Source organism: Streptomyces sp. NRRL B-24572 (genome assembly GCF_002156145.1).
Lineage (GTDB): Bacteria > Actinomycetota > Actinomycetes > Streptomycetales > Streptomycetaceae > Streptomyces > Streptomyces vietnamensis.
Genome location: NZ_MWIG01000330.1, coordinates 1 through 43,697, shown reverse-complemented (window position 1 = coordinate 43,697; position 43,697 = coordinate 1). Strand labels below are relative to the sequence as shown.

Annotated in this window: 40 protein-coding genes and 1 tRNA gene; 28 read left to right on the top strand and 13 right to left on the bottom strand. The window is 70.9% G+C overall.

Annotated features, from left to right (window positions below; translation table 11 throughout):
* The 4 genes from CCN56_RS20615 to CCN56_RS20600 form a co-directional block, all read right to left on the bottom strand.
* Window positions 1-761: FtsW/RodA/SpoVE family cell cycle protein (locus CCN56_RS20615; RefSeq protein ID WP_143664578.1), on the bottom strand; the 761-nt coding region annotated here is incomplete at its 3' end.
* Between the two features lie 79 nt (window positions 762-840).
* Window positions 841-2,280 (bottom strand): ATP-binding protein, encoded by a 1,440-nt coding sequence (locus CCN56_RS20610; RefSeq protein ID WP_256962061.1) that lies wholly within the window; start codon window positions 2,278-2,280, stop codon window positions 841-843.
* 25 nt (window positions 2,281-2,305) lie between these two features.
* Window positions 2,306-3,079, bottom strand: coding sequence for a hypothetical protein (locus CCN56_RS20605; RefSeq protein ID WP_086828878.1), 774 nt, complete (start codon window positions 3,077-3,079; stop codon window positions 2,306-2,308).
* 99 nt (window positions 3,080-3,178) lie between these two features.
* Window positions 3,179-5,371 carry a PBS lyase gene (locus CCN56_RS20600; protein ID WP_086828876.1) on the bottom strand — a complete coding sequence of 731 codons (2,193 nt, stop codon included), beginning with the start codon at window positions 5,369-5,371 and terminating at the stop codon, window positions 3,179-3,181.
* 893 nt (window positions 5,372-6,264) lie between these two features.
* On the opposite strand from CCN56_RS20600, the gene CCN56_RS20595 reads away from it, so the two are divergent.
* Window positions 6,265-7,875: a M4 family metallopeptidase gene (locus CCN56_RS20595; protein ID WP_373412876.1), complete on the top strand. Its 1,611-nt coding sequence runs from the start codon at window positions 6,265-6,267 to the stop codon at window positions 7,873-7,875.
* 165 nt (window positions 7,876-8,040) lie between these two features.
* On the opposite strand, the gene CCN56_RS20590 is transcribed toward CCN56_RS20595, so the two are convergent.
* Window positions 8,041-8,112: transfer RNA gene (locus CCN56_RS20590), tRNA-Arg, on the bottom strand.
* Between the two features lie 49 nt (window positions 8,113-8,161).
* Between CCN56_RS20590 and CCN56_RS20585 the strand changes: the two genes are divergently transcribed.
* From CCN56_RS20585 to CCN56_RS20465, 25 genes are all read left to right on the top strand, one after another.
* The gene (locus tag CCN56_RS20585; RefSeq protein ID WP_306300615.1) at window positions 8,162-8,791 is read left to right on the top strand and encodes a response regulator; all 630 of its coding nucleotides are present in this window, start codon (window positions 8,162-8,164) and stop codon (window positions 8,789-8,791) included.
* Between the two features lie 203 nt (window positions 8,792-8,994).
* Window positions 8,995-9,978, top strand: coding sequence for an ArgS-related anticodon-binding protein NrtL (gene nrtL, locus CCN56_RS20580; protein WP_086828872.1), 984 nt, complete (start codon window positions 8,995-8,997; stop codon window positions 9,976-9,978).
* Between the two features lie 14 nt (window positions 9,979-9,992).
* Window positions 9,993-11,384: a diaminopimelate decarboxylase gene (gene lysA, locus CCN56_RS20575; RefSeq protein WP_086828870.1), complete on the top strand. Its 1,392-nt coding sequence runs from the start codon at window positions 9,993-9,995 to the stop codon at window positions 11,382-11,384.
* A gap of 135 nt (window positions 11,385-11,519) precedes the next feature.
* The gene (locus CCN56_RS20570) at window positions 11,520-12,812 is read left to right on the top strand and encodes a homoserine dehydrogenase (RefSeq protein ID WP_086828868.1); all 1,293 of its coding nucleotides are present in this window, start codon (window positions 11,520-11,522) and stop codon (window positions 12,810-12,812) included.
* A 6-nt stretch (window positions 12,813-12,818) separates the two neighbouring features.
* The gene (gene thrC, locus CCN56_RS20565) at window positions 12,819-13,889 is read left to right on the top strand and encodes a threonine synthase (protein WP_086828866.1); all 1,071 of its coding nucleotides are present in this window, start codon (window positions 12,819-12,821) and stop codon (window positions 13,887-13,889) included.
* A 360-nt stretch (window positions 13,890-14,249) separates the two neighbouring features.
* On the top strand, window positions 14,250-15,167 hold the full coding sequence (gene thrB / locus CCN56_RS20560; RefSeq protein WP_086828864.1) for a homoserine kinase: 918 nt from the start codon (window positions 14,250-14,252) through the stop codon (window positions 15,165-15,167).
* A 418-nt stretch (window positions 15,168-15,585) separates the two neighbouring features.
* Window positions 15,586-17,634, top strand: a complete 2,049-nt coding sequence (gene rho, locus CCN56_RS20555) for a transcription termination factor Rho (RefSeq protein ID WP_373412875.1) — start codon at window positions 15,586-15,588, stop codon at window positions 17,632-17,634.
* A 206-nt stretch (window positions 17,635-17,840) separates the two neighbouring features.
* Window positions 17,841-18,935 carry an LCP family protein gene (locus CCN56_RS20550; RefSeq protein WP_086828860.1) on the top strand — a complete coding sequence of 365 codons (1,095 nt, stop codon included), beginning with the start codon at window positions 17,841-17,843 and terminating at the stop codon, window positions 18,933-18,935.
* A gap of 187 nt (window positions 18,936-19,122) precedes the next feature.
* A complete protein-coding gene (rpmE, locus tag CCN56_RS20545; protein ID WP_015036196.1) occupies window positions 19,123-19,344 on the top strand; it encodes a 50S ribosomal protein L31 in 222 nt (73 codons plus the stop codon).
* A gap of 98 nt (window positions 19,345-19,442) precedes the next feature.
* Window positions 19,443-20,519 (top strand): peptide chain release factor 1, encoded by a 1,077-nt coding sequence (gene prfA / locus CCN56_RS20540; RefSeq protein ID WP_041131246.1) that lies wholly within the window; start codon window positions 19,443-19,445, stop codon window positions 20,517-20,519.
* A 66-nt stretch (window positions 20,520-20,585) separates the two neighbouring features.
* A complete protein-coding gene (gene prmC, locus CCN56_RS20535) occupies window positions 20,586-21,431 on the top strand; it encodes a peptide chain release factor N(5)-glutamine methyltransferase (protein WP_041131247.1) in 846 nt (281 codons plus the stop codon).
* 34 nt (window positions 21,432-21,465) lie between these two features.
* Window positions 21,466-22,113 (top strand): L-threonylcarbamoyladenylate synthase, encoded by a 648-nt coding sequence (locus CCN56_RS20530; protein WP_086828858.1) that lies wholly within the window; start codon window positions 21,466-21,468, stop codon window positions 22,111-22,113.
* Window positions 22,110-22,757 (top strand): protein-tyrosine-phosphatase, encoded by a 648-nt coding sequence (locus CCN56_RS20525; RefSeq protein ID WP_086828857.1) that lies wholly within the window; start codon window positions 22,110-22,112, stop codon window positions 22,755-22,757. The genes CCN56_RS20530 and CCN56_RS20525 overlap by 4 nt, the downstream gene beginning before the upstream one ends.
* A gap of 195 nt (window positions 22,758-22,952) precedes the next feature.
* Window positions 22,953-24,200, top strand: a complete 1,248-nt coding sequence (glyA, locus tag CCN56_RS20520; protein WP_086828855.1) for a serine hydroxymethyltransferase — start codon at window positions 22,953-22,955, stop codon at window positions 24,198-24,200.
* A gap of 107 nt (window positions 24,201-24,307) precedes the next feature.
* Window positions 24,308-25,639 (top strand): MraY family glycosyltransferase, encoded by a 1,332-nt coding sequence (locus tag CCN56_RS20515; RefSeq protein ID WP_086828853.1) that lies wholly within the window; start codon window positions 24,308-24,310, stop codon window positions 25,637-25,639.
* Between the two features lie 264 nt (window positions 25,640-25,903).
* On the top strand, window positions 25,904-26,317 hold the full coding sequence (locus tag CCN56_RS20510) for a hypothetical protein (protein WP_086828851.1): 414 nt from the start codon (window positions 25,904-25,906) through the stop codon (window positions 26,315-26,317).
* A 225-nt stretch (window positions 26,318-26,542) separates the two neighbouring features.
* Window positions 26,543-27,352: a F0F1 ATP synthase subunit A gene (gene atpB, locus CCN56_RS20505; RefSeq protein WP_041131253.1), complete on the top strand. Its 810-nt coding sequence runs from the start codon at window positions 26,543-26,545 to the stop codon at window positions 27,350-27,352.
* 92 nt (window positions 27,353-27,444) lie between these two features.
* Window positions 27,445-27,678, top strand: a complete 234-nt coding sequence (atpE, locus tag CCN56_RS20500) for an ATP synthase F0 subunit C (protein ID WP_010474382.1) — start codon at window positions 27,445-27,447, stop codon at window positions 27,676-27,678.
* Between the two features lie 41 nt (window positions 27,679-27,719).
* Window positions 27,720-28,265: a F0F1 ATP synthase subunit B gene (locus CCN56_RS20495; RefSeq protein ID WP_041131254.1), complete on the top strand. Its 546-nt coding sequence runs from the start codon at window positions 27,720-27,722 to the stop codon at window positions 28,263-28,265.
* Window positions 28,262-29,077 (top strand): F0F1 ATP synthase subunit delta, encoded by an 816-nt coding sequence (locus CCN56_RS20490; RefSeq protein WP_086828839.1) that lies wholly within the window; start codon window positions 28,262-28,264, stop codon window positions 29,075-29,077. Before CCN56_RS20495 ends, CCN56_RS20490 begins: the two co-directional genes overlap by 4 nt.
* Before the next feature lie 141 nt (window positions 29,078-29,218).
* The gene (gene atpA, locus CCN56_RS20485; RefSeq protein WP_086828837.1) at window positions 29,219-30,814 is read left to right on the top strand and encodes a F0F1 ATP synthase subunit alpha; all 1,596 of its coding nucleotides are present in this window, start codon (window positions 29,219-29,221) and stop codon (window positions 30,812-30,814) included.
* A gap of 20 nt (window positions 30,815-30,834) precedes the next feature.
* Window positions 30,835-31,752 (top strand): F0F1 ATP synthase subunit gamma, encoded by a 918-nt coding sequence (locus CCN56_RS20480; RefSeq protein ID WP_086828835.1) that lies wholly within the window; start codon window positions 30,835-30,837, stop codon window positions 31,750-31,752.
* Window positions 31,752-33,194, top strand: a complete 1,443-nt coding sequence (gene atpD, locus CCN56_RS20475; RefSeq protein ID WP_086828833.1) for a F0F1 ATP synthase subunit beta — start codon at window positions 31,752-31,754, stop codon at window positions 33,192-33,194. Before CCN56_RS20480 ends, atpD begins: the two co-directional genes overlap by 1 nt.
* Before the next feature lie 112 nt (window positions 33,195-33,306).
* A complete protein-coding gene (locus CCN56_RS20470) occupies window positions 33,307-33,681 on the top strand; it encodes a F0F1 ATP synthase subunit epsilon (protein WP_086828831.1) in 375 nt (124 codons plus the stop codon).
* A gap of 146 nt (window positions 33,682-33,827) precedes the next feature.
* A complete protein-coding gene (locus tag CCN56_RS20465; RefSeq protein ID WP_086828881.1) occupies window positions 33,828-34,274 on the top strand; it encodes a DUF2550 domain-containing protein in 447 nt (148 codons plus the stop codon).
* Window positions 34,275-34,393: 119 nt separating this feature from the next.
* Here the strand turns inward: CCN56_RS20465 and CCN56_RS20460 are convergent, their stop codons facing one another.
* From CCN56_RS20460 to CCN56_RS20450, 3 genes are all read right to left on the bottom strand, one after another.
* Complete coding sequence (locus CCN56_RS20460) at window positions 34,394-36,154, bottom strand: glycoside hydrolase family 18 chitinase (protein ID WP_086828829.1); 1,761 nt, start codon at window positions 36,152-36,154, stop codon at window positions 34,394-34,396.
* A gap of 209 nt (window positions 36,155-36,363) precedes the next feature.
* Window positions 36,364-37,002, bottom strand: coding sequence for a response regulator transcription factor (locus CCN56_RS20455; RefSeq protein WP_086828827.1), 639 nt, complete (start codon window positions 37,000-37,002; stop codon window positions 36,364-36,366).
* The gene (locus CCN56_RS20450; protein ID WP_086828825.1) at window positions 36,999-38,180 is read right to left on the bottom strand and encodes a sensor histidine kinase; all 1,182 of its coding nucleotides are present in this window, start codon (window positions 38,178-38,180) and stop codon (window positions 36,999-37,001) included. The genes CCN56_RS20455 and CCN56_RS20450 overlap by 4 nt, the downstream gene beginning before the upstream one ends.
* Window positions 38,181-38,332: 152 nt before the next feature.
* Here CCN56_RS20450 and CCN56_RS20445 point away from each other — a divergent pair, with 152 nt between their 5' ends.
* A complete protein-coding gene (locus tag CCN56_RS20445; RefSeq protein ID WP_086828823.1) occupies window positions 38,333-38,953 on the top strand; it encodes a hypothetical protein in 621 nt (206 codons plus the stop codon).
* Here the strand turns inward: CCN56_RS20445 and CCN56_RS20440 are convergent.
* The 3 genes from CCN56_RS20440 to CCN56_RS20430 are packed head-to-tail and all read right to left on the bottom strand — an operon-like array spanning window position 38,873 to window position 40,992.
* Window positions 38,873-39,445, bottom strand: coding sequence for a cob(I)yrinic acid a,c-diamide adenosyltransferase (locus CCN56_RS20440; RefSeq protein ID WP_086828821.1), 573 nt, complete (start codon window positions 39,443-39,445; stop codon window positions 38,873-38,875). The two genes, CCN56_RS20445 and CCN56_RS20440, sit on opposite strands and share 81 nt — an antisense overlap.
* 13 nt (window positions 39,446-39,458) lie before the next feature.
* Complete coding sequence (locus tag CCN56_RS20435; protein ID WP_086828819.1) at window positions 39,459-40,208, bottom strand: ABC transporter permease; 750 nt, start codon at window positions 40,206-40,208, stop codon at window positions 39,459-39,461.
* Between the two features lie 10 nt (window positions 40,209-40,218).
* Window positions 40,219-40,992, bottom strand: a complete 774-nt coding sequence (locus CCN56_RS20430; RefSeq protein ID WP_086828880.1) for an ABC transporter ATP-binding protein — start codon at window positions 40,990-40,992, stop codon at window positions 40,219-40,221.
* Between the two features lie 98 nt (window positions 40,993-41,090).
* Between CCN56_RS20430 and CCN56_RS20425 the strand changes: the two genes are divergently transcribed.
* Window positions 41,091-41,729 (top strand): TetR/AcrR family transcriptional regulator, encoded by a 639-nt coding sequence (locus CCN56_RS20425; RefSeq protein WP_086828817.1) that lies wholly within the window; start codon window positions 41,091-41,093, stop codon window positions 41,727-41,729.
* Between the two features lie 49 nt (window positions 41,730-41,778).
* Here CCN56_RS20425 and CCN56_RS20420 read toward each other — a convergent pair whose 3' ends face one another.
* The gene (locus tag CCN56_RS20420) at window positions 41,779-42,930 is read right to left on the bottom strand and encodes a cysteine desulfurase family protein (protein ID WP_086828815.1); all 1,152 of its coding nucleotides are present in this window, start codon (window positions 42,928-42,930) and stop codon (window positions 41,779-41,781) included.
* A gap of 24 nt (window positions 42,931-42,954) precedes the next feature.
* The coding region (locus CCN56_RS43305; protein ID WP_179199918.1) for a hypothetical protein at window positions 42,955-43,697 on the bottom strand (743 nt) is incomplete at its 5' end.

Sequence of the window (43,697 nt, the reverse complement as noted above, 5' to 3'; positions counted from 1 at the left end):
ACGTACAGCATGATCACGAAGAGGCCGAAGAAGAGCAGCGAGGTGCCCAGGTCCCGTTCCAGGACGAGGACGCCGACGCTCAGCAGCCAGATCGCGACGATCGGCCCGAGGACCCGGCCGGTCGGGAACTGGAACTTCCAGATGCGGCGGCCGGTGTACGCGAGCGCGTTGCGGTTGGCGGCGAGGTACGCGGCGAAGAAGACCGCGAGCAGGATCTTGGCGAACTCGCCCGGCTGGAAGGAGAGACCGTCGATCCTGATCCAGATCTTGGCGCCGTTCACCGCCGGGAAGAAGATCGGCAGGATCATCAGGCCGAGCGCGGCGGCCACCGACACGTACGCGTACCCCTGGAGCGCCCGATGGTCACGCAGGAGCAGCACGACCACGATGAACAGGGCCACCCCGAGCGTCGACCAGACCAACTGCGTCGCCGCCGCCTGGTCCTTCGGCGTCTCCAGGTCGAGGCGGTAGATCAGCACCAGGCCGAGGCCGTTGAGCAGGACCGCGATCGGCAGCAGCAGGGGATCGGCGTACGGGGCGCGGAAGCGGACCGCGAGGTGGGCGACGAGCGCGAGCCCCCCGAGCCCGGCCCCGTAGCGGGCGGCGTCGGGCGGCACGGCGCCGCTGCGGGCGAGGCCGACCTCCGCGTACCCGAGGACGGAGATGAGGACCGCGCCGATCAGGAGCGACAGCTCCACGCCGCGCCGCTTCGGGACACGGATGCCGGGCGGGGGTGCGTCCGGGCGCCGTGGTGCGGTCATGGCCGCAACGTAGCAAGCGGTATGCCCTATGTCCCTTTTGTGTGACGGTGTGCCGTGAGTCCTCAGATTCGGAGGGTCGTCACTCCTCCGCGTCGGAAGGGACGAAGCGCACGTACTCCGGCAGCCGCAGCCGGGCCTCGGCGCCCCCGCCGGGGGCGGCGGCGAAGACCAGTTCGGCGCCGATCACCTCCGCCTGCCCCACCGCGATCGTCAGTCCGAGGCCGTGCCCCTTGCCCCCGCTCTCGGTACGGAACCGCTGCGGCCCCGACTCCAGGAGGTACGCGGGATAGCCCGGCCCGTGGTCCCGCACGGACACCACGGGACCGTCCACCGTCACCACCACCGGCGGCGCCCCGTGCTTGTGCGCGTTGGCCACCAGATTGCCCAGAACCCGCTCCACGCGCCGCCGGTCCGTCTCCACCGTCGCGTCGCGGACGATCCGTACCTCCGTGGCCGTGCCCGAGGCGCGCACCACCCGCTCGGCGAGCGGTCCGAGCTCGTGCACCGCCAGGTCCACGGTCTCGGTGCGGGCGTCGAGCCGCGAGATCTCCAGGAGGTCCTCGGTGAGCCCGCGCATCGCCCGCACGCGATCGCGTACGAGCTCCGAGGGCCGCCCCTCCGGCAGCAGTTCGGCCGCGGCCGAAAGCCCCGTCAGCGGCGTCCGCAGCTCGTGCGCCACATCGGCGGTGAACCGCTGCTCGGTCTGCAGCTTGTGCTGGAGGGAGGAGGCCATCGTGTCGAGCGCCCCGGAGACCGTGGCCACCTCGTCCTGCGGGCGCGAGGGGTCCTTCGTACGGGGATCGTCCACGCGCGCGTCGAGGTCGCCGGCGCTGATCCGGCGGGCCACCTGCGCGGTGAGGTGCAGCCGGCGGGTGACCCGGGTGACGGCGAAGACGCCCACGAGGAGGGTCGCCCCGATGGCAAGCACGGAGGAGCCGAGGATCGAGCGGTCGAGCGCGTCGATGGCCTCGGCGCTCTGGGTGTAGTCGAGGCGTACGGCGAGGACGCGGCCGTCGGCGGGGCCGGCGGTCGGGCTGTCGGTCGGGCCGCTGGTCGGGCCGCTGGTCGGGCTGTCGGTCGAGCCGTTCGGCGAGCTGTCTGCCGTGCCATTGGTCGAGCCGGCAGTCGGGCCGTCGGTCGGGCCGTCCGTCGAGCTGTCGGTCGGGCCGGCCGCGGGGCCGTCCGCCGGGCCCGCCGCCCACATCGTCGGCCGGCCCTCGTACTCCGTGACCATCGTGCCGCGCTCCCCGCGCGCGGCGAGCGCCCGCAGCGAGGCGGGGAGTCCGGGCGGATCCACACCGGCGAACCGGGGGAGCGGCTCGCCCGCCTCGTACAGCACGCTGACCTCGGTGAGCCGCGCCAGGGCCTTGTCGCGGGAGTCGCTCACGGTCTGCCCGGCCACCGAGACGTGGACGAGGACGCCGAGCAGCGCGGCGAGGGCGCAGCACATCACCGCGATGAAGACGGCGGCCTTCCAGGTGAGGGTCGCCGTCCAGGCGGGCAGCCGCGGCGCCCTCACGGGTTCGCCTCCGGGGGTGCGGTCCTCACGGTGTCGCCTCCGGGGGTACGGGCGCGGGTCCGTCGGTCGGTGTCGGCGTGGGGCTCACCAGGCGGGGCGCGGGCACCGTCGAGGGGCCGGTGCCGGGAGGCTTCACCCGGACGATCTCGTCCCGGGTGGGCAGCATGCTGCCCTGCTGCTCGTCCCAGGTCCAGGCGGTCCGGTACTCGTACCCGGGGATGCCGGCCGAACCGACCCGCAGGATCAGGTCCCGGCCCGCCAGCTCGACGCTGATGACCTGGTCGACGGTGGACATGATCCGGGTCAGGCCGCCGTTCTCGGCGAGGTAGACCCGCACGCCGACCTGCTGGTCGGGCATCCGGATCCCGACGATCAGCTCGTCCCGGCCGTTGCCGGTGAGGTCGCGGTAGTACGGCCGCAGGATCGGACAGGCGGCCGGCGCCGTGCCGCAGGCCCCGATCGCCCGGGCGGTCTGCTCGTACAGGCCGTCCGGGCCGGTGTACGTGTCGGGGTGGGCGCGCACCTCGGCCTGGACGACCGCCACCGCGTCGACCGCGTGGACGTCGTTGTCGGGGGCCTCGATGCCGGGGACGCGCTGGGTGTCGGACTCGCCGTAGTCGATCGGCGGGTTCGTGGCGGGCGGCAGATCGGGCCAGAGCCGTACGGGTCCCACGGCGGTGGGCGTGGGCCCGGCACTCCTGAGCCCGCCCTCGCGGCCACCGCAGCCGGTGATCACGAGGGCGAGACCGAGGGCGCACAGGGCGACGCCGGCGGCGCTGCGCACTCCGCGCGGTCTCACGGGGCTCCTCGGTCGGTAGGGGGCGGGCTCCCTTTAGACCTTATGCGGAGTGAAGTCCTTTTTGTCTCATCATCGGATTGTCGCCCTCCATCGGGGGATCTAGAACGTCCCCCGTTCCATCCGGGCCAGCGCCGCCCGGCACAGGGTCAGCAGCTTCTCGTCGAGGTGGATGTCATGGCTGCCGGAGCCGTCCTCACGGGCGTTGTGACGGCGCCTGCGGGTCAGCTCCGTGAGGATGACCAGCTGCGCGCCGGAGGCCGCAGGACCCATCTCCGCCAGGCACTCCGCGATGTCCACGCGCGCGTGCCGGTTCTCCTCCCAGGCCGCGAGCAGCACCGGGAGCGAAGCCGAGGCCTCGCCGGACACCCGCCACAGCGCGGCGGCGCTGCGGACCCGCACCCACAGGTCCCGCGAGACCAGACCGGGCCGGAGGGCCGGGGCCGCTCCGGCCGCCGCCGGGCCGATCTCGCCGAGGGCCTGCGCGGCGGCGCACCAGTCCGAACCCGACGCGCCCGGCCGCAGCCACCGCTCCAGGGCCGGCAGCACGTCCCCCCGGTCGCCCTCGGCCGCCCACAGGGCCTTCGCCGCCGTCGTGGCGACGGCGGCCGACTCGGCGGCCAGGAGTCTTCGCATGTCCGGTACGGCCTCCCGGGCGGCGGGTCCGAAGGCCGCCAGGGTCCGCAGGGCGGCCTCCCGCACCCAGTCGCGCCGGTTCGCCGGCGCCCCGCGCAGCACCCGCAGCACCTCCGGCAGCGCCTGGCCGCCCCGCACGGCCGCCAGGGCGTACAGCAGCGGCGCCGCCCGGTCGTACAGCCACTCGTCGAGCTCGACCTCGGCGAGCCGGCGCCGCAGCAGCGGGGCGAGCATCGCCGCGGAGGGCCCGAGCCCGTCCATGGCGTACAGCAGCTCGCGCCGCACCTCGGGCTCCTCCAGGGCGCGGGCGAGCAGCGGGACCGCGCGGGTGTCCCCGGCGCGGGCGAGCGCGAGCAGCGCCCCGTCCCGCCCGGACCGCCCGACGAACGCGTGCCCGGGGTTCGGGGCTGCGGGCCCTGATCCGGAGGCGGCGCCCGACCCCACGGCGCCCGACCCGGCACCCGGCCCCACGGCGCCCGGTCCTGCAGCGATGCCCGGGGCCCCGGCACCCGGTCCCACGGAGAGCCGGGACGCGAGCGCGTCGGCGGCGGGCGCGCCCAGCTCGAAGAGCCGCTCCAGGAAGGACGTGGCCGCCTCGCGGAGCCGCGGCTCGGGGTCCTGGAGCTGCGCGCCGACGAGCCTGACGACCTCCTCGTACCGCCCGCGCCAGACCCGTATCAAACCGCCGCACAACCAGATCGCGTCCGAACGCTGCCCCCAGTCCGGGCTGCGCAGCTGCGCGACGATCAGCGCGATCCGGTCGTCGACGCGGTCGTCGAGCGCGGCGTGCAGGGTCCGCAGCAGCTCCTCGGTCCACGGAGCGGGCCGGCCGGCGGCGTGCTCCTCCAGGAGCTCGCGGACCTGCCCGATGAGGGTCGGCGTCGCGGCCCGCTCCGTGCCGGGGGAGGCCGGCCGGTTCGCCGAGGTCCTGATCTCCTCCAGGAGCCCCGTCACCCACGGCACCACGTCGTCCGGGATGTCGGCGGGCGCGCAGCGCGCCCGCTGGGCGAGCGCCGCGAGCCGGAGCCCGGGGTCGTGGGCGGCGCGGGCGAGCCAGCCGAGCCAGTCGACGGTCTCGGTGCGCAGCGAGGCGTGCCGCAGGGCGATCCGCCCGACGGCGGCCACCAGGGCGAGCCGCACCTCGGTGTCGCGCTCGACGGTGAGCCGCTCCCGCAGCAGGGTCAGCACCCGGGCGGGCTCGGGGTGCAGCGAGGCGAGCGCGCACGGCGCGGCGAGCCGCACCTCGGGGTCGGGGTCCGAGACGAGACCGAGGAAGACGTCGGCCCCGGCGGCGATGGCGGCGGCGGCCATCGCGTAGTTGGCGGCGGGGATGAACTCCTCGTCTTCGGAGTCGAGTTCGTCCAGTTCCTCGTCGTCGTCGAGTTCGATCCCGCCGATGCTGGTGAGCAGCTCGACGATGCAGCCCCGGTCCTGGACGTCGGGGTCGGCGACGAGTTCGAGGAGGAAGGGGATGCAGGCGAGCGTCGAGTCGTAGACGTCGCCCTGGTGGTGCACGGCGCCGTACATGCCGTCGAGGGCGGTCTCGCGCTCCGCGGGGTCGGCGGAGGCGAGTCCGCGGAGCAGCTCCGGCACGTCGTCCGCGGGGCCGTACGCGTGCCCCAGCGAGGCCCAGTCGACCTCCTCGATCCCCGTCAGCATTGCCAGGCCGCCTTCCCCGTGAGCGCTGTGCCAGGCAGCAAGTGTGCACCACAGGACGGACGACAAGGCCGAACCGGCGACACCTGCCGCGCGCGGAGCGCCTGTTGCGGTCTCTTTCCGCCATGTACGGTGCGGAGCAAGGCAGTTGCACTCGGTGGCGGAACGGGCGACACGCCGACGGGGCCGAGGACGGTCGTCTCGGGCCGCCCGGCGACCCGCGCGGTCCGACGGGGAGCGGCGGGTGTGCCCACCGCGCCGGCCCGCACTCCGACCCTTCGGCGAGGCGGCCGGGGTGAGGTCGTCGGGGAGCCGTACGAGACGGGCACCCCGATCCGCATCCGGTCACCGTGCGGACGGAGCAGGCCCGAGAGGCCCGGCCACCGCCCCGGCGGGAGCGGGACCGGAGGACGGCCCTCCCGTCGTCGAGGAAGAAGGCCGGGGCGCGGAGCGCGACCGGCTTGGGGGGTCCGGCTCGAGGGGGTGCGGAAGCTCCCGGCGCGGACCTCGCCCGCCCGGGCGCGAAGAACGGCGCCAGGGGGTCTCCGTACCGCTCCAGACGTGGCGCGATGTCGCCCATAAGGAGGACGGGTCGTTCGGGATCGTCCCACAAGCGCACGACCCGAAGCCCCAACTTCCCCAAAAGCGCCCCGAATCCCCCAAAAGCCACAAGCCTCTCGGCGATCCCTCCAGGGGGGTTGATGCTGCCCGAATCTGGGCAGAGAGGGTCGCGATGCAGTCCGAACTACCCGCATAACGAACACAGTTACCTGTCCTTCGGACAACACATGGTCAAATCCTTGTTGCAGACCTGTCAAACGGGCGACTTCGCTGGCACGCTCACACCCGCAACACCCACCCCCACGATCCCCACGCTTTTCAGCGAAGGAGCCCGCGTGACCCGCCAGCAGTCCTCGCACCGCCGCACCACCGCCCGCGCCGCCGCCCTGATCGCCTCGGCCGCCATGGTCGTCGTCGGCGTCCAGACCGGATCCGCCAACGCCGACGCCCAGCGCGAGGCCGGTGCCACGGCGATCCAGCTGACCGGCACCCAGCGCGCCGCCGCCATCCACGAGGCCCAGGGCGAGACCGCCGCCACCGCCCGGGCCATCGGCCTGCCGGCCCAGGAGAAGCTGGTCGTCCGGGACGTCGTCAAGGACGCGGACGGCACCGTCCACACGCGCTACGAGCGCACCTACGAGGGCCTTCCGGTCATCGGCGGCGACCTGGTCGTCCACCAGAAGAAGTCGGGCGCCCGCTCCACCACCAAGGCGACCTCGGCCCGCATATCCGTGGCCACCACGACGCCCGCCGTCTCCTCCGCCGCCGCGGGCAAGTCCGCCCTCGCCTCCGCCGCCAACGCGGACGAGAAGGTCGCCTCCGCCCGCAAGGTGATCTGGGCGGCCACCGGCAAGCCGGTCCTCGCCTGGGAGACGTACGTCACCGGCGTCCAGAAGGACGGCACCCCGAGCCGCCGCCAGGTCGTCACCGACGCCACCACCGGCAAGGAGCTCTCCTCCGTCGAGACGATCGAGACCGGCGTGGGCAACACCATGTACTCCGGCCAGGTCACCCTCGGCACCTCGGGCTCGTACACCCTCACCGACGCCACGCGCGGCGGCCACAAGACGTACGACCTGAACGGCGGCACGTCCGGCCAGGGCACCCTCTTCACCAACTCCACGGACACGTGGGGCAACGGCCTCGCGAGCAACCGCGAGACGGCCGCGGCCGACGCCCACTACGGCGCGGCGGTGACGTGGGACTTCTACAAGAACGAGCTGGGCCGCAGCGGCATCCGCGGCGACGGCGTCGCCGCCTACTCCCGCGTCCACTACGGCAGCGCGTACGTCAACGCCTTCTGGGACGACTCCTGCTTCTGCATGACGTACGGCGACGGCATCAACAACACCCACCCGCTCACGTCCCTCGACGTGGCCGGCCACGAGATGTCCCACGGCCTGACCTCCTCCACCGCGAACCTCCGCTACAGCGGCGAGTCCGGCGGCCTGAACGAGGCGACCTCCGACATCCTCGGCACCTCGGTCGAGTGGTACGCGAACAACTCCACCGACGCGGGTGACTACCTCATCGGCGAGAAGATCGACATCAACGGCGACGGCTCGCCGCTCCGTTACATGGACCAGCCCAGCAAGGACGGCAAGTCCGCCGACTACTGGTCGAAGTCGGTCGGCCGCCTGAACGTCCACTACTCCTCGGGCCCGGCGAACCACTTCTTCTACCTGCTGTCCGAGGGCAGCGGCACGAAGACGATCAACGGCGTCACCTACAACTCGCCGACCTACGACGGCTCCACGGTCACCGGCATCGGCCGCCAGGCCGCGTACAAGATCTGGTACAAGGCCCTCTCCACCTACATGACCTCCACCACCGGCTACTCGGGCGCCCGCACGGCCACCCTCTCGGCCGCCGCGGACCTCTACGGCACCGGCAGCACCCAGTACAACGCGGTCGCCAAGGCCTGGACCGCGATCAACGTCAAGTAACCCCACAGGCCCACACAGGCAAAAAGGAGACCCCGCCCGCAGTGCTCCCACTGCGGGCGGGGTCTCCCGCGTTCCCCCCGCCACCGCCCCGCGGCCGCACAAACAACAAGACCCCGCGCTCAGCGTTTCCGCTGATCACGGGGTCTCTTGGCACTTCCTGCGAAGTGCCCCCGGCAGGATTCGAACCTGCGCACACGGCTCCGGAGGCCGTTGCTCTATCCCCTGAGCTACGGGGGCGTCCGCTGCGTTCTGCGGCGACGGGTAGAACCCTACCAGCTCTCCGGGGGTGCCTGTGAACAGGTATTTCCGGGGCGTCACCAAGGGGCGGGTCCCCCGCACGGGTCAGAAGTGGGCAAAACCCGGACGCGGTCGTTCTGGGCGGCCTACTCTCGTTCGTGTGTCAGGCGTGTCCGGTCGGGTGCTCGTTGTCGATGACAACAAGGTGATCCGGCAGTTGATCAGGGTCAATCTCGAACTCGAGGGGTTCGAGGTCGTGACCGCGGCCGATGGTGCCGAGTGTCTGGATGTCGTACATCAGGTCTGTCCTGATGTCGTCACCCTGGACGTCGTCATGCCCCGCTTGGACGGGATCAAGACGGCCGAGCGGTTGCGGTCCGACCCGCGGACCAGTCATCTGCCGGTGGCGATCATCAGCGCCTGCGGCGAGCACGAGGTCGGCGGGGTCTCCTCCGGTGTCGACGCCTTCCTCGCCAAGCCCTTCGAGCCCTCGGACCTCGTACGCGTGGTCCGGCAGTTGATGCACCGCGAGCGGCGGGAGCGTCCGGACGCGGGCGGGCAGGACGGGGGAGAGGAGCCGGCCGCAGTCGACGGGCCCGGACGGCGCGAGCAGGACGCCCGGCAGCAGGATCCGCCCTGCAGCAGGGCGCCCGGCGTGCCGGGAGTGTGCGCGGGGTGATCCGAGCCCTGTGCGTTCGGGTGCCGTCGTAAAGGCGCCCGTACGGCAGGGTGCCCGTACGGCAGGGCGCCCGCACGGCAAGGCGCCGCACGGCAGGGTGCCCGCCCGGCAAGGCGCCGCACGGCAAGGTGCCCGCACGGCGAGGTGCCCGCATGGCGAAACCGGTTCGCGTTCTGACCCCCCTCCTCCCCTAGGCTTGTCCCGTGACCCCCGCGGACCTCTCCCTCACCGTGCAGCACGCCGTGCGCCGTGCGGTCGACGACGGTGCGCTGCGGGTCGACGTCCCCCCGCGCGTCAAGGTCGAGCGGGCCCGGCCCGGGGGCACCGGGGAGTACGCCAGTAGCGTCGCGCTCAGTCTCGCCCGGCCCGCCGGCCGCAGCGCCCTCGACGTCGCCGGGGTTCTGAAGGAGCGGCTCCAGGGAGCCCCCGGGATCCTCGCCGTCGACATCACCGGGCCCGGGTTCCTGAACTTCACCCTCCGCCGCGACGCCGGCGGTGATCTCGTACGGGCGATCCGTACCGCCGGATCCGCGTACGGGCACGGCACCGCCCTCGCCGGGACCGTCGTCCGGTTCGGCGAGGTGACAGAGTCCCGTGCCGAGGTCGTCATCGAGGTCGTTCTTCGGTTGCTCCGGAGCCAGGGGGCCGATGCCGGGTTCGGTGGGGGTGAGGGGAGCGAGCGGATCCACGTGCGTCCCGCCCCGTACGCGCCCCACCTCCTCGGTGTCGACGCCGCCCGCTGGTCCCTCCTGCGCGCCGCGCCCCAGGACCGGGCCCTCGACGGGCCGCCCCTCCTCGTCCAGCACGAGCGCAACTCCCTCTTCCGCGTCCGGTACGCCCACGCGCGGGTGCGCAGGCTGCTCGTCAACGCGGCGCAGCTCGGCTTCAGCCCCTCGTACGACACAGAGTGCGGCACCGACCTCCACGCCCCCGAGCTCCTCGGCGTCCTCGACGACCACCCCCTCGTCCTCCTCGCCGCCGCCCGCCACCGCGCCCCCGACCGGGTCGCCCGGCACCTGGAAGCCACCGCCGACGCGCTGCTCGCGTTCCAGCACACCGTTCTGCCGCTCGGCGACGAGAAACCCTCGGCCGCCCACCGTTCCCGGCTCGCGCTCGCCGAAGCCGCCGGGACGGTGCTCGCCGGTGGCCTCTCCCTGCTCGGCATCAGCGCACCCGACCAGATCTGAAAGAGCCAGTCGTCATGAGCCGTTCCGCCCACCCCGCCGGGCCCCGTCACGCCGATGTCCTTCCCGAGGGGCACTACTCCGCTCCGCCCGCCGATCTCAACACCCTCGATCCGAAGGTGTGGGCCCGGACCGTCAGCCGGGACGAGCGCGGGGTCGTCACCGTCGGCGGCATCGGCGTCGACGCCCTCGCCGAGGAGTTCGGCACGCCCGCCTACTTCCTCGACGAGACCGACTTCCGTGCGCGCTGCCGTGCCTGGGCCGAGGCCTTCGGCAAGGACGCCGACGTGTTCTACGCCGGCAAGGCCTTCCTCTCCCGCGCCGTCGTGCGGTGGCTCAAGGAGGAGGGGCTCAACCTCGATGTGTGTTCCGGCGGAGAGCTGAGCACCGCTCTCTCCGCCGGGATGCCCGCCGAGCGCATCGCCTTCCACGGGAACAACAAGAGTGAGGACGAGATCCGCCGGGCCGTCGAGGTCGGCGTCGGGCGGATCGTGCTCGACTCCTTCCAGGAGATCGTCCGGGTCGCCCACATCGCCCAGTCCCTCGGCAAGCGCCAGCGCGTGCAGATCCGGGTGACCGTCGGAGTCGAGGCCCACACGCACGAGTTCATCGCCACCGCCCACGAGGACCAGAAGTTCGGGATCGCCCTCGCCGGCGGGCAGGCCGCCGAGGCCGTGCGCCGGGCGCTCAAGCTCGACGGGCTCGAGCTCATCGGCATCCACTCCCACATCGGGTCGCAGATCTTCGACATGGCCGGGTTCGAGGTGTCCGCCCGGCGCGTCGTCCAGCTGCTCGCCGAGGTGCGCGACGAGCACGGCGTCGAGCTGCCCGAGATCGATCTCGGCGGCGGGCTCGGCATCGCGTACACCTCCGAGGACGATCCGCGCGAGCCGCACGAGATCGCCAAGGCGTTGAGCGAGATCGTGACGCGGGAGTGCGAGGCCGCCGGGCTGCGGACTCCTCGCATCTCCGTCGAGCCCGGGCGGGCCATCGTCGGCCCCACCGCCTTCACCCTCTACCGCGTCGGCACCGTCAAGCCCCTCGAAGGGCTGCGGACGTACGTGAGCGTCGACGGCGGCATGTCGGACAACATCCGCACCGCCCTCTACGACGCCGAGTACAGCGTCAGCCTCGTCTCGCGGACCAGCGAGGCCGAGCCGATGCTCTCCCGCGTCGTCGGCAAGCACTGCGAGAGCGGCGACATCGTCGTACGGGACGCCTTCCTGCCCTCGGACCTGGCGCCCGGCGACCTCATCGCCGTGCCGGCCACCGGCGCGTACTGCCGCTCCATGGCCAGCAACTACAACCACGCGCTCCGACCGCCCGTCGTCGCCGTCCGCGACGGCGAGGCGCGGGTCATCGTCCGGCGCGAGACGGAGGAAGATCTCCTGCGGCTCGACGTCGGATGATGAAATAGTCGAGTGATGAAATAGATGTCTCAAAATCCGGACGAGGGGCGGAATCCCTCGTCCGGTGAGTGAGACTGGTTCTCCGTAGAGATACGCAACCGTAGAGATACGAAGCAGTACGAGAAACGAGGTCGGATGATGCGTACGCGTCCGCTGAAGGTGGCGCTGCTGGGCTGTGGAGTGGTCGGCTCAGAGGTGGCGCGCATCATGACGACGCACGCCGACGACCTCGCCGCGCGCATCGGCGCGCCGGTCGAGCTCGCCGGCGTCGCCGTCCGCCGGCCCGACAAGGTCCGCGCGGGCATCCCCGCCGAACTGCTCACCACCGACGCGACCGCCCTCGTCAAACGCGGGGACATCGACGTCGTCGTCGAGGTCATCGGCGGCATCGAGCCGGCCCGCACCCTCATCACCACCGCCTTCGAGCACGGCGCCTCCGTCGTCTCGGCGAACAAGGCGCTGCTCGCCCAGGACGGCGCGAGCCTCTACGCCGCCGCCGAGCAGCACGGGCAGGACCTGTACTACGAGGCCGCCGTCGCCGGCGCCATCCCGCTCATCCGGCCGCTGCGCGAGTCCCTCGCCGGCGACAAGATCAACCGGGTGATGGGCATCGTCAACGGCACCACCAACTTCATCCTCGACAAGATGGACACCTCGGGGGCCGGGTACTCCGAGGCCCTCGACGAGGCCACCGCGCTCGGGTACGCCGAGGCCGACCCCACCGCCGACGTCGAGGCCTTCGACGCCGCCGCCAAGGCCGCCATCCTCGCCGGGATCGCCTTCCACACGCGCGTGCGCCTCGACGACGTCTATCGCGAGGGCATGACCGAGGTCACCGCCGCGGACTTCGCCTCCGCCAAGCAGATGGGCTGCACCATCAAGCTGCTCGCGATCTGCGAGCGGGCCGCCGACGGCGAGTCCGTCACCGCGCGCGTGCACCCCGCGATGATCCCGCTCAGCCACCCGCTCGCCTCCGTCCGCGAGGCGTACAACGCGGTCTTCGTCGAGGCGGAGGCCGCCGGGCAGCTCATGTTCTACGGCCCGGGGGCGGGCGGCTCGCCGACCGCCTCGGCCGTGCTCGGCGACATCGTCGCCGTCTGCCGCAACCGTCTCAACGAGGCGACGGGCCCCGGCGAGTCCGCGTACACCCAGCTGCCCGTGAGCCCCATGGGCGACGTGGTGACGCGGTACCACATCAGCCTCGACGTGGCCGACAAGCCGGGCGTCCTCGCCCAGGTCGCGACGGTCTTCGCCGAGCACGGCGTATCCATCGATACGGTGCGCCAGCAGGGCAAGGACGGCGAGGCATCGCTCGTCGTCGTCACCCACCGCGCGCCCGACGCCGCCCTCTCCGGGACCGTCGAGGCGCTGCGCAAGCTCGACACCGTGCGCGGTGTCGCCAGCATCATGCGTGTTGAAGGGGAGTAAGGACCCATGACCACCAAGGGCACCCACCAGTGGCGCGGCATCATCGAGGAGTACCGGGACCGCCTTCCGGTCACGGACACGACGCCGGTCGTCACGCTCCGTGAGGGCGGTACGCCGCTCGTTCCCGCTCAGGTCCTCTCCGAGCGCACGGGCTGCGAGGTGCACCTCAAGGTCGAGGGCGCCAACCCCACCGGCTCCTTCAAGGACCGGGGCATGACCATGGCCATCTCGAAGGCCAAGGAGGAGGGCGCGCAGGCCGTCATCTGCGCGTCCACCGGCAACACCTCGGCGTCCGCCGCCGCCTACGCGGTCCGCGCCGGGATGGTCTCCGCCGTCCTCGTGCCGCAGGGCAAGATCGCGCTCGGCAAGATGGGCCAGGCCCTCGTGCACGGCGCGAAGATCCTCCAGGTCGACGGCAACTTCGACGACTGCCTGACCCTGGCCCGTAGCCTCTCCGAGAACTACCCGGTGGCGCTGGTCAATTCGGTCAACCCGGTCCGCATCGAGGGCCAGAAGACCGCCGCGTTCGAGATCGTGGACATGCTGGGCGACGCCCCCGACATCCACGTCCTGCCCGTCGGCAACGCCGGCAACATCACGGCGTACTGGAAGGGGTACCGCGAGTACGCCGCCGACGGTCTCGCCACCCACCGCCCGCGCATGTGGGGCTTCCAGGCCTCCGGCTCCGCCCCGCTCGTGCGCGGCGAGGTCGTCAAGGACCCGTCGACGATCGCCACCGCGATCCGCATCGGCAACCCGGCCTCGTGGGACTACGCGATCGCCGCGCGCGACGAGTCGGGCGGCTTCATCGACGAGGTGACGGACCGTGAGATCCTGCAGGCCTACCGCCTGTTGGCCGCTCAGGAGGGCGTCTTCGTCGAGCCCGCCTCGGCCGCCTCGGTCGCCGGCCTCCTGAAGGCCGCCGCGCAGGGCAAGGTCGACCCCGGCCAGCGGATCGTCTGCACCGTCACCGGCAACGGCCTCAAGGACCCCGACTGGGCCGTCGCCGGCGCGCCGCAGCCGGTCACCGTCCCGGTCGACGCCGCGGCCGCCGCCGAGCGCCTCGGTCTGGCCTGAAAGCAGAACCCGGCCTGAAGCAGAATCTGGCCTGAAAGCAGAACCTGGCTTGAAACGGGCCCTGGCCTGAAAACAGGCAAGGCCCGCCGGTTCCTGATCGGGTGAAACCCGATCAGGAACCTACATAGGCGCACAGGATTGCTCGCGACACGCATCGTGCGCCTCCTGTGCGCCCTATGTCGCCACAGAACCTTCCTTCGATAGGCTGTACCGAACCCGCCCCGACGCATATGCGCGGTGTCGTTGCCGTTGTCGCCGCCGCGGCCGAAACGGCCCCCCGGGCCCGGGTCCCCGAGTACTTCTCTTGCAATACCCGTTGTCCGAAACACCGTTTTCGCAATCAAGGAGAGTCAACGAGCGATGGCCGGTCCAGCGTTCCGCGCCGCCGCCGTACGGGTGCGCGTCCCCGCCACCAGCGCCAACCTCGGCCCGGGCTTCGACGCCTTCGGCCTGTCGCTGGGGCTCTACGACGACGTCGTCGTCCGGGTCGCCGACTCCGGGCTGCACGTCGACATCGCCGGTGAGGGCGCCGAGACGCTCCCGCGCGACGAGAGCCACCTGCTCGTACGCTCCCTGCGCACGGCCTTCGACCTGCTCGGCGGACAGCCGCGCGGCCTCGAGGTCGTCTGCGCCAACCGCATCCCGCACGGCCGCGGCCTCGGCTCCTCCTCCGCCGCCATCTGCGCCGGCATCGTCGCCGCCCGCGCCGTGACCATAGGCGGGGACGCCAAGCTCGACGAGGCCGCCCTCCTGGAGCTGGCCACCGAGATCGAGGGCCACCCCGACAACGTCGCCGCCTGTCTGCTCGGCGGATTCACGCTCGCCTGGACCGAGTCCGGTGCCGCCAAGGCGATCAGGATGGATCCTTCGGATTCCATCGTTCCGGTGGTTTTCGTCCCCGGAAAGCCCGTACTGACCGAGACCGCCCGCGGACTCCTGCCGCGCACCGTCCCGCACGTGGACGCCGCCGCCAACGCCGGGCGCGCCGCCCTCCTCGTCGAGGCGCTGACCCGCCGCCCCGAGCTGCTGCTCGCGGCCACCGAGGACCGGCTGCACCAGGAGTACCGGGCCCCCGCGATGCCGGAGAGCATCGCCCTGGTGAACCGGCTGCGCGCGGACGGCGTCCCCGCGGTCATCTCCGGCGCGGGCCCCACGGTCCTCGCGCTGGCCGAACACGGGACGGCCGACAAGGTCGCCCGCCTCGCGGGCGAGGGCTGGGCCGCGAACCGGCTCGACCTCGACGCGTCCGGAGCGAGTGTCCTGCCGCTGGCGCCCTAGGCGCGTGGCGGCCGGGGCGCCGGGCAGCGCCTCGGACAGGAGATTGCCGGTGAGGGAGAGGGGGAATGTTTGTTGGAGCCGGTAGTGTTAATCTCAAGTCTGCACCCGACCTCTTTGTGGAGCGGTGCGGAGTGTCCCCATCAGGGACCACCCATTCTTCCGGGAGCCTCCCCAACTGCCTGAGCAGCCTGCCTGAGCAGTTTCGAGCACGCTCCGGAACCGGCACGACACCCCTCGTTCTTCTTTCGAGTCGAGGGCCGAGCAGGGGGCGCTCGGGCCGGACCCACAGCACGTTCTCTCTCCGCCGTACCCGGCGGGACCACCGCCCCGGACACGGTCCACGAACCAGGACCCTGCCGGACAGCACAACCGGTCGCCGAGCCAGATGGCCGACGTCCGCTCCAGGGAAGGACCCTTCGTGAGCGACACCACCGATCTGATGGGCGTGACTGCCGACAGCAGTGTCGACACCGCCGCGCCCGCCGCAGGTGCCACCGGCACCGCACGGCGCCGCCGCTCCGGCACCGGCCTCGAGGGCATGGTCCTGGCCGAGCTGCAGCAGGTCGCGTCCGGCCTCGGCATCAGGGGCACCGCGCGGATGCGCAAGAGCCAGCTGATCGAGGTCATCAAGGAGGCGCAGGCCGGAGGCTCCGCCGCCCCCGCCAAGACCGCCGACGCCGCCGACACCAAGCCGAAGCGCCGCGCCACCTCCAAGGCCCGCACGGGCGAGACCGCCGAGGCCGCCGCGCCCAAGGCGGAGAAGGCCGAGAAGGCCGTCGCCCAGCAGCAGATCGACATCCCGGGCCAGCCCGCCGCCGACGACGCCCCGGCCGGTGAGCGCCGCCGTCGTCGTGCCACCGCGCCCGCCGGTTCCCCGGAGGTCGAGGCCAAGACCGAGGCCGCCCAGGTCGTCAAGACCGAGGCCCGTACCGAGACCCGCGAGGTCAAGGCCGAGCCGCAGGCCGACGCCAAGGCCGAGGCCGCCGTCGACGGCGCCGAGGGCCGTGGCCGCCGTGACCGCGGCGAGCGGGGCGAGCGCGGGGAGCGCGGGGAGCGCGGCGACCGCCGTGACCGCCGTGACCGTCAGCGCGACCGCAAGGGCGACGAGCAGCAGCAGGGCGGTGGCCAGGGCGGCCAGCGCCAGCGCCAGGGCGGCCAGGGCCAGGGCCAGGGCGGCCAGGGCCAGCAGGGTGGCCAGCAGGCCGGCCCGCAGGACGAGGACGACTTCGAGGGCGGCCGTCGTGGCCGTCGCGGCCGCTACCGCGACCGCCGTGGCCGTCGTGGCCGTGACGACTTCCAGGCCGGTGAGCCGCAGGTCGCCGACGACGACGTCCTGATCCCCGTCGCGGGCATCCTGGACATCCTCGACAACTACGCGTTCATCCGGACCTCCGGCTACCTGCCCGGCCCGAACGACGTGTACGTCTCCCTCGCCCAGGTCCGCAAGAACGGCCTGCGCAAGGGTGACCACGTCACCGGCGCCGTGCGTCAGCCGAAGGAGGGCGAGCGCCGCGAGAAGTTCAACGCGCTGGTCCGCCTGGACTCCGCGAACGGCATGGCCGCCGACTCCGGCCGCGGCCGCCCGGAGTTCAACAAGCTGACCCCGCTCTACCCGCAGGACCGCCTCCGCCTGGAGACGGACCCGGGCGTGCTCACCACCCGCATCATCGACCTCGTCTCGCCCATCGGTAAGGGCCAGCGCGGTCTGATCGTGGCCCCGCCGAAGACCGGCAAGACCATGATCATGCAGGCGATCGCCAACGCGATCACGCACAACAACCCCGAGTGCCACCTGATGGTCGTCCTGGTCGACGAGCGTCCGGAAGAGGTCACCGACATGCAGCGGTCGGTCAAGGGCGAGGTCATCTCCTCGACCTTCGACCGCCCGGCCGAGGACCACACCACCGTCGCCGAGCTGGCCATCGAGCGCGCCAAGCGCCTCGTGGAGCTGGGTCACGACGTGGTCGTCCTGCTCGACTCGATCACCCGTCTGGGCCGCGCGTACAACCTCGCGGCGCCCGCCTCCGGCCGCATCCTGTCCGGTGGTGTCGACTCGACCGCGCTCTACCCGCCGAAGCGCTTCTTCGGTGCCGCGCGCAACATCGAGGACGGCGGCTCGCTGACCATCCTGGCCACCGCGCTGGTCGACACCGGCTCGCGGATGGACGAGGTGATCTTCGAGGAGTTCAAGGGCACCGGCAACATGGAGCTCAAGCTCGACCGGAAGCTCGCCGACAAGCGCATCTTCCCGGCCGTCGACGTCGACGCCTCGGGCACGCGCAAGGAGGAGATCCTCCTCGGCAGCGACGAGCTCTCCATCACCTGGAAGCTGCGTCGCGTGCTCCACGCGCTCGACCAGCAGCAGGCGATCGAGCTGCTGCTCGACAAGATGAAGCAGACGAAGTCGAACGGCGAGTTCCTGCTCCAGATCCAGAAGACCACTCCTGGAGCCGGCAACAACGACTGACGCGAGAGCCGCGTCACACGACGAGAGCCGGGCTCAGATCCCGTAACCCCGTCGTGACCTGCGTAAACCACTGCGCCCACCGTGTTCCGCACGGTGGGCGCAGTGCTGTTTCCGGGAGAAGCTCACCCAAACCTCACAGGCCCATATGCAACCCTTTCGGCTGCTTCGCCGTCACAGAAGGTGAATCCTAGGGCTGAGGGAAGACGATGACCGAGCAGAGCAAGACCGGCCGCGCACGCGGCGGGGGCCGAGGCCGGCGCCGCAAGCGGCCCGCCAAGCGGCGCACGGCGCCGATCCTCATATCGGGGGCCGCCGCGGTTCTCGTCCTCGGCGGCGCCGGACTCGGCTACGTCTACTTCAAGCTCGACGGCAACCTCAAGGGTGTCGACATCAACGCCCAGCTCGGCGAGGAGCGCCCCGAGAACGTCGACAACGGCTCCCTCGACATCCTCGTCCTCGGCTCCGACTCCCGCTCCGGCGACAACGGCGCCTACGGCAAGGACGAGGGCGGCGCCCGCTCCGACACCGCGATGGTCGTGCACGTCTACGAGGGCCACAAGAAGGCCGGCGTGGTCTCCATACCCCGCGACACCCTCGTCACCCGGCCCTCCTGCACCGACGCACAGGGGACCGCCGTCCCCGGCGAGCGGCGGGTCATGTTCAACACCGCCTACGAGGTCGGCGGCCCCGCCTGCGCCGTCAAGACCGTCGAGTCCATGTCCGGCATCCGCATGGACCACTACATCGAGGTCGACTTCACCGGCTTCAAGAAGCTCATCGACGAGCTCGGCGGCGTCGAGATCACCACCACGCAGGCCATCAAGGACGACAAGAGCCACCTCGACCTCGCACCGGGCACGCACACCCTCGACGGCGAGCAGTCCCTCGGCCTCGTCCGCACCCGCAAGAGCATCGGCGACGGCAGCGACCTCGGCCGCATCCAGCTCCAGCAGGCCTTCATGAAGGCCTTCATCGAGCAGGTCAAGGGCGTCGGCGCGCTCACGAACCCGACGAAGCTGTACGGACTCGCCGACGCCGCCACCAAGGCCATCACGCCCGACTCCGAGCTCGACTCGGTGCAGGAGCTGATGGGCTTCGCCAAGGGACTCTCCGGCATCGGCGCCCGGAACGTCCACATGGTCACCCTGCCCGTCGAGTACGACCCCCGGGACCCCAACCGCGTCGTCCCCCTCGAAGCCAAGGCCGCACAGGTCTGGAAGGCCCTCAAGAGCGACCTGCCGATCCCCGCGTCGGCCACGAAGGACACCGCCACCGGCAAGGCCGACGGCGTCGTGCAGTGACCGACGGCGTCGTGCGGTGACCGGCGGACGTCGTGGGACGACCGGCGGACGAGCCCGGGAATACCTCCGGGCCGACCCCCGTTTTGGGAGATGCGGCCGGTCCTGGCAGACTGGTACGTCGGCCCCGGTTCACGCTGTCCGCAACCCGCGGCGGCGACCCGGAGCCCTCCCGAAACTAGGAGACACCTTGAAGCGCGAGATCCACCCCGAGTACGTCGAGACCCAGGTCAGCTGCACCTGTGGCGCGTCGTTCACCACCCGTAGCACCCTGACCGAGGGCACCATCCGTGCCGAGGTCTGCTCCGAGTGCCACCCGTTCTACACGGGCAAGCAGAAGATCCTCGACACCGGCGGCCGCGTGGCCCGCTTCGAGGCCCGCTTCGGCAAGGCTGCCGGCTCCGCCAAGTAGCGAGCCACTGCGCCGGTCTTCGGCTGCCCCCGTGCGGGGGTGGCCGGGACCGGCGCTTTGCCGTCCCGTAGCAACCCACGAAAACCCAGGAGCCCCCGATGTTCGAGGCGGTCGAGGAACTGGTCGGCGAGCACGCCGACCTTGAGACCAAGCTCGCGGACCCTTCGGTCCACGCCGATCAGGCGAACGCGCGCAAGCTCAACAAGCGCTACGCCGAGCTGACCCCGATCGTCGCCACCTACCGCTCCTGGAAGCAGACCGGTGACGACATCGAGACGGCGCGCGAGCTGATGCACGACGACCCCGACTTCGCCGCCGAGGTCAAGGAACTGGAGAAGCAGCGCGAGGAGCTCACCGACAAGCTCCGCCTGCTCCTCGTTCCGCGCGACCCCAGCGACGACAAGGACGTCATCCTGGAGATCAAGGCGGGCGCGGGCGGCGACGAGTCCGCCCTCTTCGCCGGTGACCTCCTCCGGATGTACCTGCGGTACGCCGAGCGCGTCGGCTGGAAGACCGAGATCATCGACGCCACCGAGTCCGAGCTCGGCGGCTACAAGGACGTCCAGGTCGCCGTGAAGACCAAGGGCGGCAACGGCGCGACCGAGCCCGGCCAGGGCGTCTGGGCCCGGCTCAAGTACGAGGGCGGGGTGCACCGCGTCCAGCGCGTGCCCGCCACCGAGTCCGCCGGCCGCATCCACACCTCCGCCGCCGGCGTGCTCGTCACGCCCGAGGCCGAGGAGGTCGACGTCGAGATCCACGCCAACGACCTGCGCATCGACGTCTACCGCTCGTCCGGCCCCGGCGGCCAGTCGGTCAACACCACGGACTCCGCGGTCCGCATCACCCACCTGCCGACCGGCATCGTCGCCTCCTGCCAGAACGAGAAGAGCCAGCTCCAGAACAAGGAGCAGGCCATGCGCATCCTGCGCTCCCGGCTCCTCGCCGCCGCGCAGGAGAAGGCCGAGGCCGAGGCCGCCGACGCCCGCCGCAGCCAGGTCCGCACCGTCGACCGCTCCGAGAAGATCCGCACGTACAACTTCCCGGAGAACCGGATCTCGGACCACCGCGTCGGCTTCAAGGCGTACAACCTGGACCAGGTGCTCGACGGCGACCTGGACGCCATGATCCAGGCCTGCGTCGACGCCGACTCGGCGGCGAAGCTCGCCGCCGCGTGAGGCGGACGAAGCCCGTCGCAGCGTAAGGCCCCCCTCAAGCCCCACCCCGCACCACGGAGGACCAGCGTGAACCTGCTGCTTGCCGAGGTGGCCCAGGCCACCCAGCGGCTGGCCGACGCCGGCGTTCCCTCACCGCGTTTCGACGCCGAGGAGCTCGCCGCGTTCGTGCACGGCGTCAAGCGGGGGGAGCTGCACAACGTCAAGGACGCGGACTTCGACGCCCGCTACTGGGAGGCCGTCGCCCGCCGCGAGGCGCGCGAGCCGCTCCAGCACATCACCGGGCGGGCGTTCTTCCGCTACCTGGAGCTCCAGGTGGGGCCCGGTGTCTTCGTGCCCCGCCCGGAGACCGAGTCGGTCGTCGGCTGGGCCATAGACGCCGTACGCGCCATGGACGTCGTCGAACCGCTCATCGTCGACCTGTGCACCGGCTCCGGGGCCATCGCGCTCGCGCTCGCCCAGGAGGTGCCGCGCTCGCGCGTGCACGCCGTGGAGCTGTCCGAGGACGCGCTCGCGTGGACCCGGAAGAACGTCGAGGGCTCCCGCGTCACGCTGCACGAGGGCGACGCGCTCACCTCGCTGCCGGAGCTCGACGGCCAGGTCGACCTGGTCGTCTCCAACCCGCCGTACATCCCGCTCACCGAGTGGGAGTACGTGGCGCCCGAGGCCCGCGACCACGACCCGGAGATGGCGCTCTTCTCCGGCGAGGACGGCCTCGACTTCATCCGCGGCCTGGAGCGCACGGCACACCGGCTGCTGCGGCCCGGGGGACTCGTCGTCGTCGAGCACGCCGACACGCAGGGCGGCCAGGTGCCGTGGATCTTCAACGAGGAGGCCGGCTGGGTCGACGCCGCCGACCACCCCGACCTGAACAACCGGCCGCGCTTCGCGACCGCCCGCAAGGCGATGCCATGACCAAGCACGACGTGTACGAGGAGGCCCGGAACTGATGGCACGGCGATACGACTGCAACGAGTCGACCGACCGCGTGACCGGTCTGCGCGAGGCCGCGTCCGCCGTCCGCCGGGGCGAGCTGGTCGTGCTGCCCACCGACACCGTGTACGGGATCGGGGCGGACGCCTTCAGCAGCGAGGCCGTCGGCGACCTGCTCGCCGCCAAGGGCCGCGGCCGCAACACGCCCACGCCCGTGCTCATCGGCTCCCCGAACACCCTCCACGGCCTGGTCACCGACTTCTCCGAGCAGGCCTGGGAGCTCGTCGACGCCTTCTGGCCCGGCGCGCTCACCCTCGTCGCCAAGCACCAGCCGTCCCTCCAGTGGGACCTCGGCGACAGCCGGGGCACCGTCGCCATCCGGATGCCGCTGCACCCGGTCGCGATCGAACTGCTCACCGAGGTCGGCCCGATGGCCGTCTCCTCGGCCAACCTCACCGGCCACCCCGCGCCGGAGGACTGCGACGCGGCGCAGGGCATGCTCGGCGACTCCGTCTCCGTCTACCTCGACGGCGGCCCGACCCCCGGGATCGTCCCCTCGTCCATCGTCGACGTCACGGGCAAGGTGCCGGTGCTGCTGCGCGAGGGCGCGCTCTCCCCGGAGGAGCTCCGGAAGGTCGTACCCGACCTCGAGGTGGCCAGTTGACCGCCCCTGAGGGGCGTGGCATAGCGGGGTTCGACGACAGCAGCACCTTCCGCATCCTCCACGTCAGCACCGGCAACGTCTGCCGCTCGCCGATCACCGAACGGCTGACCCGCCACGCCCTGAGCGTCCGCCTCGGCGACCCCCTCGGCGGCGGCCTGATCGTGGAGAGCGCGGGCACCTGGGGCCACGAGGGCGCCCCGATGGAGACCAACGCGGAACTGGTCCTCGCCGACTTCGGCGCGGACTACAGCGGCTTCGTGGGCCGCGAGCTCCTCGACGAGCACGTCATCCGCGCCGACCTCGTCCTGACCGCGACCCGCGACCACCGGGCGCAGGTCATCTCGATGGGCCACTCGGCGGGCCTGCGCACCTTCACCCTGAAGGAGTTCACCCGCCTGGTCCGCGCGATCGACCCCGCGACCCTGCCGGACCCGCGCGACGAGGGCATGGTGGAACGCGCGCGTGCCCTGGTCCGTGCGGCAGCGGCTCTACGCGGGTGGCTCCTGGCCCCCTCGGTGGACGCCGACGAGGTCAACGACCCGTACGGAGCCCCGATCACGTTCTTCCGCTCGATCGGGGACGAGATCAACCAGGCACTGGATCCGGTGGTCACGGCCCTGACGGGCGTCTCGGCCAAGCGCTGACGGCCCGGGCGGGCGCCTCGGCCACGCCGACGGCCCGAGCCACGTCCGGCGGTCGGAGGCCGCCGCAGCGTCCCGAAGCCCGTGAGGCCCCCCGGGGCCGAGCGGTGCGAGGGGCGCGTCGAGAGGAGTCGACAGGCGGGGTGGGGTGCCGCTGCCTACATTGGTGCTGACACCCCTCCACGTCCGGAGTCAGCCATGTCCGTCACCGCGCCCCCCGATGAGGAACTCGACGTCCTGCGCCGGCAGGACCCCGAGATCGCCGACGTGCTGCTCGGCGAGGCGCGGCGGCAGGCCGACAGCCTGCAGCTGATCGCGGCCGAGAACTTCACCTCGCGCGCCGTTCTCGCCGCCCTCGGCTCCCCCCTCGCCAACAAGTACGCCGAGGGCTATCCGGGCGCCCGGCACCACGGCGGCTGCGAGTACGCCGACGCCGCCGAGCGGATCGCCGTCCAGCGGGCCACCGCGCTCTTCGGAGCCGACCACGCGAACGTACAGGCCCACTCCGGCTCCTCGGCCGTCCTGGCGGCGTACGCGGCCCTTCTCAGGCCCGGTGACACGGTTCTGGCCATGGGCCTGAACCACGGGGGGCACCTCACGCACGGTTCGCCCGCCAATTTCTCCGGCCGGTGGTTCGACTTCGTGCCCTACGGCGTCGACGCCGACACCGGGCTCGTCGACTACGAGCAGGTCGCCGCGCTCGCCCGCCACCACCGCCCCAAGGCGATCGTCTGCGGGTCGATCTCGTACCCCCGCCACCTCGACTACGCGGTCTTCCGCGAGATCGCCGACGAGGTCGGGGCGTATCTGATCGCCGACGCCGCCCATCCCATCGGGCTCGTCGCCGGGGGAGCGGCCCCCAGCCCCGTCCCGTACGCCGACGTGGTGTGCGCGACGACGCACAAGGTGCTGCGCGGGCCGCGCGGCGGAATGGTGCTGTGCGGCGAGGAGCTCGCGGAGCGGATCGACCGGGCGGTGTTCCCGTTCACCCAGGGCGGCGCCCAGATGCACACGATCGCGGCGAAGGCGGTGGCCTTCGGCGAGGCGTCCACCCCGGCGTTCACCGAGTACGCCCATCAGGTGGTCGAGCACGCGCAGGTCCTCGCGTCCGCGCTCGCCGCCGAGGGCTTCGCGCTCACCACCGGCGGGACGGACACGCACCTCATCACCGCCGACCCGGCGCCCCTCGGCGTCGACGGCCGCACCGCCCGCGCCCGGCTCGCCGCCGCCGGCATGGTGCTCGACACCTGCGCCCTGCCCTACGGGGAGGGCCGCGGGATCCGGCTCGGCACCGCCGCCGTCACCACGCAGGGGATGGGTGCTCCGGAGATGGCGAGAATTGCCGCACTGTTCACCGTCGCGTTGCGCGATGACGCCGGGGAAACGGCCCGGGTACGCGCGGAAGTACGGGAGCTGACCTCCCGATTTCCCCCGTATGGGCCCTGACGGGAGCCCGAGCGCAACCGTTCCGGGGGCACGGGTGTCTCCAAGCACATGGACGGCACGGCTAGGGTGTGGGGCTGAGATGGCCAGCGATTCCTGTGGGGCAGCCCGTGCGTGATTACCTGCTGACGCTCTGTGTCACGGCCGCGGTGACCTATCTGCTCACCGGTCCGGTGCGGAAGTTCGCCATCGCCACCGGGGCGATGCCGGAGATCCGCGCCCGCGACGTACACCGAGAACCGACTCCGCGGCTCGGTGGCATCGCCATGTTCTTCGGGCTGTGCGCGGGACTCCTCGTCGCCGACCACCTGCAGAACCTGAACAGCGTCTTCGAGCTGTCCAACGAGCCCCGCGCGCTGCTCTCCGGCGCCGCGCTGATCTGGCTGATCGGCGTCCTCGACGACAAGTTCGAGCTGGACGCGCTCATCAAGCTGGGCGCGCAGATGATCTCGGCGGGCGTGATGGTCGCGCAGGGTCTGACGATCCTGTGGCTGCCGATCCCCGGCGTCGGCACGGTCGCCCTCACGCCCTGGCAGGGCACGCTCCTGACGGTCGCCCTGGTGGTCCTCACCATCAACGCCGTGAACTTCGTCGACGGCCTCGACGGCCTCGCCGCCGGCATGGTCTGCATCGCCGCCGCGGCCTTCTTCCTGTACGCGTACCGCCTCTGGTACGGCTACACGATCGAGGCGGCCGCCCCCGCGACCCTCTTCGCCGCGATCCTCATGGGCATGTGCCTGGGCTTCCTGCCGCACAACATGCACCCGGCGCGGATCTTCATGGGCGACTCGGGCTCGATGCTGATCGGTCTGGTCCTGGCGGCCTCCGCCATCTCGATCACCGGCCAGGTCGACCCGGACGTACTGAAGCTCTTCGAGGGCTCGACCCGTGAGGCCACCCACGCGGCCCTGCCCGTCTTCATCCCGCTCGTGCTGCCGCTGACGATCATCGCGATCCCCATGGCCGACCTGGTCCTCGCGATCGTGCGCCGTACGTGGAAGGGCCAGTCGCCGTTCGCGGCCGACCGCGGGCACCTGCACCACCGGCTCCTGGAGATCGGCCACTCGCACAGCCGCGCGGTTCTGATCATGTACTTCTGGTCGGCGCTCATCGCCTTCGGCACGCTGGCCTACTCGGTCCACTCGACCTCGATGTGGATCGTCCTCGGGGTCGTCGCGCTGAGCGCGATCGGCCTGGTGCTGCTCCTGCTGCCGCGGTTCACGCCGCGCGCCCCGCGCTGGGCCCAGTCCGTCGTCCCGCCGCGCTACCGCCGCCGCAAGCCGGCCGCCGTGCCGGCGGAGGCCGCCGCGTCCGCAGAGGCGGAAGGGGCCGAGGGGGCCGAGGAGGAGCGGGAGCCCGTGTCCGCCGGGGTCAACGGGGCGACCGCCATCGGTCACCGTTCGCGCTTCTCCGACAGGAGTAAGGCCGGGGCGCGCGGTTGACGAAAGCCCCATCCGGGGCCAATAGCACACAAGGTGCCTCACTGTCGCGCACACACGCGCGGGGTAACTCTCATGTGTGACTGTTGGCACACCGTATGGGTAAAGACCTATTCAAATAGTTTGTGATACGGTTCACGAGACCCGGCGACAGTGCCGAAAGACCGTAGTGCGACGGTCTGTTGGCCCCGAGACCCACCTCGGACCGGGCTTACGCTCGTCCATGACGACACCATCGCCCCCTCCAGAGCAAGCGGAGACACCGCCATGCCGTCGAACGACGCACGCATCCTTCTGCACGCCGCCGTACCCAGCGCAGCCGTCGGCGCCATCGCCACGGTCATCAGCGGGGTGGTCGCCGGTGGCAAGGGTGCGATCGGCGCCGTCGTCGGCACCCTGGTGGTCCTCCTCTTCATGGGGATCGGGCTGCTGGTGCTCCAGCGGACGGCGAAGTCGCTTCCGCACCTCTTCCAGGCCATGGGGCTGATGCTCTACACGGCCCAGCTGCTGGTGCTCTTCATCTTCCTGGCCTTGCTGAAGGACACGACGCTGTTCGACTTCAAGGCCTTCGCCTTCACGCTGCTCGCGACGACCGTGGTGTGGGTCGCCGCACAGGCCCGGGCCTACATGAAGGCCAAGATCACGTACATCGACCCCGGAAACACGGGGTCCAAGTCGTGAAGGGTAGGGCCGGGATAAAGCCGCGTTCGGCTTCCTGCTATCGTCCGGTGCCAACTGCGGCACTGCGGACGCGGGCATCCGAAACGGCGCCTGTCCCAGCGAGAGGCTCGATGCCGAACCGCCGCCCCCTTATCCGTAAGACCAGTCCAGTGCCGACCCGCGGCTGCGCGCCGCGCCGACACAACGAGGTTGCCGTACCTATGCGCCACGCTGAAGGAGCCCGCGGTGAGTGCTGACCAGACGCTTGCCTTCGACCCGGATTGCCACATCTTCTCTGGATGTGGCTTCCCGGCGCCGGGCCTGCACACGTTCATGTACGAGCCGATCGCCACGTGGGGAAGCTTCGAGCTGACGAAGCCCATGCTGCTCGCGGTCCTGGGCTCGCTCGTGGTTGTCGGGTTCTTCTGGGCCGCCTTCAACAAGCCCAAGCTGATCCCCGGCAAGATGCAGATGGTCGGCGAGGCCGGTTACGACTTCGTGCGCCGCGGCATCGTCTACGAGATCATCGGCAAGAAGGACGGCGAGAAGTACGTCCCCTTCATGGTGTCGCTGTTCTTCTTCGTGTGGATCATGAACCTGTGGTCGATCATTCCGGTCGCCCAGTTCCCGGTCACCTCGCTGATCGCCTTCCCGGCGGCCCTCGCACTGATCGTCTACGTGATGTGGGTGGCGCTGACCTTCAAGAAGCACGGCTTCGCCGGCGGCTGGAAGAACATCCTCGGGTACGACAAGTCCCTGGGTGCGATCCTCCCGCTCATCATGCTCCTCGAGTTCTTCTCGAACCTGATCATCCGGCCCTTCACGCACGCGGTCCGACTGTTCGCGAACATGTTCGCCGGTCACCTGCTCATCGTGATGTTCTCGCTGGCCACCTGGTACCTCATGAACGGCCTGGGCTTCGTCTACGCCGGCGCCTCGTTCGTGATGGTCCTGATCATGACTGCCTTCGAGCTCTTCATCCAGGCCGTCCAGGCGTACGTCTTCGTCCTCCTGGCCTGCAGCTACGTCCAGGGCGCGCTCTCCGAGCACCACTGAGCCGGCCCGGCCAGCCAAGCACCACACCCCCAACCAACAGTCGTCCGGTGGCCAACCCCCACCGGGTCCTTGAAAGAGAAGGAAGAACCGGCATGTCCGCTCTCGAGACTCTCGCCGCCGTCAACGGAAACGTCGCCTCCATCGGCTACGGCCTCGCGGCCATCGGCCCCGGCGTCGGCGTCGGCATCATCTTCGGTAACGGCACCCAGGCCCTCGCCCGTCAGCCCGAGGCTGCCGGCCTGATCCGCACCAACCAGATCATGGGTTTCGCCTTCTGTGAGGCGCTCGCCCTCATCGGCATCGTCATGGGCTTCGTCTACAAGTAAGCCGGACCGACTGCCCGATTCTTTTTACGGAAGGCACTGATGTGAACGCTCTGCTTCTTGCGGAAGCGGCGGAGGAGCAGCCCCCGCTCATCCCGCATCTCGACGAGCTCGTCATCGGCCTGATCGCCTTCGTCATCGTCTTCGGCTTCCTCGCCAAGAAGCTCCTCCCGAACATCAACAAGGTTCTGGTCGAGCGTCGCGAGGCCATCGAGGGTGGCATCGAGAAGGCCGAATCGGCCCAGATCGAGGCTCAGAGTGTGCTGGAGCAGTACAAGGCCCAGCTCGCCGAGGCCCGCCACGAGGCCGCGCGTCTTCGCCAGGAGGCGACGGAGCAGGGCACCGCGATCATCCAGGAGATGAAGGCGGAAGGCCAGCGCCAGCGCGAGGAGATCATCGCGGCCGGCCACGCGCAGATCGAGGCCGACCGCAAGGCCGCTTCCGCGTCGCTGCGTCAGGACGTCGGCAAGCTCGCCACCGACCTGGCCGGCAAGCTGGTCGGCGAGTCCCTCGAGGACACCGCCCGCCAGAGCCGCACCATCGACCGCTTCCTCGACGAGCTCGAGGAGAAGGCGGAGGCTGTCCGATGAACGGAGCGAGCCGCGAGGCACTGTCCGCCGCCCGCGAGTCCCTCGACGCGCTGACCGACAACACGCCGGTCGACGCGACGAAGCTCGCGGACGAGCTGGCCGCCGTCACCGCGCTGCTCGACCGCGAGGTGTCGCTGCGCCGGGTCCTGACCGACCCCGCGCAGCCGGGTGAGGCCAAGGCCGAGCTCGCGCAGCGACTCCTGCGCGGTCAGGTGGGCGGCGAGACCGTCGACCTGGTCTCGGGCATGGTCCGCTCCCGCTGGTCGCGCTCGCGCGACCTGGTCGACGCGGCCGAGGAGCTGGCGAACACCGCCGACCTCACCGCGGCGCAGAAGGCGGGCGCACTCGACGACGTCGAGGACGAGCTGTTCCGGTTCGGCCGGATCGTGTCCTCCAGCAACGAGCTCCGCTCGGCGCTGACGGACAAGGCCGCCACGGCCACCGCGAAGGGCACGCTGCTCCGCAGCCTGCTCGGCGGCAAGGCCCACGCGACCACCGAGCGTCTGGTCGTCCGTCTGGTGACCCAGCCCCGGGGACGTAGCCTGGAAGCGGGACTCGAGTCCCTGTCCAAGCTCGCCGCGGCGCGCCGGGACCGGATGGTCGCCGTCGTCACCTCGGCGGTGCCGCTGTCGGACCGGCAGAAGCAGCGCCTCGGTGCCGTACTGGCGAAGCTGTACGGCCGCGAGATGCACCTGAACCTGGACGTGGACCCCGCGGTCCTCGGCGGGATCACGGTGCGCGTCGGCGACGAGGTCATCGACGGTTCCATCGCGGAGCGCCTCGGCGAGGCGACCCGTCGACTGGCCGGCTGACGGCAGCGACCACAGCAGCACAGCAACACAGCATGACAAGCGGCCCGGTTGGGCCGTGCAGAGATTGCAGAAGATTCCTGGGGGTCGGCCCCCAGACCCCTTAAGAAACTTCGGGCCCAACAAGGAGAGCAGGGAACCCAGATGGCGGAGCTCACGATCCGGCCGGAGGAGATCCGGGACGCGCTGGACACCTTCGTCCAGTCGTACCAGCCGGACGCGGCCTCGCGCGAGGAGGTCGGCACGGTCAGCCTGGCCGGTGACGGCATCGCGAAGGTCGAGGGTCTTCCCTCGGCCATGGCGAACGAGCTGCTGAAGTTCGAGGACGGGACCCTCGGTCTCGCGCTGAACCTCGAAGAGCGCGAGATCGGTGCAATCGTCCTCGGCGAGTTCAGCGGCATCGAGGAGGGTCAGTCGGTGCAGCGCACCGGCGAGGTCCTCTCCGTCGGTGTCGGTGAGGGCTACCTGGGTCGCGTCGTCGACCCGCTCGGTAACCCGATCGACGGTCTCGGCGAGATCGCGACCGAGGGCCGCCGCGCCCTCGAGCTGCAGGCCCCGGGCGTTATGGCCCGTAAGTCGGTGCACGAGCCGATGGAGACCGGCTACAAGGCCGTCGACGCCATGACGCCGGTCGGCCGTGGTCAGCGTCAGCTGATCATCGGTGACCGTCAGACCGGCAAGACCGCTCTGTGCGTCGACACGATCATCAACCAGCGCGACAACTGGCGCTCGGGCGACGTGAACAAGCAGGTCCGCTGCATCTACGTCGCCATCGGCCAGAAGGGCTCGACCATCGCGTCCGTTCGCGGCGCCCTGGAAGAGGCCGGCGCGCTCGAGTACACGACGATCGTCGCCGCCCCGGCGTCCGACCCGGCCGGCTTCAAGTACCTGGCGCCGTACACCGGTTCCGCCATCGGTCAGCACTGGATGTACCAGGGCAAGCACGTCCTGATCGTCTTCGACGACCTGTCGAAGCAGGCCGACGCCTACCGCGCCGTGTCGCTGCTGCTGCGCCGCCCGCCGGGCCGTGAGGCCTACCCGGGTGACGTCTTCTACCTGCACTCCCGTCTCCTCGAGCGCTGCGCGAAGCTCTCGGACGAGCTGGGCGCGGGTTCGATGACCGGTCTGCCGATCGTCGAGACGAAGGCCAACGACGTCTCCGCGTTCATCCCGACCAACGTCATCTCCATCACCGACGGCCAGTGCTTCCTGGAGTCCGACCTGTTCAACGCCGGCCAGCGTCCGGCCCTGAACGTCGGTATCTCGGTCTCCCGAGTCGGTGGCTCCGCCCAGCACCCGGCCATGAAGCAGATCGCCGGTCGCCTCCGCGTGGACCTGGCCCAGTTCCGTGAGCTGGAGGCCTTCGCGGCCTTCGGTTCCGACCTGGACTCTGCCTCGAAGGCGCAGCTGGAGCGTGGTCAGCGCATGGTCGAGCTGCTCAAGCAGGCTCAGTACCAGCCGATGCCCACCGAGAACCAGGTCGTCTCCGTCTGGGCCGGCACCACCGGCAAGATGGACGACGTTCCGGTCGCCGACATCCGTCGCTTCGAGGCCGAGCTCCTGGCGTACCTGCGCCAGAACCACTCCGGTCTCATGACCTCCATCCGTGAGGGCAAGAAGATGTCGGACGACACGCTGACCGCCGTCGCCGACGCCATCGCGGAGTTCAAGCAGCAGTTCGAGACCTCTGACGGCAAGCTGCTCGGCGCGGACGCTCCCGCCGTCAACGTCTCGAAGTGACGACGGAAGGGACCTGACTCATGGGAGCGCAGCTCCGGGTCTACAAGCGTCGCATCAAATCCGTCACCGCGACGAAGAAGATCACCAAGGCGATGGAGATGATCGCCGCCTCGCGTGTCGTCAAGGCGCAGCGCAAGGTGCAGGCGTCGACTCCGTACGCGACCGAGCTCACGCGCGCGGTCACGGCGGTGGCCACGGGTGCGAACGACAAGCACCCGCTGACCACCGAGGCGGAGAACCCGAGCCGTGCCGCGGTCCTGCTCCTCTCGAGCGACCGCGGTCTGGCCGGTGCCTTCAACTCCAACGCCATCAGGGCGGCGGAGCAGCTCATCGCGAAGCTGGAGGGCGAGGGCCGCGCGGTCGACATCTATGTCGTCGGCCGCCGTGGTGTGGCGCACTTCAACTTCCGTGAGCGGAAGCTGAGCGACACGTGGACCGGCTTCACGGACGAGCCCACGTACGCGGACGCCAAGAAGATCGCGGCACCGCTGATCGAGGCGATCGAGAAGGACACGGCCGAGGGTGGTGTGGACGAGCTCCACATCGTCTACACCGAGTTCGTCTCGATGATGACCCAGACGGCGATCGAGGCCCGGCTGCTGCCCCTCAGCCTCGACGAGGTGGCGAAGGAGGCCGGCGAGCCGGACACCCTCCGCCCGCTGTACGACTTCGAGCCGTCGGCGGAGGACGTCCTCGACGCCCTTCTGCCGCGCTACGTCGAGAGCCGTATCTACAACGCGCTGCTCCAGTCGGCTGCCTCCAAGCACGCCGCCACGCGCCGCGCGATGAAGTCGGCCACCGACAACGCGGGAGACTTGATCAACAACCTCTCCCGACTTGCCAACGCGGCCCGCCAGGCCGAAATCACCCAGGAAATCAGCGAGATCGTCGGTGGCACCGCAGCCCTGGCCGACGCGACCGCGGGGAGTGACAAGTAATGACGACCTCTGTTGAGACGGCCGCCGCCACGGGCCGCGTCGCCCGGGTCATCGGCCCGGTCGTCGACGTGGAGTTCCCCGTCGACGCGATGCCGGAGATCTACAACGCCCTGCACGTCCAGGTCGCCGACCCGGCCGAGGAGGGCGCGCTCAAGACGCTGACCCTCGAGGTCGCGCAGCACCTCGGTGACGGCATCGTCCGTACGATCTCGATGCAGCCCACCGACGGTCTGGTCCGCCAGGCCCCCGTGGTCGACACCGGCGACGGCATCACGGTGCCCGTCGGTGACGTCACCAAGGGTCGCGTGTTCAACACGCTGGGTCAGATCCTGAACGAGCCCGAGGCCGAGTCCGAGGTCGGCGAGCGCTGGTCCATCCACCGCAAGGCCCCGGCGTTCGACCAGCTCGAGTCGAAGACCGAGATGTTCGAGACCGGCCTGAAGGTCGTCGACCTTCTCACCCCGTACGTCAAGGGTGGAAAGATCGGCCTGTTCGGTGGTGCCGGTGTCGGCAAGACCGTTCTGATCCAGGAAATGATCATGCGTGTGGCGAAGCTGCACGAGGGTGTTTCCGTGTTCGCCGGTGTCGGTGAGCGTACGCGTGAGGGCAACGACCTCATCGCGGAGATGGAGGACTCGGGCGTCCTCGACAAGACCGCCCTTGTCTTCGGCCAGATGGACGAGCCCCCGGGCACCCGTCTCCGTGTGGCCCTCGCCGGTCTGACCATGGCGGAGTACTTCCGCGATGTGCAGAAGCAGGACGTGCTGTTCTTCATCGACAACATCTTCCGCTTCACGCAGGCCGGCTCCGAGGTCTCGACCCTGCTCGGCCGCATGCCGTCCGCGGTGGGTTACCAGCCGAACCTGGCCGACGAGATGGGTCTCCTCCAGGAGCGCATCACGTCGACCCGTGGTCACTCGATCACCTCGATGCAGGCGATCTACGTCCCCGCGGACGACCTGACCGACCCGGCCCCGGCCACCACCTTCGCCCACCTCGACGCGACGACGGTTCTCTCCCGTCCGATCTCCGAGAAGGGCATCTACCCGGCCGTGGACCCGCTGGACTCCACGTCCCGGATCCTGGACCCGCGCTACATCGCGCAGGACCACTACGACGCCGCCACGCGCGTCAAGGGAATCCTGCAGAAGTACAAGGACCTCCAGGACATCATCGCGATCCTCGGTATCGACGAGCTGAGCGAGGAGGACAAGCTCGTTGTCCACCGCGCCCGCCGTGTCGAGCGCTTCCTGTCCCAGAACACCCACGCGGCGAAGCAGTTCACCGGCGTGGACGGTTCGGACGTTCCGCTCGACGAGTCGATCGCCGCGTTCAACGCGATCTGCGACGGTGAGTTCGACCACTTCCCGGAGCAGGCGTTCTTCATGTGCGGTGGTCTTGAGGACCTCAAGAACAACGCCAAGGAGCTCGGCGTCTCCTGAGCCCCGTGCTCGCCCGAGGGGGACGGGATCCGTCCCGTCCCCCTCTCCACGCCCCCTAGAATTGACCCCAACACCCGGCACGACCGCCGGGTGGTGACCCGAGGAGCCACCCTTGGCTGCTGAGCTGCACGTCGAGCTGGTCGCCGCGGACCGGAGTGTCTGGTCCGGCGAGGCCACCCTGGTCATCGCGCGTACCACCTCCGGCGACATCGGCGTCATGCCCGGCCACCAGCCGCTGCTCGGTGTGCTGGAGTCGGGCCCGGTGACCATCCGTACGAGCGAGGGCGGGACCGTCGTCGCCGCCGTCCACGGCGGATTCATCTCGTTCGCCGACGACAAGCTGTCTCTGCTCGCGGAGATCTGCGAGCTGGCGGACGAGATCGACGCCCAGCGTGCCGAGCGCGCGCTGGAGCGTGCGAAGACGGAGTCGGACGCCGCCGCCGAGCGGCGCGCCGAGGTCCGGCTGCGCGCGGTATCGGTCCGCTAGCGGACCGCACCGAGCAGGAGTGCCCTCAGCCGCGGCACGATCCGGAATTTTCCGGACCGTGTCGCGGCTGAGGCGATGCATATGCAGGTTGTATTCGGTTCTGCCGGCCGTGCCGGCCACGGGACGCAGCGAGGAGGTCGGTGAAGATGTTCCTCGCTCTGCTCGTGTGCGGCATCGTCGTCGCACTGGTGGTGATCGGGCTCTTCGTCTTCGGCTTGCGCCGGAGACTGATCCAGCGCGCCGGCGGCACCTTCGACTGTTCGCTGCACTGGAACGTCCCCGACGAGCCGGACCCCACCGGCAAGGGCTGGGTGTACGGCGTCGCCCGCTACAGCGGTGACGAGATCGCCTGGTTCCGTGTCTTCTCGTACTCGCCCCGGCCGCGCCGGGTCCTCTCGCGCTCGTCCATCGTGGCCCTGGAGCGCCGGATGCCGGAGGGCGAGGAGGAGCTCGCGCTGCTCTCCGACTCCGTGATCCAGCCCTGTATGTACGAGGGCGTCCGCCTGGAGCTCGCGATGAGCGAGGACGCCCGGACGGGTTTCATGGCCTGGCTGGAGGCGGCGCCTCCTGGGCAACGGGTAAATGTCGCTTAGATTCCTTACCCGTTGAATGGGGGTCCCCCCGGACGAAGTCTGGGGGAGGGTGAATGTCGCGTAGGACATGAGGAAGCGGGGACGGCGTGCTGCGCCGTCCCCGCTTCCTCTTTCGTGCCCTAGCTCAGGCCGGTGTTGATGGCGCCGACCAGCTCGCCGTTGCTGGTGTCACCGCTGAACTCCCAGAAGAACGCTCCGCCGAGGCCCTGGTTCTTGGCCCAGCTCATCTTCGAGTTCACGGTGGCGGGGGTGTCGTAGCTCCACCAGTTGGTGCCGCAGTGGGCGTACGCCGTGCCCGCGACGGTGCCGTTGGCCGGGCAGGAGTTCTTGAGGACCTTGTAGTCCTCGATGCCCTGCTCGTACGTGCCCTGCGCCGGGCCCGTCGCGGTGCCGCCGGGGGCGGACTGGGTGACGCCGGTCCAGCCGCGGCCGTAGAAGCCGATGCCGAGCAGCAGCTTGTTGGCGGGGACGCCCTTCGCCTTGAACTTGGCGATCGCCTCGGCGGAGTTGAAGCCCGCCTGCGGGATGCCGGCGTACGAGGTGAGCGGGGAGTGCGGGGCCGTCGGACCCTGCGCCGCCCAGGCGCCGAAGAAGTCGTACGTCATGACGTTGAACCAGTTCATGTACGGCGCGGCGCCCGCGTAGTCGGAGGCGTCGATCTTGCCGCCGGCGGAGGCGTCGGCCGTGACGGCCGCGGTGACCAGGGCGTTCGCGCCGAACTTGGCGCGCATGGCCTGCATCATGTTCTTGAAGGCGGCCGCGCCGCTGGTGTCGCAGGACAGACCGCAGGCGTTGGGGTACTCCCAGTCCAGGTCGATGCCGTCGAAGACGTCGGCCCAGCGCGGGTCCTCGACCAGGTCGTAGCAGGACTGGGCGAAGGCGGCCGGGTTCTGCACGGCCTGGCCGAAGCCGCCGGACCAGGTCCAGCCGCCGAAGGACCAGATGACCTTGATGTTCGGGTAGAGCTTCTTCAGCTTGCGGAGCTGGTTGAAGTTGCCGCGCAGCGGCTGGTCCCAGGTGTCGGCGACGCCGTCGACGGACTGGTCGGCGGTGTAGGCCTTGTCGTAGTCGGCGTAGGAGTCGCCGATGGTGCACTTGCCGCCGGTGACGTTGCCGAAGGCGTAGTTGATGTGGGTGATCTTGGACGCGGAGCCGGAGGTCACGATGTTCTTCACGTGGTAGTTGCGGCCGTAGACGCCCCAGTTGGTGAAGTAGCCCATCTTCACGACGTTCGGGGGCGGGGTGCCGCCGCCTCCGCCGGTGGTGTGGACGGCGACGGGTCCGGCGGCGGGGCCGGTCTGGTCGATGGTGTCGCGGGCGACGACCGTGTACGAGTAGTCGGTGCCGGCGGTGAGGCCGCTGTCCGTGAAGGTGAGGCCGGTGGTGGTGGTCACCTTGGTGCCGTCGCGCAGCACGTCGTAGTTCTTGACGCCCTTGTCGTCCGTGGCCGCGGTCCAGGTGAGCTTCGCCGAGGTGTCCGTGATGTTCGAGGCGACCGGGGTGCCGGGGGCCGAGGGCGGGTTGTCGCCCGGCTGGGTGGTGCCGTCGCAGGGAGCGCCGTTGATCTTACAGCCGCTGGGCGCGCCGGGGCCTGCGCCGTTGTAGCCGAAGGAGACGGAGGCGCCGGGGGCGAGGGTGCCGTTCCAGCCGACGTTCTTGGCGGTCCAGTGGGTGCCCGAGTTGGTGACGGTGGCGTCCCAGGCGGAGGTGACGGCGGTGCCGGAGGGGTAGTCCCACTCGACGGTCCAGGAGTTGATGGTGGTGGTGCCGGTGTTCTTGACCGTCCAGCTGGCGCCGAAGCCGGTGCCCCAGTCCTGGGTCTTGGTGTAGGTCGCGGTGGCCGAGGTGGCGGCTTCGGCGGGGGAGGCGAGGCCGACCATGGCGGCCAGGGGCAGGATCAGGGCGGTCAGTCCGGCGGCGGTCCGGTGTCTGAACCCTGCTCTGCGCGTCGGTGCTTGAGTGCTCAACGGTGCTCCTCAAGTTGCGGACGGACAAGGTGGGGGTGGTCCGAAAGGTGCGCGCGCCCCGCGAGCGTAGGAAGGTCTGGACCAATCGTCAAGAGGTCCAGACCAACGTCGGCAAAGATCTGCTAAACCCCCAACTCCTGTGCCAGTACCGCCGCTTGGACCCGACTGCGCAGCTCCAGCTTCCCGAGCACCTTGCTGACGTGCGTCTTCACCGTCGACTCCGCCATGTCCAGGCGTACCGCGATCTCCGCGTTCGACAGACCCAGGCCGAGCGCCGACAGCACCTCCCGCTCCCGGGGCGTCAGCCCCTCCAGTACGGCGGAGTCCGTCGGCGGACGGCTCGGGGCCGCGAACTCCGCGATCAGCCGCCGCGTCACCGCCGGGGCGATCAGCCCCTCGCCGCGCCCCACCGTCCGCACCGCCGTGATCAGGTCCTTCGCGTCCGTGTCCTTCAGCAGGAAGCCCGAGGCCCCGGCCCGCAGCGCCCCGAAGACGTACTCGTCCAGGTCGAAGGTCGTCAGGACGAGCACGTCGGCGAGACCCTCCGACACCACCAGACGGGTCGCCGTCACCCCGTCCATCCGGGGCATCTGCACGTCCATCAGGACCAGTTCCGGGCGCAGTTCGCGGGCGAGCTCCACCGCCCGCTCGCCGTCCGCGGCCTCGCCGACCACCTCGATGTCCGGCGCGCTGCCCAGGATCAGCACGAGCCCCGCCCGTACCGCGGACTGGTCCTCGGCCACGACCACCCGGATCGTCATGCGTTCCCCGCCTTCTCGTCCGCGGGCAGCACGGCCCGCACCTGCCAGACCGCTCCCTCGGCCGCCGCCCGGAACTCCCCGCCGAGCAGCTCCGTGCGCTCCCGCATCCCGATCAGACCCGAGCCCGTCCCGGGCGCCGACGGCCCCGGCCGCTTCCCGTACGGCGAGTCGACGGCCACCGTCAGGACCCCGTCGCACCGGCCGACCCGTACGGTGACCGTACCGGGGGAGGCGTGCTTGACCGCGTTGGTCAGGGACTCCTGCACGATCCTGTACGCGGCCAGCTCCACCGGCGCCGGCAGGGCGGCTCCGTCCGCGGGCCGGGTGTCCTCGAGGACGAACTCCAGGCCGCCGGACGAGCCGTTGGCGCGGGCCCGGGCGAGCAGACCGTCCAGCGCGTCGAGGCTCGGCACCGCCCCCGGTTCCGCGTCCCCGCCGCTGTCCCGGAGCAGCCCGATGAGCCGCCGCATCTCCGCGAGGCCCGCCACGCTGTTCTCCCGGATCACCGTCAGCGCCTGCCGGGTGGTGGCAGGTTCGTCGAGGGAGAGCGCGGCCGTGGAGTGGATCGCGATCGCCGAGAGGTGGTTCGCCACCATGTCGTGCAGTTCCCGTGCCATCCGCGCCCGCTCGGCCACCACCGCCTGTGCCCGGTCCATCTCGGCGAGCAGCGCGGTCTGTTCGGCCCGCAGCCGCGCGGCGTCCGCCGCCTCCCGGTGGTTGCGGACGATCGCGCCCGTGATCGCGGGGAGGAAGGAGATCATGCCGGTGATGACCCCGACGAGCAGCGCGTAGGCGTTCTGCCACCAGATGAGGAAGCCGGCGGTCACCGCGACCGTGATCAGGCCGGTCGTGTAGGGGATGCGGCGCGCGGAGGCCGGTGGGCCGTACACGACGGCCGCGTAGACCACGTCCGTGAACATCAGGACCGTCGCCAGGTTCCCGTTGGTGAACTGGTCGGCGACGATCGCCAGGGTGCCGACGATCAGGGCGGTCCGGGGGGCGGTACGGCGCACGGCCTCCGCCCCGGCCATCACGGTCAGCGGGATCAGAGCCGCCCAGCGCTGCCCGAAGACGTGGTCCGTCGTCACGTACAGCCCGAACCACCACATGATCAGGCCGCCGACGAGGCCGGTGGCGGCGATGAGCAGATCGACGCGGTGCGGGCGGGGGAGTGTCACGCACTCATCCAACACGGCGCCACGCGCGCGTACCTCCTCGCTCGGGCCGATCCGTCCCTCCGTCGAAGGATGTAGACGCGGTTCCTCACCGGCGACGACGAACCGGGCGCGGACCCACGGGACGCTGAAGGAGCACCGAAAGGGGAACCGCCGTGATCGTCACGCTGATCGTCGTCTGCGAGGTCGGCTTCTGGGTCCTGCTGGCCGCCGGCCTCGCCACCCGCTACCTCCTGAAGATGCCCCGCGCGGGTATGGCCCTGCTGCTGTGCGAGCCGCTCCTGGAGGTCGTGCTCCTCGCCGTCACCGCGATCGACCTCAGGAACGGCGCCGAGCCCGGCTGGGAGCACGGACTCGCCGCGCTCTACATCGGCTACACCGTCGGCCACGGCCACCGCACCGTGAAGTGGCTCGACGGGCACGCCGCCCACCGCCTCGGCGGCGGCCCGCCGCCCCCGAAGCCGCCCCGGTACGGCACGGCGCGCGCCCGCCACGAGGGCAGGGTCTGGCTGGGCTCGCTGGTGGGCGGCGTCGTCGCCACCGTCCTGCTGCTCCTCGCGGTCCGGTACGTCGGCGACGCCGGGAACACCGACAGCCTGTGGAGCTGGATGTTCGCCGCCTGGCGGGCGGTCGGCATCCACGGCCTGATCGCCCTCAGCTACCTGATCTGGCGGAAGAGGGACCCGGACTCCGGCTCAGCGGTCGCCGCCCGGGACCCAGAGCACGTCCCCGACCTCCTTGTTGGCCGTCCTGGCCAGGATGAAGAGAAGGTCTGACAGCCGGTTGAGGTACGTGGCGGTCAGGGCGTTCATCGTCTCGCCGTGCACCTCGAGGGCCGCCCACGTGGAGCGCTCCGCCCGCCGGACCACCGTGCACGCCTGGTGCAGCAGGGCCGCCCCGGGCGTGCCGCCCGGCAGGATGAAGGAGCGCAGCTTGTCCAACTGCTCCAGGAAGCGGTCGCAGTCGGCCTCCAGCTTGTCGACGTAGCCCTGCTCGACGCGCAGCGGCGGGTACTCGGGGTTCTCCACCACCGGCGTGCAGAGGTCGGCGCCCACGTCGAAGAGGTCGTTCTGGATCCGGACGAGGACCTTCACGAGCTCCTCGTCGAGCTGCCCGAGGGCGATGGCCGTCCCGATGGCGGCGTTGGCCTCGTTGGCGTCGGCGTAGGCCGAGATCCGCAGATCCGTCTTGGCGGTCCGGCTCATGTCGCCGAGCGCCGTGGTGCCCTTGTCGCCGGTACGGGTGTAGATGCGCGTCAGATTGACCATGGGTCCAGCGTAGTTACGCTCCGGCGCTCCGGAACGTGCGTGTGCCGACCGTCACGGCGAGCGCCGTCAGGCCGAGGGCGACGAGCACCCCGTACAGCATGGTCGGCGTCGTGTAGTGGCCGATGTACGCCTCCCGGACCGCGTCCACCAGATAGCGGAACGGCATGAAGCGCGAGAGCACGTCGAGCCAGCCGGGGGCGAGGGCCATCGGCAGCATCAGGCCCGAGAGCAGCATCGCCGGCATCGCGAGCGTGTTGATCGCGGGGCCGAACTCCTGCGGGGTGCGCAGCTTCAGGGCGAGCGCGTACGAGAGGGAGGCGAGCGCGGCGGAGAGCAGGGCGACGAAGCCGAAGCCGGCGAGGATCCCGGCGACGGGCGCTCGCAGGCCCATGGGGATCGCCACCAGGACGAGCAGGACGGCCTGGAAGACGAAGAGCGCGGCGTCCCGCAGGACCCGGCCGAGGAGCAGGGCGAGCCGGCTCACCGGGGTGACCCGCATCCGGTCGAACACGCCCCAGTTCTTCTCCATGATGATCGAGAAGCCGGCGAACGAGGCGCCGAAGAGGCCGAGCTGGAGCAGCAGGCCGGGGACGAGGATCTGCCAGGAGTCGCCCTCGCGGCCCAGCGGGAGACCGGTGAGCAGTGGTCCGAAGAAGAACAGGTAGAGCAGCGGCATCAGGGCGCCGAAGAAGATCTGGAACGGGGAGCGCAGGGTCTGGCGGGCATGGCGCCCGAAGAGCAGCGCGGTGTCGCGGAACAGCATCACGGGTCTCCTAGACCGCTACGGGGGTGGTGTCGACGGGGGCCGGGCCGCGGCCGGTGACGGCGAGGAAGGCCTCCTGGAGGGTGGTCACGCCGTGCGCGGCCTTGAGTCCCGCGGGGGTGTCCTCGGCGACGACCGTGCCCTTGTCCACGATCACGAGCCGGTCGGCGAGCGCGTCGGCCTCGTCGAGGTAGTGCGTGGTGAGGACGACGGTGGTGCCGTGCTCGTCGCGGAGGCGTCGCACCAGGGCCCACAGGTCGGCGCGGCTGCCGGGGTCGAGGCCGGTCGTCGGCTCGTCGAGGAAGAGGAGCTCCGGGCGGTGGGTGAGCCCCATCGCGAGGTCGAGCCGGCGGCGCTGGCCGCCGGAGAGCGCGGGGGTCTTCCGGTCGAGGAGCTCGGTGAGGCCGAGGTCGGCGGCGAGCTCCTCGGCGCGGGAGGCCGCGGTCGCCCGGTCGAGGCCGTAGAGCCTGCCCTGCATGACGAGCTCGGAGCGGACGGTCTCCTGGGGGTCGAGGCCGCCGGACTGGGCGACGTACCCGATGCGCCGGCGTACGGCGGCGGGGTCGCCGACGAGGTCGTGGCCGGCGACGGTGGCGGCGCCGCCGGTGGGCGGGAGGAGCGTCGTGAGCATCCGGAGGGTGGTGGTCTTGCCGGCGCCGTTGGGGCCGAGGAGTCCGAGGATCTCGCCGGGCCGCACGGTGAGGTCGACCCCCCGGACGGCCTCCACGGGGCCGTTCCTGGTCGTGAAGGTCCGGGCGAGTCCGGACGTGCTGATGATGGGCATGGCGACCACAAAAACAGAGTCACTGAAATTTTGCAACGCCACCAAAAATTAAGAGGCACCGAAATTTCAGGGAGCCTAGGATTGCCTACGATGGGTCCATGGCCGAGGGACTCAGGGAACGCAAGAAGCGCGAGACGAAGCAGCGGATCTCGGACATCGCGACCGGACTCTTCCTGGAGCACGGCTTCGTGGCCGTGACCGTCGCGGACGTCGCGGAGGCGGCGGACGTCTCCGTCAACACCGTGTACAACTACTTCCCGGCGAAGGAGGACCTCTTCCTCGACCGGATGGACGGCGTCACCCAGCGCCTCGCGCGGATGATCCGCGGCCGCGACCGGGGAGAGTCCGCCGCCCAGGCGGTCCTGCGCGAGCTGCGCCAGGACATCGGGGCCGTCTCCCCGGCGTACGGACTCATGGACGGCTTCGACCGCTTCATGAACGTCATCGAGCACGCGCCCACCCTCAAGGCCCGCCTCTTCCAGCTGCGGGACCAGGTCCAGGAGGCCGTCGTCACCACCCTCCGCGAGGAGACCGGCGCCGCCGCCGACGATCCGCTGCCGCTGCTCGTCGGCGGCCAGCTCGCCTGGATCGAGAGTGCCGTCGTCGGCTACATCACCGGCGAGATGACCGCCGGACGCAAGGCGACGACCGTCTCCCGCGAGGCCCTCGTCCTCCTCGACGAGATCGAGGAGCTGCTGAGCGAGAAGGTCCTGACGTACGCGGTGCGCGAGGGCTGAGCCCGTTTGCGCGAGGGCCGTGCCCGTTCGCGCACCGCGACCTCAGGTGTCAGGCGGCCGCCCGGGCCGCCGGGCCCGAGACGCCCGCGGCGAGCGCGCGGGCCGCGCGGACCGCGTCCTCCTCCGTGGTGAAGCGGCCGAAGCCCACCCGGATGCTGCCCCGGATCCGCTCCGGCGCCAGACCGGCCGCCGTCAGGACGTGCGAGGGCTCCTGCGCCGAGCTGTTGCACGCCGAACCCGTCGACACGGCGATGTCCGTGACCTCCAGGAGCAGCTGCTGGGCGTCCGTGCCCTCGAAGGACAGGTTCACCGCGTGCGGCAGGAACCCCGGTCCCGTACCGCTGTTCAGCGTGTACGGGACGAGGTCCGCGAGCGTGGCCAGGAACCGCCCCCGCAGCCCGGCGAGCCGGGCCGACTCCTCCTCCCGGCCCGCCGCGAGGACGCCGACGGCCGCGCCCAGGCCGATGACGGCGGCGGTGTTGACCGTGCCCGCCCGCAGCCCGCGCTCCTGACCGCCGCCGTGCAGGAGCGGCGCGAGCGGGGCCCGGTCGGACAGGCCGTTGGACACGTAGAGCACGCCGACGCCCTTCGGGCCGTAGATCTTGTGTCCGGAGAAGGTGAGCAGGTCCACCCCGAGCGCCCGGACGTCGACGGGCAGCGAGCCCACGCCCTGGGTCGCGTCGCAGTGCAGCGGCACCCCGGCGGCGCGCGTGACCGCGCCGATCTCCGCCACCGGTTGGATGGTGGAGAGTTCGTTGTTCGCGAGCATCACCGAGACCAGCGCGGTGTCCGGCCGCAGTGCCGCCGTGACCTGACGAGCCGACACCCGGCCCTCGCCGTCGACGGGCAGCACGGTGACCTCGTGTCCCGCCGCCCGCAGGGAACGGCAGCTGTCGAGCACGGACTTGTGCTCCACCGCCGTCGTCACCACATGGCGGCGCTCGCCGGGCGTGACGACCCCCTTGACCGCGAGGTTGTTGCCCTCGGTCGCGCCGGACGTGAAGTAGATCTCGCTGCGCGCCGCCCCGATCAGCCGGGCGACGGCCCCGCGCGCCCGCTCCACCTCGCGGAAGGCGCGGATGCCGGCCGCGTGCGGGCTGGAGGGATTGGCGAAGCAGTGGGTGGCGGCGAAGCTCATCGCCTCGACGACCGCGGGGTCCGCCGGGGTGGTCGCCTGATGGTCGAGATAGATCGTGGCCATGCCTGTGCTCCCGTCAGAGGACCGTCAGAAGTCGTACGCCGTGTAGGGCAGGGCGATCGGATCGGCGCAGGCCGCGTCCGCGAAGACGAGGACGATCTCCTCGTCGGGGTCCGCCTGGGTGCGGAGGTAGATCTCGGCGCCCTTGGTGACCTTGTCCCGGTCGGCGAGCGAGTTGATGTCGACGACGTGGCGGCGGGCGCAGTCCGGGAAGGCGGCCCGCAGCCGGGCGAAGTAGCGGGCGAAGTACTCGGCGACGATCAGCGGGCAGCGCGGGACGACGTGGTCGTCCTTGACGGACCCTGCGAGCACCTTCGCGTACTGGCGGGAGCGGAAGAGGATCTCGTCGCCTTCCAGGGCGAACAGCGGGTGCTCCGCCGGCTCGCGCAGCCGGCGCTTCATGGCGCGGGCGGCGCGATTGCGCAGGGTGCGCTCGCGGGTGACGGTGAAGGAGGTCCCGGCGCCGGCCGCGAGGGCGGTGAGCGGGGAGACGTCGGCCGGCGCGGAGGGGGCGGCCGGCAGCGTACAGATCTCGTCGGAACAGGACATGCCGAGGTCGTTGACGATGACGTCGTAGACCACCTTGTTGCCGCGGTGCAGACGGCGGGCGGCGGCGCCGGTCTCCTGCGCCAGGGCGAAGGAGCTCAGGGAGAACTCCCCGATGCCGGCGGCGGTTTCGAAGTAGCCGCCGGCGACGAGCAACGCCGAACGCGCCGAGCGGTCGACGGTCTCCAGGAGGGGTTCGACGCGGGGCGGGACGGTGCGGGTCC

What these genes read in the sequence shown, in the direction of transcription:
- CCN56_RS20425 (WP_086828817.1), top strand. Translation starts at nt 41,091, where the DNA reads ATGGCCGAGGGACTCAGGGAACGCAAGAAGCGCGAGACGAAGCAGCGG.
- CCN56_RS20455 (WP_086828827.1), bottom strand. Translation starts at nt 37,002, where the DNA reads ATGACGATCCGGGTGGTCGTGGCCGAGGACCAGTCCGCGGTACGGGCG.
- CCN56_RS20440 (WP_086828821.1), bottom strand. Translation starts at nt 39,445, where the DNA reads ATGGTCAATCTGACGCGCATCTACACCCGTACCGGCGACAAGGGCACC.
- CCN56_RS20600 (WP_086828876.1), bottom strand. Translation starts at nt 5,371, where the DNA reads ATGCTGACGGGGATCGAGGAGGTCGACTGGGCCTCGCTGGGGCACGCG.
- atpE (WP_010474382.1), top strand. Translation starts at nt 27,445, where the DNA reads ATGTCCGCTCTCGAGACTCTCGCCGCCGTCAACGGAAACGTCGCCTCC.
- CCN56_RS20570 (WP_086828868.1), top strand. Translation starts at nt 11,520, where the DNA reads ATGATGCGTACGCGTCCGCTGAAGGTGGCGCTGCTGGGCTGTGGAGTG.
- atpD (WP_086828833.1), top strand. Translation starts at nt 31,752, where the DNA reads ATGACGACCTCTGTTGAGACGGCCGCCGCCACGGGCCGCGTCGCCCGG.
- CCN56_RS20530 (WP_086828858.1), top strand. Translation starts at nt 21,466, where the DNA reads ATGGCACGGCGATACGACTGCAACGAGTCGACCGACCGCGTGACCGGT.
- atpA (WP_086828837.1), top strand. Translation starts at nt 29,219, where the DNA reads ATGGCGGAGCTCACGATCCGGCCGGAGGAGATCCGGGACGCGCTGGAC.
- CCN56_RS20480 (WP_086828835.1), top strand. Translation starts at nt 30,835, where the DNA reads ATGGGAGCGCAGCTCCGGGTCTACAAGCGTCGCATCAAATCCGTCACC.
- thrB (WP_086828864.1), top strand. Translation starts at nt 14,250, where the DNA reads ATGGCCGGTCCAGCGTTCCGCGCCGCCGCCGTACGGGTGCGCGTCCCC.
- CCN56_RS20460 (WP_086828829.1), bottom strand. Translation starts at nt 36,154, where the DNA reads ATGGTCGGCCTCGCCTCCCCCGCCGAAGCCGCCACCTCGGCCACCGCG.
- CCN56_RS20490 (WP_086828839.1), top strand. Translation starts at nt 28,262, where the DNA reads ATGAACGGAGCGAGCCGCGAGGCACTGTCCGCCGCCCGCGAGTCCCTC.
- thrC (WP_086828866.1), top strand. Translation starts at nt 12,819, where the DNA reads ATGACCACCAAGGGCACCCACCAGTGGCGCGGCATCATCGAGGAGTAC.
- CCN56_RS20465 (WP_086828881.1), top strand. Translation starts at nt 33,828, where the DNA reads ATGTTCCTCGCTCTGCTCGTGTGCGGCATCGTCGTCGCACTGGTGGTG.
- CCN56_RS20420 (WP_086828815.1), bottom strand. Translation starts at nt 42,930, where the DNA reads ATGGCCACGATCTATCTCGACCATCAGGCGACCACCCCGGCGGACCCC.
- CCN56_RS20435 (WP_086828819.1), bottom strand. Translation starts at nt 40,208, where the DNA reads ATGCTGTTCCGCGACACCGCGCTGCTCTTCGGGCGCCATGCCCGCCAG.
- CCN56_RS20430 (WP_086828880.1), bottom strand. Translation starts at nt 40,992, where the DNA reads ATGCCCATCATCAGCACGTCCGGACTCGCCCGGACCTTCACGACCAGG.
- CCN56_RS20550 (WP_086828860.1), top strand. Translation starts at nt 17,841, where the DNA reads ATGACCGAGCAGAGCAAGACCGGCCGCGCACGCGGCGGGGGCCGAGGC.
- prfA (WP_041131246.1), top strand. Translation starts at nt 19,443, where the DNA reads ATGTTCGAGGCGGTCGAGGAACTGGTCGGCGAGCACGCCGACCTTGAG.
- glyA (WP_086828855.1), top strand. Translation starts at nt 22,953, where the DNA reads ATGTCCGTCACCGCGCCCCCCGATGAGGAACTCGACGTCCTGCGCCGG.
- CCN56_RS20510 (WP_086828851.1), top strand. Translation starts at nt 25,904, where the DNA reads ATGCCGTCGAACGACGCACGCATCCTTCTGCACGCCGCCGTACCCAGC.
- lysA (WP_086828870.1), top strand. Translation starts at nt 9,993, where the DNA reads ATGAGCCGTTCCGCCCACCCCGCCGGGCCCCGTCACGCCGATGTCCTT.